Raw genomic sequence first — 57671 nt, 5'->3', positions numbered from 1 at the left:
AACCAGTGCCGCCACCGCGGAGCCATGGTCGAGAAGGAGGAGAAGGGTCGTTGCCGCCTCTTCTCCTGCCCGTACCACCGCTGGTCGTACGACACCGACGGCACGCTGCGCACGATCACCCGTGACAACACCTTCGGTGAGGCCGACCGGGACCAGCGCAACCTCGTCCAGCTCCCCACCGAGGAACGGCACGGCTTCATCTGGGTCGTGGACGACGCCGACGCCACCATCGACGTCGCGGATTGGCTCGGACCCGAGATGGATGCCATCCTGGCCTCGCAGAACCTCGACAAGCTGGTGAGCACCCGCGTCCAGGTGTTCGAGGAGCCCGTCAACTGGAAGCTGATGCAGGACGCGTTCCTCGACGGCTACCACATCCAGTACGCGCACCCGAACACTGCCGCCAAGCACATCCACACCAACGTGATGTCCTTCGAGGACTTCGGTCACCACTGCCGGTTCATGAACCTGCGCAAGACCATCGACCGGTGGATCGAGGAGGATCCCGGCGACCGCAGCCTGGCCGAGCACACCACCGAGACCCACTTCATCGGGCCCAACAGCACCCTGCTCCGCCAGCCCGACCACTTCCAGCTGCTCACCTTCCGCCCGCATCCGAGCGACCCACAGTTGTGCCGCATGGAGATCCGTTTGATCTGCCCGACGGTCGAGGACAGCGGAATGACCGAGGAGCGCTGGAACCGGCTCTGGGACAAGAACGTCGAAATCCTCATCGCCGTCCTCCACAACGAGGACTTCCCGATCCTGCGCGATTCGCAGCGGGCCATGGCCAGCGCCAACGCCGGCAACATGCTCCTCGGCCGGAACGAGGTCGCCAACCAGGTCTTCCGGCGCGAGATCCAGAAACTGGTCAGCGAGAACTGATCCCGAACACGACGGCGGGGCGCCTGCGGGCGCCCCGCCACCAGGAGGCTTTACGTGGAGAGCGATCTCTTCGAACACGACCATGAACTGTTCCGCGATTCGGTTCGGGGTTTCGTCGACAAGCACGTCGTACCCAATCTGGAGAAGTGGGATGCCGACCGGCTCATCGACCGGGACACCTGGCTCGCCGCCGGCAAGCAGGGCCTGCTCGGACTGAGCGTGCCGGAACAGTACGGCGGCCCCGGCGAGTCGGACTACCGCTTCCGCGTCGTGATCCAGTCCGAGATCGCGCGGGTCGGTGCGTCGGCCCTGCAGTCCGGCTTCTCGACCAACGACGACATCGTCCTCAACTACCTGCTCCGGCACGCCAACGACGAGCAGAAGCAGCGCTGGCTGCCGGGGTTCGTCACCGGTGAGACGATCGGCGCGATCGCGATGAGCGAACCCGCCGCCGGAAGCGACCTCCGCGGCATCACCACCAGCGCGGTGGCCGACGGCGACCACTGGATCCTCAACGGCTCCAAGACGTTCATCACCAGCGGTATCCTCGCGGACCTGGTCATCGTCTTCGCGAAGACCGATCCCCAGGCGGGATCCCGGGGATTCAGCCTCTTCGTCGTCGAAGAGGGCATGCCCGGCTTCACCCGCGGCCGCAAACTCGACAAGGTCGGCCTGCACGCCCAGGACACCGCCGAACTCTTCTTCGAGGACGTGCGCGTCCCGAAGGAGAACCTGCTCGGAGAGCTCGGCCAGGGCTTCGGATATCTGATGCAGAGCCTGCCGCTCGAACGGCTCGGCATCGGAATCGCCGCGCAGATGTCCGCGGAGGCCGTCATGAGCTGGACGCTCGACTATGTCAAGGAGCGGACCGCGTTCGGCAAGCGCATCGGCGAATTCCAGGGCATGGGTTTCACCCTCGCGGAATTGCAGACGGCAGTGGAAGTTTCCCGCACCTACATCGACCGGTGTGTGCGCGAGTACAACAAGGGCACCCTCACCGCGGTGGATGCGTCGAAGGCGAAGCTGTGGGCCACCGAGCTGCAGGGCCGTGTCATCGACGCCGGCGTCCAGTTCCACGGCGGCTACGGCTACATGATGGAGTACCCGGTTGCCAAGGCGTTCATCGACGCCCGGATCCAGCGCATCTACGGCGGCACCAACGAGATCATGAAGGAAATCATCCATCGCGATCTGATGAAGGCCTGATCCACCAAGGAATAAGGGGCGGGACCCGACCGATCGGGTCCCGCCCCCTCTTACGGATCAGGATTCCGGTGTGAAGGTGAGGGGCAGCCGCACGCATCCCCGCACCGACGTGCCGTGCATGAGCGGCGGATCACTCTGGACCAGAGCGTAATCGGGGATCCGGCGGTGGATCTCCTCCATTGCCAGCGTCAACTCCAGACGGGCGAGATGCGATCCCAGGCAACGGTGCGGGCCCGCCCCGAACGACAGGTGCCGGTTGGGCCCACGATCGATCACGAACGCGTCGGGATCGTCGAACTCGGCATCGTCGCGGTTGGCCGAGCACAGCAACAGCAGCAGTTGATCGTCTTGCTTGACCTGCACACCGGCGATCTCGACGTCGCGGGTGGCCCTGCGCCCCATGCTGACGGCCGCTTCGATGCGAAGAATCTCCTCGACCGCGTCCGGCACCAGACCACTGTCGTCGATGAGTGCTTGCCGCTGCGCCGGGTTGTTCGCGAGGTGCACCATGGCCCAGCCGAGTGAACCCTGCACCGTATGCAGTCCCGCGATGAGCAGCAGGAAGAACATGCGACGCAGTTCCTCGTCCGTGAGGTGCCGCTCGACTCCATCCATGCGGATCGGCGTGTTGATGATCTGCGCGGTGATGCTGTCGGCGTCTTCTTGCCCCGACCGCACCCGGTCCACGAAGGCACCGAAGTACTCGAACACGCTCGCCGCCGCTTCGGCACGCGCTTTGGCGGATTCTTCTTCGGACGCCCCCGGAATACCCTGGAGCGCAGTATCGGTCCACTCGGTGAACCGTTCGGCGTCGGCGAGGGGCCAGCCCATGAGAGTCAGGAAGACACGGGTCGGCAGCGCATGCGCGAACTCGGCGACGAATTCACATCGCCCTGCGGACGCGAAGCCGTCGATCAGTTCGTTGATGATCGCGCGGATCTGCGGCTCGAGCTCCTTCATTCGCGCCGGTCCGAACAGCGGCTGGAGCGCTTGCCGATACTGCGTGTGCTCGGGGGGATCGATCTCGACGGGGATGAATTTGCCCTGGCCGGCGTCGACGAGATTGTTCGGATAGCTGGAGAACGTCTCGGCGTCACGCAGAATACGGAAGATGTCTGCGTAGCGCGTGACGATCCAATGCCCGCCGTAGTGCGGAGAGTAGAGGATCGGACCTCGGACGCGGAGTTCGGCGGCCTTCTGTTGGAAGACGTCGACCGGCGCGGCAAGGGCAGGATCGTAGACGTCGAAGTCGACCGTCAGATCCGTTGCGATGTCGTGAGTAGTCAAGTAGAACTCCCTTCGAACGCCGATCGGCGCATCGATCGTCCACGGGGTTCGTGAAGGATCGATACGCCGATCGGGTGGCACGGAAAGTTCCGACGATCAGGACGCCGGAGTGAACTTGATCGGGAGGCGCAGGCACCCGCGAACCTGGGTGGCGTGCAGGACCGGCGGATCGGATTCGACCAGTTCGTAGTCGGGGATCCTCCGGTGCAGTTCTTCGAGTGCAATCGACAGCTCGAGTCGTGCGAGGTGCGAGCCCAGGCATCGGTGCGGCCCCGCACCGAACGACAAGTGGCGATTGGGAGTCCGCTCGAGATCCAGAGTGTCCGGATCGTCGAACTCGTCGGCGTCGCGGTTGGCCGAGCACAGCATGACGATGAGCTGGTCGCCCTCCTTGATCCGAACTCCCCCGAGTTCGACGTCGCGTGTCGCACGCCGGCCCATGACGACCGCGGCTTCGATCCGAAGGATCTCCTCGACCGCACTGGGAATCAGCCCGTCGTCGGCGATCAGCGCCGCGCGCTGGCCGGGGCGGTTGACCAGATGGATGATCGCCCATGCCAATGATCCCTGCACGGTGTGCAATCCCGCGATGAGCAGCAGGAAGAACATGCGCGTGAGTTCTTCGTCCGTGAGCAACCGCTTGCCGTCGGCGAGGTCGATCTCGGTGTGGATGAGGACAGACGTGACGTCGTCGCCCGGGTTGGCGCGGCGCTCGTCGACAATCTTCTGGAAGTACCCGAACATCTGTTGCGCGGCTTCGGCGCGGGCCTGCGCGGACTCTTCCTCACTCGCACCGGGTTTACCCATCAGTGCGATGTCGGTGGCTTCGGTGAACATGGGTGCGTCCTCCAGCGGCCAGTCCATCAAGGCCAGGAACACACGGGTGGGCAGCTCGTGTGCGAACGCCGAAATGAATTCGGCCTCACCGTCACCCGCAAATCCGTCGATGAGCTCGTTGACCACCGCGCGGATCTGCTCGGTGAGTGCCTTCATCCGATTGGGCGAGAAGAGTGGTTGCAGCGCCACCCGGTAGGCGGTGTGCTCCGGCGGATCCAGTTCGAGCGGGAGGAATTTGCCGTCGCCCGCATTGACGAGGTTGTTCGGATAGCTCGAGAAGGTCTCCGGGTTGCGGAGCACCTCGTGGGCTTCCTTGTAGCGGGTGACGATCCAGTGGCCGCCGTGCGCGGTCGAGTAGACCACAGGCCCCTTGGCCGCCAGTTCGGCGACCTTCTCCTGCACGGTGTCCACCGGGTATGCGAGTGTCGGATCGTAGATGTCGAAGTCGACCACGGGTGTCGACCGGTCGTCTGTCACGGTCATGCTGTCCGCCTTGGTAGCAGATGTATTTCGGAGCAATTCAGGAGAATTCGAGCGTCAACGCTCGCTCGGGGCACACCGCGACGGCCTCCTCGGCAGCCGCGATGTGCTCCTCGAGCTCGAGTATGTCCTGGAGGATCACCGGATAGCCGGAGTCGTCACAGTCGACAACCTCGGGGGAACGGCTGTAGCACAGGCCGTGGCCCGCGCACACCGACCGATCCACGACGAGGCGGCGCGTACCGCGCTTCGTTTCCGTGTCGTGGGCAGTCATGATCGTTACTCTTCGCCGGTGACCATCGGCGGAGGATTGTTCCCGTCCTCCGGGAACATCATCGCCACGCGGGAGAGCGTGCCGCCATCGGTCGTCGGCAGCGTGACACCCGAGATGTACGCCGACTCGTCCGACACCAGGAAGAGCGCTGCGCGCGCATTGTCTTTCAGCGACGGCGGACGATTGAGCTTGAGCGGAATCGGCGACACGGTCGGATCCCAAGGGCCTGCCACCTCTTCGTACGACTGCCCCACCACCGGCGTACCCGCCGGGGCCAGGAAGTTCGGCGACATTCCGTGCGTCGGGGCGATCGCGTTGACTCGGATCCCGTACTTGCCCAGATCCAGACTCAGACCCCGAACCATCCCGTTCACACCGGCTTTCGTCGCGGAGTATGCCGCGATGCTGTGGTATGCGACGAACGACGCGGCCGACGAGGTCGCCAGAATGACGCCACCACCGTTGGCCCGCAGTGCCGGCACGGCGGCCTTCGCGGTGTAGAACACACCCGACAGGTTGACGCCGATGACGTCCTGCCAGTCCGCATCCGTCAGATCCTGGAACTCGACCTGCTCGCCACCGGCGACCGACGGCACACCGCCACGCGACACGATGCCCGCGTTGGCCCACGCGATGTCGAGCTTGCCGAATGCCGCAACCGTCGCGGCCACGGAGTCGATCACCTGCTGCTCCACCCGCACGTCCGCGGTGACCGCGATGGCCGTGCCACCCTGCTTCTCGACCAACTCGACCGTGCCCTTGGCACGCTCCGGATCGATGTCGACGACCGCGATCTTCGCGCCTTCCGCCGCGAACAGCTGCGACGCCTCACGCCCCAACCCGGATCCTGCACCGGTGATCAGCGCGACCTTGCCTTCGAGTTTCATCGACTCTCCTCTGTTCGAACCTGTGACAGATGAATGGAAGTTGTTGGACGACAGTGCCTCTCCGGGCCTCTCCGGTCAATCGCTACGGCTCGGCGCCGTGACGCCACCAGAGCAGGACCAACCCGCGAAGACACGGTGGTCGCCGACGGCCGGACCGTCGGCGAACCGACCACGGTGTTCGGTACGCGAGGTCTTCAGTACGCGATGAACAGAATCTCGTCGCGCGAGTACTCCATCCCCGGATGCGACTCACTCAGGTGCGCCTGGGTTTTCGTCACCAGATCGTCTTCGTCGACGCCGGTGATCGCTACGCCGCACGGACAACTCAATCTCGTCTTCATTCTCATCCCGGACAGCCTTTCCACGCCTTCAGTGCAATCGCGACGCCCTCCGCACGTCCGCGACCGAGAAGCCCGGAAGCACCGACGTCCGTGAGCGGCGTCACACCAAGTTATCTAACGGGAGTAGATTGCACAACCACCGAATCGGGGACGGTCGCCGACCTCCTTCGATAGAGCCGGCCCGGCCGCGCCCCCGTGTCCCGGTCGTCCCGTCTCGTCACAACGCCCGCGACCACCGTGGCCACGTAGCCGCGCGCTTCCTGAATGAACCGCTCGGCGCCCGACGGCAGATCTGCGACGAGCCGCGGTGCCGTCAACGACAACCTCGCGAGGTCGATGACATTCAGATCGGCGCGCTTACCGACGGCCAACGTGCCACGGTCGTCGAACCCGTACAGGTCGGCCAGATCTTTCGTGAGCTTGCGGACCAGACCCTCGATCGCAAACCGTGGCCCCCGGCGACGCAACCCCCAGTGCGACAACAGGAATGTCGGGAAGCTTGCATCACAGATGAAGGCAACGTGCGCTCCCCCGTCTCCGAGACCCATCACGTACTGGGGATCGGCGAGAAACTCACCGATCCGGTTCAGATTTCCGTGAAGGAAGCCGGTCGCGAACCAGATGAGGATTGCACGCCCCTCGTCGGCGATCAGCTGGTCGTAGAGAACCTCGAGCGGGTCCCGCCCTTCGAGCCGCCCGCGTTCCGCCATCGACGTGCTCGGGTCCGGTTCGTAGTCGAGATCCTGGAGGCTGTAAATGTTCGCGAGGTTGCGCTGCAGCGTCAGGTGAGTGTGTTTGCGCGGGTCACCGGAGTCGACGGGCAGGTCCTCTTCCGCCAGGATCCGTGCCTTCACCGACGGCTCCGACATCCGGCGTGCCCGCTCGGGCAACGGAAGATCCGCGATCTCGACATACCCGGGACGCCCCATGAACGGGTGGTAGGTCGCCAGTGAGATCAGACCGCCGATCGCCCTGGGCGCCACCTGAGGGTAGATGCGTTCGCCGGATCTGCCCGCTTCCGCAACAAGAGCACGAGCCTTCGTGAACTCCTCTGCGCCGAGCGTGAGGTTTTCGGCGAAGGTGAAGGTGATTGATTGCCCGGTTGCCCGGTGCAGTCGTCGCATCATCTCGATCTCCGACGAGAGCGTGTTGGCATCACGCCGACCCAGCCCGGCCCGATACTGTTCGCCGGGCTGCCCCTCTACACCCCCGGCGACCCCGGAGGGCACCAACTGGAACACACCACCACCCGCATCACGCATCGCGCAGGCCATGGCGAGCAACTCCTCCTCCGCAGCCCTGGTACCCGGGAGGATCCCACCACCCGACCCGCGGTGTGCCGCCACCCGGGAAGTACCGACGCCCACCGCACCTGCACCGATACCCTCGCCGACGATGCGAGCGATCTCGGCGATCTCCTCGTCGGTAGCCGATTCGTCCGTTTCCGCGCGGCTTCCCAGCACATATGCACGGACTGCACTGTGGGGAACCTGGGTGGCCACATCTACCGCGAACTCACGGTCGGCGAGGACGTCCAGGTACTGCGGAAAGGTCTCCCAGCCCCATGTGATGCCGTCGTGGAGAGCTGAGCCGGGAATGTCCTCCACGCCCTCGGTCAGGGCAACCAGCCAATCCTCGGATCCCTTGCGAACAGGGGCAAATCCGATTCCGCAGTTGCCGGTGACAACAGTTGTCACGCCGTGCCCCGACGACGGAAGCAGCTCGGAGTCCCACGTGAGCTGACCGTCGTAGTGAGTGTGCACATCGATGAACCCGGGAGTGACCAGCTTGCCGGTCGCGTCGATCACTTCACGGGCATCCCCAGCGATCTTCGGCTCGACTGCGACGATCCTGCCGTCGGCGATCGCCACATCACGCACCACGGCAGGTTCGCCACTACCGTCGGCGATCGTGCCGTTCTTGATCAAGAGATCGAACACAACACCCTCCTGGGTTGTCGGAACGGGTCGCGCTCAAGCCGGCTCGGTGGCCCTGTCGACGACCGTGGGTGTCTCGCGATCGGCCCGATTCCTCCGGGGAACAAGTGCCACCAGTACCGCTGCGGCAACTCCGGCGAACGCGAATGCGTAGAAGGCCCAGTCCGCTCCGAGGGCGGAACTCATGATCAGGCCGGTGAGGATGGGGCCACAGACGCCACCCAACCGCCCGAGACCCACCGCCAGCCCGAGCGCCGTGCCACGAGCCGCCGCCGGATAGTAGACCCCGACGAAGCCGTAGACACCCGTCGTGGACGAGGCGCAGAAGCCGATCAGCAGAACCAATCCGAACACGATCGCCTGCGCCGGCTGGAGCGTCAGCGCCGAGACCGCCAGCGCACCACCGATGAAGCTCACCGAAATCACCGGGCGGGAGCCCAGCCGGTCGGCGAGACCCGTGATGACGACCATGCCGATCCCGCTGCCGAGGTTGAAGGCGAGCAGGAACGTCAGTGCCGATCCGAGATCGTAGCCGGAAGCCCGCAGCATCTGAGGGATCCAGGTGTTCATGCCGTACGAGACGAGCAGGCCGAAGAAGGTGATGAGCGGGAACATGATCGTCGCGATCCGGAAGCCCGGGGCGAGCAGCAGTTTCAGGCCGGACTTCGGCGCTGCACCCGTGCTGTGCGACCGATCGAGTGCCATGCCCGATTCGGCACCCGCATCGATCGCGTACCGCTGCGCCAGTGCGCGCGCCTCTTCGTGGCGGCCCTTACCGGTGAGGAAGGCGATGGACTCGGGCAGGTACCGGAATGCAACCACCAACAACACGATGCCGAGAAGACCACCCGCTGCGAACATCGCCTTCCAACCGAACGCCGGGATCATGAAGATGGCGGCAACGGATACCAGAACACCCCCGATGGGGAAGCCGGTCTGGATGACACCGTTGTAGAACTGCCGTCGGTCGACCTTGACGTATTCCTGTGTGAGAGCGATGAGAGTGGGGAGCGCTCCACCGAAACCGAGCCCCGCCAGCAACCGGAAGAGACCGAACGCCTCCAGGTTCGGAGCGATGGCGCACAATCCGGTGAACAGGCTGAAGCTCACGATGCAGGCGAGCACAACGGGCCGCCGACCGATCCGATCGGTGAGGTAACCGGCCAGCATGGCGCCGGCCATCATCCCGAACAGGGACAGACTTCCGATCAGTCCTGCTGTTGCTGTGGTGATCCCCCACTGTTCGGTCTCCAGCAGCGTCGGCAGCACTGCGCCGAACATGATGAGGTCGACACCGTCGAGGATGGTGATGGCCAGGCAGGTGAGGACCACGGAGCGGGCACCCGATACGGCCCGCCCCTCCCCCGATCCGATGATTTGCGACATGTTGGTTCCTTCAGGGGTGAGTATCCGAGATTCGGAATCGGTGCTGTACGAGTGACGGCGGGAACGTTTGTCGACCGGCAGGACGGCACCGACGGAGCCGGCCTGCCGGAAACCCGACTCTCATCCCCACTTCTGTGGATCCGCGAATGCACGTGCCATCCACCGATGGAAATGCTGGTTTGCAATCTCGTTGCGCCCGAAGAGCAGTGGTCCAAGGTCCGTGTTCGACACGGCCCTCTGGAGTCCTTCGTTGACGACGAGGTCCTCGTCACGAAGCACCGCCATGAGGATGTTCCAGTTCTTGTCCCACCGCGCCTTCTGCTCGTCCGTCACGGCCGGTTCCCGAGTCAGGAGACGGATCTGCATCCGTGTCCCGACAGCGGTGCCCGGAGCCGGGACGAAGTTCAGCACTTCCAGATGGTCGGGCTGACGCAGCACCGACATGTTCGGCATCAGGAAGTGCGCCACGGTGATGTGCCGATCGATCGGCACCTCTGCGGGTGCCCCGCCGCGAACCGAGTCGATGCTCTTGCGTGCCGTCACCATTCGCCCGTGCCTGCCCATCGGCTGCCATGACTGGGCGTTGTTGTAGAAGTACGGGGCGACCGTTCCGGCGTGGGTCGAGGTGATGTGGTAGCCGTCGAGGAAGGCGTCCATCAGGACCTTCCAATTGATGTCCACGTCGAAGTTCCCGACGGTGTAGCAGGTGTACTCGTCCATTTCCATGGCGGCGAGCGAGTCGTCGAACTCCTGCCCGAGCCACGCTTCGATATCGATCTTGCGGCCGTCCGCTGCCGAGTCGACGACCCAGACGAACCCGTGCCGCTCCTCGACCGGGACCTCCAGCAGGCCCATGCAGCTGCGGTCCACCATCCCGAACGTCGACTCGTCCGCGATCGATCGCAGACCGCCGTCGGCCCCGTATGCCCAACCGTGGTACCGACAGGAAAACGTTCGCTTCGAACCCTTTTCGTCCGGAACCAGCCTGGCTCCTCGATGCCGGCAGGTGTTCACGAATCCGCGCACGCTTCCGTCTGCCTGGCGGACGAGAACGACCTCGTTGTTCGGCAGCTGGACGGTCACGAAGTCGTTCCTGCCGGGCAGTTCGGTGCTGTGCGCCGCGATGATCGGAATGTGCCCGAACAGTTCACTGCGTTCCCGGGCCGCGAGTTCCGGATCGGTGTAGATGCGGGGATCGATCTCGAGGATCCCCGGCGCCATGTCGGTGGTGCCGTTGTCGAGGTGGTCGAACATCGCGCGGGCGAAGCCCGCTTTCGTCGTCTCGTCGTAGGGCAGGTCGGTGTAGACCATGGTGCTCACTCCTTCGCGGGGCCTCTGCGGGGTGCCGTACGAACGTCACGGAAGCTGCAGGCTCTTGATCTCGGTGAATTCCTCGAGGCCGAACACCCCGCCCTCACGCCCGTGTCCGGATTGCTTGAAACCACCGAACGGCGCTGCGCCGTTGAACTTTCCGCCGTTGACCTCGATCTGGGTCGCACGCAACCTGCGGGCCACCGACTTCGCACGCTCGAGGTCGCCGGACCACACGGCACCGGCGATCCCGTAGATCGTGCCGTTCGCAATCTCGACGGCCTGCTCGATCGTGTCGCAGGCGATGATCGACAGCACCGGTCCGAAGATCTCCTCCTGTGCGATCGTGGATTCCGGGTCCACGTCGGAGAACACGGTCGGTTCCACGAAGAATCCGGTGCCGACGGGCGCATCGACCGACCCGACGACCAGTCGTGCGCCTTCCTTGATGCCGGATCGGATGTAGCCGAGGACCCGCTCACGCTGGGCTGCGGTGACCATCGGTCCGAGCTTGGTGTCGCCGTCGGTCGGGTCGCCGGGCAGGTACGAGGCAACCGCCTGCGCCGCGAGTTTCTCGGCCGCTGCCAGGCGAGAGCGCGGGACGACCATCCGGGTCTGCGCGTTGCAGGACTGTCCGCCGTTCATGAAGCAGGCGCGCACCGTGTGGGACACCGCCTGCGCGAACTCCTCGTCGTTCAGGTCGTCGAGCAGCACGGCCGCGCTCTTTCCGCCCAGTTCGACCGATACTCGCTTCACGGTTCCGGCGGCCCGTTCGAGGACTCGCTTGCCGACCTCGTTGGATCCGGTGAAGCTGACCATGTCGATGTCCGGGTGAACGGCGATGGCTTCGCCGACGATGGGTCCGTACCCGTGCACGAGATTGAACACCCCGGGCGGGATTCCGACTGCGGCGACCGCTTCCGCAAGAGCACAGGCGGTGAACGGGGCCACCTCACTGGCCTTGACGACCACCGTGCACCCGGTCACCAGCGCGGCGCCGATCTTGGCGGTGATCTGGTGCAGCGGGTAGTTCCAGGGGGTGATGCACCCGATCACGCCGACCGGCTCCCGCACGATCAACGAGTTGCGCAGCGGCGCTTCCCATGGGAAGTCGGCGGCGGCGGACACCGCCTCGCGCAGGTCGATGATGCCCAGTCCGACCTGAGCCCACCGAGCGACCCGGCGCGGGGTGCCGACCTCTGCCACGACGATGTCCGTGATCTCGTCCTGCCGCCGCTCGAGTTCGTCGGCCAGACGCGAGACGAGCTCCGCCCGGTCGCTCGGGGCCGTCTGCGACCACTGCACCAAGGCTCGCCGCGCCGCCGCCACCGCGCGATCGACGTCCTGCGCGGATCCCGCGGGAACGCTCCCGATCCGCGCTTCCGTGGTCGGATTCACCACGTCGATACGTTCGTCGTTCGCCGACGCGATCCATGCGCCGTCCACATACAGGTCGAGTGTCATAACGGTCTACTCCGCTCCGTCGGTAGTTCGAATTTGGCCGGGTAGTTCGATTCGGGTTCCCGGGTAGGGGTCGGCTCCGTTCGTGACGCCGGCGAGAAACCCACGGATCGTCACGACGAAGAGCTCTCGTGACGACCAGCCGTTGGCGTCCAGCGCACGGGTGAGCGTGGGGTGCCTGCGCTCGTCGACGTTCGGAAATACCTCCCTGCTGCCGACCGGGTCGCGCATGAGGTCGCCGAGCGTGGTTGCGAGAGAGATCTTCTCCAGCCCGTCCAGGATCACCACATGCAGGGACGCAGGGACGCCCCCTTCCTCGAGGATCCGGGCACACTTCTCGTAGGTGCCGGTGAGGATGTCCCGCGGAAGAAACTGCACCAGGACCAGTGCCGCATTGGGATGCCGGAGGATCGCGTCGCGGTAGTTGAGACTGAGATCGACGAACCACTCCACCCAGTGGGTGCCCGGCGGACGTTCGGGGAGAACCGCTTCCGTCATCAGCTTCTTCGCCACCTCCGTCATGAGTTCACGACGATCGGCGAAGTGGTGGTACAGCGACGAGGTCCTCACATTCAGCTGCTTGGCGACGCGGGGCAGACTGAACGCGTCCATTCCTTCGGTGTCGATGATCTCGATACTGGCTGCGACCGCCGAACTCCGACTGATCAGGGGTTTTGTCGGTCGTCCCACTGTTCCCACCTTCGATCGAACAACGAATCGGAAGCATCCGTCCGGCGCCGTTGCGTCGGGGTCGTCTGCATCATGGCGCCGGACTCGTACCAGCCCGCAGCAACGGCTCCGCCCGTCCCATCCGAGGCGCTACGCGGCGCCAGACCAACGCCGGAAACAACGTGACGGTCCGGAACACGAGCGGATCCGAGGACAGCGTCATCAGATCGCCGTCGAAGCGCACATCTCGCTTCTGGTTGTCGCCGATCCAGTTCGGGTACAGCGATACCGCCATCTCATGCCAGACCGCGGCGTTGTCCTCGTCGACGTGATAGGGGCCCGAGTACGCCAGGTACCCGCCGGCAGCCTCACCTCGCTCGCTCGTCTCACCGCTGTGTACGTTGCGCGACCGGTACGGGGTGCGGCCGGGACGCATGATCTGTGCCGACATGAATCCGTCCGCCGAGTAGACGATCAGACCGCGAGCGTCGGCTCCCAGCGGGTGGTCGACCTTCCCGTCGTCGGAGGTCGTCGAGTACTCGACGAGTTCCCAGGCCCCGACGATGCGCTCGGCGATCGACAGACCACCGATACCGGCGTCGATACTCATTCTGCTTCCTCTCCACTCACAGCACGTCACGCGTGCAGAGAAGGATCGAACTCGAGAGGGCGGCCATCGGCCCGCCGATGAACAGGGAGACCTTCGCGTCGGGCACCTGGTTGGTGGAGGTGCCACGCACCTGGCGGACGGCCTCCACAGCCAGCCCCATTCCGTTCACGAACGAATCCGCGAGGTTGCCACCGCTGGTGTTCACCGGGAGAAGCCCGTGCGGGGCCGTCAGGTTCTCGACGGTCATCACCTTGCCTGCCTCGGCTCCGGGCGGGCACAGCGAGTGATCGATCAGTGCGGCCACTCCGGAACCGCTGAAGTTCTCGTAGACCTGGGCCACGTCGACCTGGTCGGGGCCGAGTCCAGCATTTTTCCAGAGGGATTCGGCGACGCCGGAGGATCCGGAGAAGCCGGCCGAGCTGTAGTCGGGATCGTTCTCCGTGTCGGTGGCGTACCCACCCATCGCACCCTGAGCCCCGGCCAGTACGTAGGCGGGGTTCGGATGAAGCTTCTCGGCGCGGTCTGCGGCGACCAGAATCAGCGCTACGGCTCCGTCGTTCTCACGCGAGCAGTCGTAGAGACGGTACGGCTCGACGATCATCCGGGACGCTTCGTAGGCCGGCTCGTCGAGCGGGCGGCCGAACGCCGCGGCATCCGGATTCTGCTGCGCGTGGAAGTAGTCGGCGAGAACCAACGCCCTCACAGCAGATTCGGGAACACCGTCGTGGTCGAGCATCCGCCGAGTTCGCAGCGCACAGGCCTGGGCCGGTGATCCCACCCCGTGCGGGAGCATGTGACCGTCGAAATGATGCCTTGCGTATCCGAGCCTTCCGGAATCATGTTGTGCCATAGCACGATAAACGACAACACACTGTGCCTGACCCGCTGCGATGGCGACCGCCGCGTTGGTGATCGCCGCGGCGGCGCCACCGCCGCCACCACCCCAGATCATGTTGGACCATCGGATCCGATGGGACATCAGCGAGGCACCCACGACGGTCCCGTCGTTCTCGCCGCCGCCGTACGAGACGAATCCGTCGATATCGCGTGGGGAAACACCGGCATCGGCAGCTGCTTCGACGATGGCCCGCAGTGTCATCCGAAGCTCACCGTCGGGCGATTCCCCTCGCTTGTAGTGGAATTCGCTGACGCCCACTACTGCCGCCGCACCACGGAGAAATGTATCGGTCATCGCTGTGCTTCCTTCCCCGGCTCGGACGATGCGCTCACGCGGCGCCAGCGGAGCAGCGGCCAGGGCGCGTCGGACGGCTGCGCGATGACGCCCGTGACGTGGTCGCCGATGGCGATTCCGGTGTCGCCGCTCTCCGCCAGCAGACCGAGAACGCGTCGCCCTCCGGCATGGGGCAGTTCGACGAGGGCGGTGATGTACGGCAGGTCGCCGGCCAGTTCGGGGACGAACGGATGCCAGGTCCGCGACCACGAGAAGACCCGCCCATGCGGTTCCACCGCGACCCAGTCCGGGTCGAACGTACTGCACCGCCCGCACATCCAGCGCGGGCCCCAGATCCAGAGGTCACACGCGGCGCATCGCTGCAATCGCAGCTCCCCTGCCCGCAGCCCCTCCCAGTAGGGCAGGTCGAGGCCGTCCGCGTACGGACCGACCAGCTCCGTGGCCGGGAACTCGCGGGTCACGCTGCCACTCGGGGTCATCGAAATCGCTCCGCTCTCGTGAAATGGCACGTCTGCTTCTGCCGCTGGGGCAGGTCACGTCCGGTCAGTGCTTGGTCAGGTATCCCGCATCGATCGGCAGGTCGATCCCGGTGACATACTTCGCGGCATCGGACACGAGCCACAGCACCGCATCCGAGATGTCCTGGGGTTCGAGCATCATGACGTCGAGCAGGTTCGTTCGGTCGTTGTGCTTCCACTTGCGCACCACGTGCGGCAGCACCTTCGACAGGCCGGTCGCCATGGGCGAGTCGACTCCGGTCGGGTTGACCGTGTTGACCCGGATGTTGTGGTCGGCGAGCTCGAACGCGAGGGTGTCCTTCAGGCCCTGAAGACCGTGCTTCGCGGCACCGTAGTGACCCCACGACGGTGAAGCACCCAATCCGTCCACCGACGAGGTGATCACGATCGATCCACCCCGACCACCCTCGATCATCACGGGCACGACGGCCTTGCAGGCCTTCCACGCGCCGGTGAGGTTGACGTCGAGCATCGTCTGCCACGCGTCGTCGTCGATCTCGATCGTCGACTCGGCATGATCGTGAATACCCGCGTTGGCCAGCAGAATGTCGATCCGGCCGAACTGCGACACGGCCAACTCCGCAACCGCCTTCATATCCGCACTGCTCCGGACATCGGCCTGCATGCCGGCGATCTCGCCCCCGGCTTCCTTGACCAACCGGATCGTCTCCTCGAGATCCTCCGGGGTCGCGAGTGCGTACTGCACCTCCTCGATCGGTGCGGCGACGTCGCACACGACGATCTTCGCGCCCGCGGCTGCAAGGGTGAGCGCGTGGGAACGTCCCTGGCCTCGTGCCCCACCGGTGATCACAGCTACTTTTCCGTCGAGTGACGTCATCGATTCTCCTGGTGTCGAAACATGGGTTCGGTGTGGGAACTTCCGGACCGGCTAGCGGGTGCTCTTCGCGCGCTCGTAGTCCTGCGTCGCCTGGCTGATGCCGGTCGCGAAACGCTCGCTGAAGCCATCTTTGCGCGCCTGCGTCCAGTGGTACGAGTTCAGGAGCGGCTCGCACGTTCCCCTGAAGTGCGGCATGACATCTCGCATGAGGATGCGGTACATGCGCGAGGTCGCCTCGGTTTCCGCCCAATCGTGCGCCGTCGCAAGGAAGGTGCCGAAACCACCTGTGCGGTCGATGATCTTGCGGATGTAGGCGATGGCGTCGTTCGCGTCGCCGATGCAGCCGTAGCCTGACTCGTTGACGCGCCGGACGAGTTCCTCGTGTGCGACCTCCTCGCCGGGTTCGATCATCTTCATCGGGGTGACGACGTGGCGGTAGTCCATGAAGTCGCGCAACCCGTATCGGGTGTCCTCTACTGCCTGTTCGAAGGTATCGGCGATATGGATGTTGCCGACGACCGCCCAATCCTTCCGATTCACCGTCTGCCCGTGCTCGTTCGCCTCACGGGTGGTGATATCCCAAGTCTGCGCGAGCAATTCGACCGATTTCGCACCGGTTCCACCGATGGACAGCAGACCGAGCCCGTACTTTCCGGCGAGCTTCGGGCCCGACGGCGACATCGCCGCTGCGACGGTGATCGGGACGCCGGGATACGAGTAGGGGCCCAGCTGGACCCGGGCATCCTCGAGCGAGAACCATTCCGTCTTCCTGTCGATCGGACCGGGCGTGGTGAGCAGTTCGAGGATGGCGTCGAGGGCTTCTTCCATCCGCGGCCGCAGGAGGTTGTAGTCCATACCCATCATCTGCGAGTCCGCCACCAGCGCGCCGGGCCCGACCCCGATGCGGATTCGGCCACGAGTCATGTGGTCCAAAAAGGTGATTCGATCGGCAACCATCAGCGGATGGTGGTAGGGAAGGGAGATGACGCCGCTGCACAGCTCGATGCGCGACGTTCGCTGCGCGGCCGCCGCGATCATCAGTTCCGGGGACGGTCCGACCTCGTATCCGCCGCTGTGATGCTCCCCGAACCACACCTGGTCGTATCCGAGTCGATCAAGCTCCTCGACGTGGCAGAGGTCCTGTTCGATCGCCATCGTAGGGTTACGCCGAGGGTTGTGATACGGCGGAAGGAACACTCCACACTTCAGTGGCGCAGCCTTCGCATTTGTCGAATTCATGTCAGGTCTCCTGTCGATAGTTGCGTGATGCGCCGCAGATGGTGACGATGGCCCGGGCCGTCCGTTCACCGCGGTTGTGCCATCGATGTTTGTTGCCGTTGACGACCACCGTGTCGCCGGCATTCAATTCGACCTCCACGCCGTCGTCGAGCTCGAGGACGAGCGAACCTTCCAGAAGCACATGGACGTCAACGGAATCGGTGCGGTGAAAACCCGGTGCGTCGTCGTCCATGACGACGATTCCGTTGTCGTTGTCGCCGATGCGCCCGGGTTCGAGGACCCAGCCGATCACCCACACTCCACCGGGATCCGGAAACCCGACGGTGTCCGGTATCGCACCGGGATCAGGAACCTCGGGAATGCCTTCGGTGCGCCAGATCGGGTCGATGCCGGCGGCGTGGATCCTGTCGATCTTCTCGTCGGCCACGAGCACCGCCGCACCGTTCCGCTCCATTGCGATCACACGTCGAAAACTCATCTCCGACCTCCGGGAGACAACTCTGTAGCGGCGCAGATTCTCGAAAAGCAGCTGCGCCGAAGGGAACTCGGGTCGATATCGGGTCCGTGCCGCCAACGCGGGCACATGAACTGTCCTACAACGGGTTTCAACCCGGTCGAACACACAAGAAGCACCACCGCACATCTCGTGCGCTACGCGACCCGCACACATCGGAGTGCTTCAGATCACATCACTCAATCTAAATGCTATCGGTTAATCGGTCAAGCGGAGCGAGCGGTTCGGCAGAATCCAGGAAATCGCGGACCCGAGACATCTACACTGTTGACCAGCGGGAAATCGCTGATCTACTTTCTTCCCAGGGGAATCGCTCTTCTTCCCAAGGCAATTCCCCTTTCATGGCAGCTCCCGCACTTGTCACCGCGCGTCCTCGGCCGACTCCCCGGAAGCCACCTCACCGAGGCGATCTCCCGGACCACTCCCCTCGCGAAGGATCACCGATGATCACGACACAGACCGATATTCCCGCTCACCTGATCACCGACTTCGATGTCTACGATCCGTCCCTGGCCGTGCCTACCGACGTCTTTCAGGAACGCGTCGCCGCATTACGCAGGCAGGGTCCGATCCTCTATTCCCCACACCACGGCGGGCACTGGGTCGTCACGAGGTACAAGGAAGCCCTCCAGATCCTCCAGGATGCAGAGACGTTCTCGAGCTTCCCGAACAATCTACTCAATGCCGCACAGGGCAAATTCCTACCGCTCGAACTCGACCCGCCCGAACACAGCTACTACCGGCAGGCCTTGCAGCCACTGTTCAGCCCCAAACGTATGAAGGCGCTCGAACCCGAGATCCGAAGAATCATCAGCGAGCTGATCGACCGGTTCGCGCACAAGGGCGAATGCGAGTTCATCGCCGAGTTCGCACACGAATTGCCGACTCGAATCTTCCTTGCTCTCATGGGGTGGCCATTGGGCGACGCACCGCAGTTCACGGAGTGGACGGACATCACGCTGCAAGGCATCCCCGGTGCGACCGAAGAGGAATCCGCCGCGGCCCGCGCGAAGGCCGCCGCCGAAATCTACGAGTACTTCGGGCGGGTCGTTGCGCAGGTCCGATCCGGCGAAGACCGTTCCGAAACCCTCACGGCGCAGATCATCAACACCCCTCTCGACATCCAAGACACACCCCGGCCACTCTCCGACGAGGAGCTGTGCCGAATGTTCTTCCTGCTTCTGGTCGCGGGGCTGCATACCGTCCAAGGCGCTCTCGCGTGGGGACTGATCCACCTGTCGCGCAATCCCGAGCAGCGCGAGGCGATCGTCGACGACCCGACGCTGATCCCGTCGGCGGTGGAGGAGATTCTGCGCATCGAGACCGCGACGAGCGCCGGCCGGCGCGCAACCCGCGACGTTCGGATCGGCGGTGTCTCCGTCAAGGCCGGCGATCAACTACTGGTGGTGATGACCGCCGCCAATCGTGACGACGACGAGTTCGACAGCCCGGACGAGCTTCGCATCGAGAGACATCCCAATCGTCACATCGGATTCGGTGCCGGTCCTCATCGCTGCCTCGGCTCCCACCTCGCGCGGCTCGAGCTGACGCTGGCCCTCGAAGAGATCCACTCGAGGATTCCCGACTACGCCCTCGTCCCGGGTGATCCCGCCGTCTTCCATTCGTCACAGGTCCGGGGCTGCGCGAAGCTTCCGATCACGTTCACGCCGTCGACGCGCTGAGATCCGCCGGGCCGCCGACGGGTCCGCAACGACGAAGGTCCCCGGAGGAAAACTCCGGGGACCTTCGGGCTTGCGTCACACTGTGGAGGGAACCGGCGACAGCGCCGGATCGTCGGCGGGGGGCTGCAGCACCCTGTCACGCACGAGCGCGTCGATCTCGGGCGTGCTCAGGCCGAGCACGGTCTCGCAGATCTCCCGCGTCTGCTGTCCGGGCGCCGGCGCCTGCCGCAGCGGCCAGGCCGGCAACGCCGAGAAGTGCGCCACCTGCTTCGCCGTCGGCAGCGAGGCCGGCAACAACTCGTGGGTGAGTTCGGTGTACGCACCGCGGGCGACGAGCTGCGGATTCGTCAGCAACTCCGGCAACCGGACCATCGCCCCAGCGGGGATGCCGACTGCCTGCAACGCCTCCATCGCCTCGGTCGGCGTGCGCAGCGCCATCCACTGCGCGAGAACCTCGTCGACCTCGGCCCGATTCTCGATCCTGCGCTCGGCGGTCGCGAAACGCGGGTCGTCGGCCAGCTCGGACCGTCCGAGGACCTCGCACAGCCGGACCCAGTCCTCGTCACCGCGGACGGTGACGGCACACCACTCGTCGTCACCCGCGCACGAGTACACCCCGGACGGCGCCGAGTACGGATCCGAATTGCCCGGTGCGTGAATCGATCCCGGCTCGAGGTACTCCGCGACGAGTTGATTGGCCAGCTGCACGATCGCGACATCGGCCTGCGCGACCTCGATCGCGGCGCCGCGCCCGGTACGAAGCCGGTTGATCAGCGCGGCGAGGATCGTGGTCGCGGCGACCTGTCCGGCGATGTGATCGGGGTAGACGGTGGAGCCGTCGCACAGCCCGTCGGAGGCGTCCGAGTACCGCCAGAGCGCCGAGACACCGCAGGCCGCCCGCACCAGCGGCCCGTAGCCGAGGCGCTTGTTCCACGGTCCGACGCTGCCGAACGCGCTGCTCTCGGAGACGATGATGCGCGGGTTGATCGCGGCGAGCTCGTCGTACGACAGGCCCATCGCGGCGAGGGTGCCGGGCTTGAAGTTGGCGAGCACGAGGTCCGCCTCGGCGGCGAGCTTCTTGAAGATGCGGATGCCTTCGGGGCTGCGCAGGTTCAGCCCGAGGCTGCGCCGGTTGCGGTGGCCCCACGCCACGGACGCGGCCAGAGCGGCGCCGCGCTTGGACTGGCGCAGGCCGTCCGGGAAGTTCGAGTTCTCGATCTTGATGACATCGGCGCCGTTGTCCGCGAACTGACGCCCGAGTTCCGCGCCGAACACGACGACACCCATGTCGAGAACCCGCAGGCCCTCGAACGGGCGTGTGCCCGGTTCGCGGCGCGGCGCGGGGATCGGGTCACGCGCATCGTCGGTGGCCCCGAAGACCTTTTCGTTGTGTTCACCGGGTTCCGGTGCGCGAGTGCGGATTCCGGCCCGCTCGTCGTTGATCTTCGCGTAACCGGACGGAACCCGTGCGGTCAGGCCGGGCGCGATCTCGGTGTCGACGAAGGTGCCGGACGCGTCGAAGTGCTCGGTCGTCAGCACCTCGGCGACGGTGTTGAGCCCACCGATCGGGATACCGCGGGCAGCGCCTTCGGCGACGAGTTGGTCGCGGGTGTAGGTGCTGAACAGCTGCTCGATGAGGGGGTTGAGGCGATCGGACGCGGCGAACCGGGCGGGGATCGTGTCGTACTTCGGATCCGCGAATTCCTCGGGCTCACCGAGCCATTCGAACATCGCCCGCCACTGGCGCTTGGCGAGCAGGCAGATGCGCACCTGACCGTCGCCACACCGGTAGACCGGATAGAAGTTGGCGGCGTCGGGCCGGCCCCGCGGGAAGTCCTCGGAGCGGCCGGCGGCAGCGGACCCCTGCACACCGAAGCCGGGATCGAAGCCGTGCGTGACGACCTCGAACGCCGAGACGTCGACGGTCTGCCCCCGTCCGGTGTGCAGGCGGTCGAAGTAGGCGAGCAGAGCCGACCACGCCGTGTGCACGGCCACCGACTCGTCGATCAGGCCGTTGGGTGGCAGCAGCGGCTCCTCCCCCGGTTCACCGGACCGCGACAGCACGCCGCTGAGCGCGTAGAGAACCTGCTCGGTCGCCGCCCAGTCGCGGTACGGACCGTCCTGCCCGAAACCGGTGATCGACACGGCCACGAGCGCGGGATTGATCCGGCACAGATCCTCGGCGCCGATGCCCCGCGCCGCCAGGAAGCCCGGCGCGAACGAGTCGAGGAGAATGTCCGATCGCCGTGCCAATGCGCGCAGCCGGTCCCGGTCCTGTTCGTCGTCGAGGTCGAGGACGACACCGAGCTTGTTCGCGTTGCGCAGCGCGAACGGAACACTCACTCCGTTCCGGACCGGCTGCGCCGATCGCCCGGCCGATCCGCCGGGAAGTTCGACCCGGACGACCTCGGCCCCGAGGTCGGCGAGAAACCTGCCTGCGGCGTCGCCGAATCCGTCCGTCAGTTCCAGTACCCGGACACCCTGCAGTGGAAGTGCCATCATGTGCTCCAAAGTGTGTGCTTGCCGCGAGATCCCGCGCGCATCAGCGAGTTCCGAAGTACACCGACTTCGCGTTGAAGTACGGCGCCAGTCCCTCGGGTCCGAGCTCGCGGCCCAGCCCCGACGACTTGACGCCGCCGAACGGCGCCGCGAGATCCAGGGCGTAGTAGTTGACTCCGACGGTGCCGCTGTGGATGCGTGCGGCCAGGTCGAGGCCGTGCTGTTCGTCGGTGGTCCAGACCGTGCCGCCGAGGCCGTATTCCGAGTCGTTGGCGATCGACACCGCTTCGTCCTCGTCGCCGTACGGGGTGATGGTCAGGACCGGGCCGAAGATCTCCTCCTGCGCGATGCGCGCGGAGTTGTCGACATCGGTGAACACGGTCGGCTCGACGAACCAGCCCACGGACTGCGACGCGGGGCGCCCGCCACCGGTGGTGATGCGGTAGCCGTCGGCGCGGCCGGCCTCGATGTAGCCGAGCACGCGCTCGCGCTGCGCCGCCGACACCAGCGGCCCGATGTTCGTCGCCTTGTCGAGCGGATCGCCGACGGTCAGCGCCCGCACCGTCTCGGTGACCGCCTCGACCACCTCGGCGTACCGCGAGCGCGGCGCGAGGATCCGGGTGCTCGCGTGGCAGGTCTGGCCGTTGTTCACCAGCGACACCTCGAGCAGGTTCTGCGCGAGCACGTCGAGGTCGGCCTGCTCGGTGACGATCGCCGCGGACTTGCCGCCCAGTTCGAGGGTGACCGGGCGCAGCAGCCGGCCGCAGACTTCGCCGATCGCGCGGCCCGCGGCCGTGGACCCGGTGAACGCCACCTTGTCGACGCCGGGGTGCGAGACCAGGTAGGCACCGGCTTCCCGGCCGGCGGGGACGACGTTGAGCACGCCCTCGGGCAGCCCGGCCTCCACGGCGGCGTCGGCGAAGGCGAACGCGTCGAGCGCGGTCTCGGGTGCCGGCTTGAGGACCACCGTGCAGCCCGCGGCGAGCGCCGGCGCGAGCTTCATCGCCGCCAGCGGCTGCGGATAGTTCCACGGGGTGATAGCCGCGACCACACCCACCGGCTCGCGGCGCACGACAGTGCGACCACCGAAGGCGCTCGGGCGCACATCCTCGCTGTCGGCATCGCGGATCAGCCCCGCGTAGTACGAGATCATCGCGGCGGGACCGAAACCGTTGACAGCACCCGACAGAGCGATCGGCATGCCGTTCTCCCGGCTCACCAGCTGGGACGTGTCCCGGCCACGAGATTTGAGGGCGGCGGCGAACCGGTCGAGCAGGTCGGCGCGCTCACTGTTGGTGAGCGTGCTCCACGGGCCGGTCAGCGCCGCGCGGGCCGACGCAACGGCCGCATCGATATCGGGCTCGGATGCGAGAGCCGAAGTGCCGAGCACCTTCTCGGTCGCCGCCTCGATGACGTCGGTGGTGGCACCGGACTTCGGCGCCACCCACCGGCCGCCGATGAACAGTTCGTTCCTGTTCAGGTCGTTCATGTCGTGCCTTTCGCAGGGGTGACGGTCAGAGCGTGTCTTCGTGGCCGAACAGCACCGAACTCACGAGCGGCGCCATCGGGCCGCCGATGAACAGCGACGTCTTCGCATTCGCCACCGGGTTGGTCGAAGTGCCGCGGATCTGGCGGACCGCTTCGACCGCGAGGTTCAGGCCGTTGACGAACGAGTCGGCGAGGTTGCCGCCGCTGGTGTTGATCGGGAGTTTGCCGCCCGGTGCGGTGAGGTTCTCGATCGTCATGAACGTGCCGGCCGCTTCGCCCGGCGGGCACAGGCCGTGATCGATCAGCGCCGCCACGGCGGGGCCGCTGAAGTTCTCGTACACCTGCACGACGTCGACGTCGTCGGGACCCAATCCGGCTCCCGCCCAGAGCCGTTGCGCGACACCGGGTTTTCCGTTGTTGGCGGGCCCGAATCCGGCGGACATGTACTGCTCGCCCAGGTCGTTGTCGATCAGCTCGGAGAAGCCGCCGGGGGCGCCCTGAGCGCCGGCGAGCAGGTAGGCCGGATCGGGGCGCAGGGTCTTGGCGCGTTCGGCGGAGACGAGCACCAGCGCGACCGCGCCGTCGCTTTCCCGCGAGCAGTCGAACAGGTGGAACGGTTCGGCGATCAGCCGGGACTTCTCGTAGGTGTCCTCGTCGAGGGGCCGGCCGTAACCCTGCGCGGTCGGGTTGTTCTGCGCGTGCTGGTACGCGGCAAGGACGAGCGCGCGCATCGCGCTGCGCGGCACGCCGCCGTGTTCGAGCATCCGCTGGGTGCGCATGGCGCAGATCTGCGCGGGCGAGCCGATGCCGTGGGCCAGGAAGTGACTTCCGTAGTGGTATTTCGCATACCCGAGACGGCCCGTATCCTCCTGCGACATGGCGCGATATACCACGACGCACTCGGCCTGGCCGGTGGCGATCGCGGCGGCCGCGTTCGTGATCGCGGCGGCGACACTGCCACCGCCACCGCCCCACATCATGTTCGACCAGCGCAGTTCGTCGATCAGCAGTGCGCCGCCGATGATCGCACCGTCGTTCGGACCGCCCGCGTAGGAGACGAAACCGTCGATCTCGCGGGGGTTGACGCCCGCGTCGGCGCACGCTTCGAGAATGACCTCGAGGGTCATCCGCTTCTCGCTGTGCGGTGCCTCGCCGCGGCGGTAGTGCTGTTCGGCGACGCCGACGACCGCAGCGGCCCCGCGCATGTTGCCCGCGCTCATCGCTGTTCTCCTTCTTCGGTCGTGCCGGTGCGACGCCAGCGCAGCAGCGGCCAGGTCGCACCCTCGGTGTGCTCGAACACCCCGACGACGCGGTCGCCGATCTCGGGGTTCGTGTCGATGTCGTCGGTGAGGATGCCCAGTACCCGGCGGCCGCCGGCGTGGGGCAGTTCGACGAGCACCGTCACGTAGGGAAGCTTGTCGGCGTATTCGTCCATGTAGGGGTACCAGCTGCGATTCCAGCTGTAGACGGTACCGACGGGTTCCACTGTCTCCCAGCCGATGTCGAAGCTGTGGCAGGTGCCGCAGATGGCCTGCGGGCCCCAGATCCAGGTGCTGCACCCGGTGCAGCGCTGCAGCCGCAGTTCACCTTCGAGGAGGCCTTCCCAGTAGGGCTTGTCGAGCCCGTCGGGAGCGGGCCCCCAGGGTTCGGTCGTCGTCATGCGTTCGCGTCCGTTCCTGTCGGAAAGTTCTCGAGTTTCGCGGCCAGCCACCGTCCGTCGCGGAGTTCCCAGATGGAGCGCAGCCCGATCGAGCGGTCGCCCATGTCGTAGACGGTCTCGCCCACCATGAGGTCGCCCTCGGCACGCACGTCCTTGATCTCGAAACCCTGGGCGGCCGCGCGCGGGGCGTCGACGCCGTCGAAGACCTGCGGAATGTTCTCCTGCACCATGTCGGCCAGGGCGGCCTTCATGTTTCCGGCGACGACGTAGCCCACGTGCTGTTCGTACAGGGCGCGGAAGTCTTCGACAGACATTGTGAACTCCTCGCTTTCGTGACACGAGACCGTCGTGTCAGTGGCATTAACCTTATGTCTTTAGATAAAGGCCGTCAACGTCGGGCGAACCGGAACTGCCCGTCCTCCGAGACGACGACCTGCCTGCCTGCGACATCGTCCTCGACGAGGCGCGCGAGATCGTCGGCGTCCGTGGTCGCGGCGAGCGTCCGCTCACCACCGGCGATGCGGGCTGCGAGGAAACCGCGCTCCGGGGCGCCGTCGCGGCCGTACACCACGGTCCACGACTCCGCCGACGCCGTGCCCGCACAGGACAGCAGCGCCTTCGTCGTGGGGAGCGCGTCGACCTCGGCCTGCACGTCCAGACGCCGGAAGCCGCCGGCCGGTGGTTCGGACCGGTACACGCCCATCGCGTGCTTGGTCAGGTACCCGCTGTTGGCGGTGACCAGGCCGTACGAGCCGGGAGACTCGCGCAGCCGCGCCGCCATCGTCGCGATCGAGTGGCTGACGTAGTTGTTCCACGGTCCGCCGCCGAACGTCAGGCCACCGGTCACGGTGAGGGGCCGACCCGGGTCGTCCAGGGCGAGACCGAGTTCGTTCGCCGCGACCTGCACCGCCGAGGGGAAGCACGAGTACACGTCCACGTGCGCGACGTCGTCGAGCCCGATCCCCGCGAGCTCGAGGGCCCGCGCGCCCGCGATGCGGATCGCCGGGGACCGGTCGAGCGCACCGCGTTCGGCGATCGCGTAGGTGTCGTGCGATTCGGTGCCGGACTGCGGAAAGACCCAGCGCTCCTGCGAAATTCCGAGCCGGGTGGCGGTCTCCACCGAGCACAGCAGCAGCACCGCGCTCTGATCGACCATGTTGTTCGAGTTCAGCAGCTTCGTGTAGGGCGTGGAGATCATCCGGTTGTCGGGCGACGGGGTCGCGATCTCCGCGGCGGTGTACTCGCGCTGCACCCAGGCGTTCGGGTTCGTCGCCGCGATCTTGCTGAACCGCGACCACAACCCGCCGATGAAGTCCTGGTGCTCCGCGACCGAGCGCCCCGCCGACACGCGCAGCGCCTGCTCGAACAGCGGATAGACGTACGACGGCCGGTCCAGACCGATCCGACGTTCGCTCTCGTCGGCCATCGGCACGTCGGTGACCATGATCTCGGCGGCCGGCACCGACTCGTCCTGCACCGTCCATTCCGGGCGCTGCTTCTGCGCGCGCAACTTCGTTCGGGTGCGCCAGGATTCGGCACCACCGATGAGCACGACGTCGGCTCGCCCCGCGGCGATGTCCTCGGCGGCACCGTTGACGAGCACCTGCGGTGTGCTGCCGCCGTTGCCCGAGTAGCCGGTGTGCCGGACGGTCGCGCCGATGCGCTCCCCGACGAGCGCACCCGGATCGCGGTAGCGCCAGGACAGCAGCCCGACCACTCGGACCGAATCGACGAGTTCGAGCAGTCGCGCCGAACCGGCATCGTCGGCCGCCGCGCGGGCGGCACGCACCATCAGGTCGACGGGTTCGATGCCACCGTCGCGCTCGTTGACCTGGCCGACGCCGACCAGGACGGGGGTTCTCGGATCCAGACTCACGACTGCACTGCCTCCAGAATGCGCTTACGATTCTCCGGCTTCGGCCACCCACCGAGGATGAGGGTGGTGAGACACGTCGGCTTCCACTTGGTTTCGATCTCTTCGACGATCTTGTCCGCGGGACCGACGAGCGCGACGTCCTCGACCATCTCGGTGGGCACGGCCTGCGCGGCGAGATCGGCCCGCCCGCTCAGGTACAGCTCCTGGATCTCGGCACAGACCTCGCCCCAGCCCATGCGCGCGAACACGTCGTTGTGGAAGTTCGCACCCTTGGCGCCCATGCCGCCCGCATACAGGGCGACCGTCGGCTTGAGCCGGGCCGCGGCCTTCTCCACGTCGTCGTTCTCTACGAGCCAGCACACGTTCGCGACCTCGAAGTCGTCGGCCGTGCGGCGCGCGCCTTCCCGGGCGAACCCCTCGGCGAGTGCCTTGCGGTAGAACTCGTCGCTCTTGGGCGAGAACCACAGCGGTGTCCAGCCGTCGGCGATCTCGGCGGCCAGCGCCACGTTCTTCGGCCCCTCGGCGCCCATGTAGACGGGTATGTCGTTGCGCAGCGGGTGCACGATCGACTTGAGCGGCTTCCCCAGTCCCGTTCCGCCTTGCAGCGGAAGCTGATAGTGCCGTCCCGAGTAGGTCACCGGTTCGTCCCGCGCCCACACCTGGCGCATGATCTCGATGTATTCGCGGGTGCGTTCGAGGGGCCGCGGGTACGGCTGCCCGTACCAGCCTTCGACGACCTGCGGTCCCGAGGCGCCGATACCGATGATCACGCGGCCGCCGCTGAGGTGGTCGAGGGTCTGCGCAGCCATCGCCAGCGCCGTCGGTGTGCGGGCGGACATCTGGCACACCGAGGTGCCCAACTTGATCGTCGATGTCTGCGCGCCCCACCACGCCAGCGGCGTCAGCGCGTCGGACCCGTACGTTTCGGCGGTCCAGAAACTGTCGACCCCGAGCGCCTCGGCCTCGGCGAGCATCCGCTCGACGTGCCGCGGCGGGCCCGACCCCCAATAACCTGCGGCGATTCCTACTCTCATGCTGCCTCGCTACTTCTGCTACGTGTGTTCTGGTCGAGCCGGCGTCGGCCGATGGTCAGTGATTCCGGAACTCGGGAGGACGCTTCTCGAGGAAGGAGACGACGGCTTCCCTGTGGTCCCGGGTCAGCGAGCTGAGGATCTGGGTGCGGTTCTCGAGGTCGATCGCGGCACGCATGCTGGGCACCTCGAGGTTCGACCACATGACTTCCTTGGTCATCCACACGCCGAACGGGCTGTTCTGCGCGATGGCCTCGGCGGTGTCCAACGCGACGTCGAGCAGTGCGTCGGCAGGTTCGACGGACGAGACGAGGCCGATGCGTTCGGCCTCGCCGGCGTCGATCGAACGGCCGGTGAGCATGATCTGCGCGGCCCGGGAGAACCCGATCATGCGGGGCAGAAGCCAGCTCATGCCGATATCGCAATTGGACAGGCCGCGGCGGATGAACGCGGCGTGGAACACCGCGGATTCCGACGCGATACGAATGTCGGCCATCAGTGCGAGCGACATGCCGCCGCCCGCCGCAGCCCCGTTGACCGCGGCGATGACCGGCGGCCGCGCGCTGCGGAAGTCGTCGACGAGACCCGCGATGTGCTTCTGCACCCGCAATCCGAGTTGCGCACGCCCCTCACCCTCCGTGGTGCCCGACGGCGTTCCGTATCCGCGCAGGTCCAGCCCGGCGCAGAAGGCTCGGCCTTCGCCGGTGAGGACGATCGCGCGGGTGGTCGAATCGTCGCGAACCTCGGCGAGCACCTCGTGCAACGCGTCGATGAGGTCGACGTTCATGGCATTCAGCTCGTCGGGGCGATTGAGCCGGATCACGAGCACACCCGGCCGCGGTCGCTCGGTCAGGATCGGTTTCACATCGGACATATGACTCTCCAAGGGACTGAGTGCTCGACACACGCAGACTAATGGCTTTAGATTAAAAGCTCAAGGAAACCGCGTACGGACGACCGAAGGAATCCCATGACGAACCTCGACGGCAAGGTGGCCGTGGTAACCGGAGCTGCGAGCGGAATCGGTGCGGCGACTGCGCACACGTTCGCCCAGCGTGGGGCCCGCGTGGTCGTCGCAGACATCGACGACGCACGCGGCGAGGCCGTCGCCTCCGCACTCGGCGACCGCGGCGTCTACCTGCACACCGATGTGCGCAACGAAGCCGAGGTGGAAGCCGCCGTCGCGCTCGCAGTCGACCGGTTCGGCCGGCTCGACTGCATGGTCAACAACGCGGGCCGCGTGGGCGCGTGGACGTTCCTCGAGGACACCACGCTCGAGGAGTGGGAGAACGGATTCGCGGTGCTGGCACGCAGCGTGTTCCTCGGGACCAAACACGCCGCGCGGGTCATGCGCGAGCAGGGATCCGGCAGCATCATCAACGTCTCGAGCGTCGCGGGCGTCCGCACCGGGTTCGGTCCGCACCCCTACAGCGCAGCGAAAGCCGCTGTACTGCAACTGACCCGAACCGCAGCAGTAGAGCTGGCCGAGTTCCGGATCCGCGTCAATGCTCTGGTCCCCGGCGGCGTCGCCACCCGCATCGTCGGCCACGGCGCCGGACTCGAGGACGACGCGCTCGATCGCAGTGTCGAGGCCGTGCGGCGCAGCCTGACGAACTTCCAGCCCATCCCCCGCGCGGGCGAACCCGAGGACCTCGCCCACGCCGCGGCGTTCCTCGCCTCCGACGACGCCGAGTTCGTGACGGGCCAGACCCTCGGGGTCGACGGCGGCCTGACCCTCGGCAAGAAGTGGCCGTCCAACTATCGAGAGGAAGCCCTCGCGGCGTCGTCGCGCGCCGCGACGGTCGGGGGATGACCGGATGACCGCGCGCCGGGTCCACACCTTCTGCCGCATCTGTGAACCGGGGTGCGGTCTCGTCGCCGAGGTCGAGGACGATCGGGTCGTCCGGTTGCAACCGGACCAGGACCATCCCGTCCACAAGGGCTTCTCGTGCCACAAGGGTGTGCACTATCTCCGGGTGCACGACGATCCGAACCGCCTCGACCGGCCACTCAGACGCACGAATCCACGCAGGACCGAGGCCGGCGACTTCGTACCGGTCGACTGGGACGATGCCGTCGGCGAGATCGCCGCCCGCCTCGGCGACATCCGTCGGCGGCACGGACGCAACGCACTGGCGATCTACCAGGGCAACCCGTCGGCGTTCAACGGCACCTACTACGCCAACGCCGCGGCGCTCGCACGCGGATTCGACACCCGGATGCGCTTCAGCGCCGGCACCCAGGACACCTCCGCGAAATACGCTGCGAGCGAGGCGATCTACGGGGCATCGATGGCCCACCCGATCCCGGATCTGCTGCACACCGACTACTTCCTCTGCCTGGGCAGCAATCCTCAGGTCTCGCACATGACGCTGATGCACGTCTCGGACCCCATGGGGAAGATCAAGGCGGTGAAACGGCGGGGTGGGACCGTGCTCTTCGTCAACCCGCGGCGGATCGAATCGTCGGGACCGGACACCGGCGACGTGCTGTTGATCAAACCGGACACCGATTTCTACTTCCTCGCGGCGATGCTGCACGAGATCGTATTCCGGATCGGATACGACCGCACCGAGGTGGAGAAGCACGCACGCAACGTCGACGGACTGCTCGAATTCGTGCGGCGCTATCCGGCCGAGCGGGTGGCCGCGGTGACCGGCATCGAAGCCGGCACCATCAGGCAGGTCGCCGACGACTTCTGCGCCGCGCCCACGGCGAGCATCTATATGGCGACCGGCGTGAACCAGGGACGCCAGGGCGCGCTGGCGTACTGGATGCTCAACATGATCAGCCTGTTCTCCGGCAACCTCGGCAGGCGCGGCGGCAACATCTACTCGCGCGGCATGACCGACGTCGTGCAGAACTCGAAGCGCAGGCGCGAGGATCCGTTCTTCTCCAGCAGCCTCGGAGAGACCCGCACCGTCGGCGGGGATCTTCCCGCGGCGCGGCTCGCGGAGTACATCGAGAATCCGGACGATCCCATTCGGGCGTTGATCGTGATCTCCGGCAACCCGCTGTTGTCGGTGGGCGGCGAGCAAGAACTCCGCCGGGCTCTGGCGAGTGTCGAGCTGATCGTCACCATCGACCTGTATCGCACGGTCACCGGGGAGATCTCCGATTTCGTTCTGCCTGCCACCGACTGGCTCGAGCACGAGGACGTCAACTTCCTCAACACGATGGGCGTGGCCTTGGAGCCGTACGTGCAGTACACCCCCGCGGTGGTGCCGCCGAAGGGTGAACGTCGCGACGACTGGTGGATCCTGTCGCGGATCCAGCAGGAGATGGGGGTTGCGACCCTGCTCGACGCCCCGGATCCCGATCCTCTCGCCGCGGCCGATGCCGCGATGCGCGATGCCGGTTTGAGCATCGAACTCCTGCAATCGATGCCGTGCCAGACGGCGGTGCTGCCCGAGGCGGTGCCGTCCCACGTGTTCACCATCGCGGTCCAGCACGACGACGGCCTGATCGATTGCTGCCCAACTATTTTCCGGCGCGCCTACCGCACCGCCGAGAACATCCTCGAGGAGCTGCGCGCCGAGAGCGCGGACCAGCTCAAGCTCGCCACCCGCCGCACCCCGTACATGGTGAACAGCTGGCTTCACAACCTTTCGATCTTGAAACAAGGTGTGCACCAGAATAATCCGCTGTGGATGAACCCCACGGATGCGGAACCGCGCGATCTGGCCGAAGGCGATCACGTCACCGTCCGCAACCGGTACGGCTCGATCTACGCCGTGCTGGAATACGACGACGGGCTGCGACCGGGCGTGGTGGCGATGACGCACGGCTGGGGCCAGCACACCGCTCGCAGCCTCGACGTGGCACGGCGTCACCCGGGGGTGAACGTGAACAACCTCTCCCCCACCGGAATCGGTGCGTACGACATCCTCAGCAATCAGTCACACCTCACCGGAATCAACGTCGAGGTCACGCGGAGCGAGAGCAGCACACCCGATAGACAAATCTAATGACTGTAGCTAATGTGGTCGGCGTCACTTCACGATCCGGGCCTCTCGCCCACCATCCCCCAACGCGAGGTTTCGCATGACCGAACGTACAACTGTGCCTGCAGACTCCCCTGCAGGCACCTCTCCTGGACACTCCCGCGCGGACTCGCGACGCGCGAGCCGCGCCGCATTCGTCGGGACTCTGCTCGAGTACTACGACTTCAGCCTCTACGCCTCAGCAGCGTCCGTGGTCTTCGCCAGCGTGTTCTTCGCCGGCTCGAGCCCCCTCCTGGGAACGCTCCAGGCGGTCGGCACATTCGCCGTCGGATTCCTCGTCCGCCCGTTGGGCGGAGTGATCCTCGGCAGCCTCGGCGACCGCCTCGGTCGCAAGCGCATCCTCGTCTTCACCCTCGTTCTGATGGGTGTCGCCACCCTGCTCGTCGGTCTGCTGCCGAGCTACGCCCAGATCGGCTGGATCGCACCGGCTCTGCTGGTGTTCCTGCGAATCCTGCAGGGCATCGGCGCCAGCGGTGAGTACGGCGGTGCGGCCCTGGTCGCCGTCGAGTTCTCACCCGAGAAGAAGAAGGGCCTGATGGGCTCGTTGCCCGGTATGGGCGCGGCGCTCGGCGGTGTGCTCGGAACGCTCTCGCTGCTCGTGGTGGCATCGCTGATGTCCCAGGAGAACTTCCTCGCGTGGGGTTGGCGCATCCCGTTCCTGTGCAGCGTCGTGATCCTCGCCTACGGCCTGTGGCTTCGCCGCAGCCTGCCCGAGACACCCGCCTTCCGTGAGATCGAGGAGAGCGACACAGTCTCGAAACGTCCGCTCCTCGACGTTATCCGGCAGCAGCCGCGCGCCCTGCTGACCGTGCTCGTGATGACCATCGGCCAGACCGGCATCGGTTACTTCTACATCGTGTTCATGGGCACCTTCGGCAAGAACCAACTCGGCTACGGCGGCACCGAAGTCCTCGTCGGTCTCATCGCCGCGCAGCTCACGAACGCCGCTCTGATCCCGATGTTCGGGTCCCTGTCGGACCGGGTCGGGCGAGCGCCCGTGATCATGTTCGGCTTCCTCTACAGCGCCGCGTTCGCCTGGATCGGCATCTCGCTGCTGTCGGGCGTCGGCACTCCCCCGCTGCTGTACTGGGTGGTCATGGCCGCCGGCAACGGCATCGGCGTCGCCGCCATCTTCGGCCCGATGGGCGCCTACGTCATCGAGCTGTTCCACACCCAGCACGCCTACAGCGGTCTCGGTCTCGGCCGTGAGGCCGGCAATGCGCTGGGTGCGGCGGTCGTCCCGGTCATCGCGGTCGCGCTGGCCTTCGACGACACCACCGTCTGGCTCAGCCTCCTGGTCTGCGTCGTCTCGCTGCTCGGCTTCGCGGCCACCGTCCTGTCCCGCAGCCGACGGTCCTCGGTCCGGTCCCGGGACGAGGTCGAGGTTCCGGTGCCGGCGTAGAACGGTGCCTGCGTAGAACACAGAGTCCGAGACGGGCCCCGGTCGATATGACCGGGGCCCGTCCTCGTTTCGGCGTCGGCTCGCCGGCGTGGGCCGGCCCGCTCCATGACGACACAAAGAAGTGCGACCCATGCCGATCGAATCGGCATGGGTCGCAGTAGGTTCGAGCTTCAGATCGAGTTTCAGACGCCTACCGGGCCGCCCCGCCACACCCCGATCTCCTCGCCGGAGACGTCGGCGGCGTTGTCGCTCACCAGGAACGACACGGTCGAGGCGATCGACTCGGGCGGGATCGACGGCCAGTGCTTCGTCAGTGCTTCCACACCCGCTTCGCCGCCCGACGAGACGATGTCGGTCGCGACGAACCCGGGCATCACACAGTTGACCGTGATGCCACGCCGCGCCACCTCCTGGGCCATCGTCTTGGCCATGCCCACGAGGCCGGCCTTCGCCGCGGAATAGGCGCTCATGCCGGGCGCGGGGCGACGACCACCCGACGGACTGTTGACGAAAACCACTCGGCCCCAGCCCTCTTCGTACATGGCAGGAAGCGCGAAGTGGGTGCAGTAGAACGCCCCGTTGAGATTCACCGAGACGACCTCGTCGAATTCCTCGGGGCTCTGCTTCCGGGCCGCACCGGCCTTGTTCATCCCCGCGTTGTTGACGAGGACGGTCGGGGCACCCAACTGCGCGGTCGCGTCGGCGATGAGCCGTTCGGCGTCGGCAGCCTTGGAGATATCCGCCTGAATCGCCACGGCCCGACCGCCGTCCGCGACGATCTTCGCCACGACGTCCTCGGCGTCGCGCGCACTGCGCGAATAGTTGACCGCAACGGCGAATCCGTCGGCGGCGAGGCGTCGCGAGACGGCAGCACCGATACCCCGTCCTCCGCCGGTGACGACGGCAACTTTCTGTGAATCCACTACTCGCTCACCGTACCTTGTCGTAGTTGTCGGGCACGTCCGCGAAGGAGTCGCGCAACTGCCGCTTGGCAATCTTGCCGCTGGCCATCCGGGGCAGCGGTTCGTCCAGGAACACGACGTAGCGCGGCACCTTGTAGTCGGCCAGCCGGTCGTTGCAGAAGTCCACGACCTCGGATTCCTTCATCTCCGTGGTGGCCCTGACCAGCGCGGCCGGCGTCTCACCGAACTTGGCGTCGGGAACGCTGATCACGGCGACCTCTTCGACACCGGGGATCTGGTTGATGACGGACTCGATCTCGGCGGGTGAGATGTTCAGACCACCGGAGATGATCATGTCCTTGAGACGATCGACGTACGTGAGGTAGCCGTTCTCGTCGAGCTTGCCGAGGTCGCCGGTCTGGAGCCAGCCGTCGACGAGGGCGGCGCGGGTGGCCTCCTCGTTGCGCCAGTACCCCGGCATCATGCCCGGACCGCGCAGCAGGATCTGCCCGGTTTCGTTGGGCGGGAGGTCGTTTCCTTCGGCGTCGACGACCCGGATCTTCGTGAAGATCCCGCCCCAGCCGCACTTGTCGGGATGCTCGGCAGCCTCCTCACGGGGCATCGCCGTCGCCGAACCGCCGATCTCGGTCTGACCGTAGATCTGCCGCAGCGCCACCCCCTGCTCCTGCCACTTGCCGAGCAGGTCGACCGGGACCCGGGCGCCACCGACGTGCGCGGTGATCATGTGACTCAGGTCGGCCTCGGCGAATCCGGGCACCTTCGCGATCTGCTCGAACAGGATGGGCGGCCCGGTGAGGGTGTTGGCCTTGTCCTCGGACAACACCTTCAGCGCCTTCGCCGGATCGAATCCGGGCTGAAGGAACAGGGTTCCGCCCTGCAGGACGACGCGCGAAATGCCCCAGATGATCCCGGCGGCGGTGAAGAGCGGCAGCACCAGCAGCGGCCGCAGGCCGTTGGGCTGGATGGGTTCCATGAGCGACCACTCGTGCATCTCGCCGGCGATCGTGGCGTGGGTGAAGATCACGCCCTTGGGTCGTCCGGTGGTGCCGCTGGTGAACACGATGGCGGTGGGGGTATCGAGATCGACGACCGGCGTGCGGTACCGCTCGTATGCACCCCCACGCAACGGACGAACATCCTTCTCGAACACCGCGATCGAGAACGTGTTGCGCGCCTGTTGCACCTCTTCGAGGCGGGGCAGCAACGCTTCGTCGCAGTAGACGACGGTGGGCTCGCAGTCCTCCACGAGGGTGGTGAGTTCACCTGCCAGCATGCGCTGGTTGAACCCCACGGAGATGGCACCGACCTTCATCGCGCCGAGCGACGCCACGGCCCACTCGAGGCTGTTGACGCCGAGGAAACTCACCCGATCGCCGGGGACCACGCCGCGGGACGCGAGGTCGTGCGCGACCCCGTCCGCCCAGGTGGACAATTCCGCGTAGGTGACGACGTCGCCGTCGAAGTCGATCGCCGCCAGATCCGGCTTCGACCGAGCCCAGTAGGTCAAAGCATCTACCACGGTGCCGCTCATGCAAACCTCCAAGATGAATCGCGTCGATCGCGGGACCCGACCCGGTGAGATGCAGGTCACATCCGCGCGTTAAATCTAATGTTTGTTGTTTATTGGGGCAAGTCTCACCTACCGCCCGGACCGCCTGCCACCGAGAGCATCGACTCGACGTCGACCAGCTTCTGCCGGGCACGGCCGAGGCGTCGCCCCTCGACGCGTTCGTGCCGGTCGATGCGCTTCCAGCCGTCGACTTCGATGGCCGTCGGGCACCGGCTCTCGACCAGTGAGGCCAGCTCGTCACGTGCACGGTTCGGCCGAGGAAGCAGCGCACGCGAGTGATCGGCGACCACAGCCTCGACCGTTTCGGCGGCGCAGTACCGGTTGGTGCCGATGACCCCCGTCGGACCCCGTTTGATCCAGCCGGCGACGTACAGGCCCGGCACCGGACGGTCGCCGGCCGGATCGATCACCCGACCGGCGACGTTGGGTACCGTCCCGCGCTCGTCGTCGAACGGAAGACCCGGAAGCGGGCGGCCACGGTAGCCCACGGCACGCACCACCAGCGAGGCCTCGAGGTCGGCGTCGGTCCCCTCCCGTCCGTACGGCGCGATCCGGATGCCCTCGACGTGGTCGCCGCCGAGAACCTCGACCGGCGCTCCGTCGAATCGCAGCGTGATCCGCCGGCGGCCCCGGCCGGGAACCCGTCGCGCATAGTCCGCGATCGTCCGAAGCTTGACCGAGGCGCCCTCGGGTGCCTCGTACCCCCCGTGCACGGTGACGTCGACCTCCGGCAGCGACCCCAGAGCGAGCAGCTCGGGGGTCGTGAACGCCGCGTGCTCGGGACCGCGGCGACCGAGCACGACCACTTCCTCGATCGCACTGTGCCGCAACGCTTCCAGCGCGTGCTCGGCGATGTCGCCCGGCACGAGGCGTTCGGGGTCGCGTGCCAGGATGCGCGCCACGTCCAGCGCGACGTTGCCGTTGCCGACCACGACGGCCCGGCGTCCCGACAGGTCGAACGTGCGGTCTGCGTGGTCGGGATGCCCGTTGTACCAGGCGACGAATTCCCGTGCGGCCACACTGCCCGGCAGGTCCTCGCCCGGAATTCCGAGCTTCCGGTCGTCGGACGCTCCGCTCGCGTGGATCACCGCGTGGTGATGGGCGAGCAATTCGTCGACGCCGATGTCGCGGCCGATCTCCACCCCGAAGAAGGCGTGGAACCCGGTGCGTCCTGCGGTACGGGCGAACACCCGCTCCACCGCCTTCGTCGTCTGGTGGTCCGGGGCCACCCCGTAGCGGACGAGCCCGCCGGCAACGGGGAGCCGTTCGAACATGGACACCTCGACGTCGACGTCGCGCCGCTTCAGCAGCTCCTCGGCCGCGTAGAAGGCCGAGGGTCCGGACCCCACGATCGCCACCCGCAGCGCACCCGGCCGGTCGGTTGCGGTGGCGGGTTCCGCCGGCACCTCTCGGGGGCCGGACGCGGTCGGGTTGTCCGCGAAGTACGAGGCATTGAGTTCCCGGTAGATCTCGGTCTCGGCGGTGAGGTCACCGTCGGGAACGATCGCGTCCACCGGGCACACGTCGGCACAGGCGCCGCAGTCGATGCAGGCATCGGGGTCGATGTAGAGCATCTCGGTGCGGGCGTACTGCGCTTCGTCGGGGGTCGGGTGGATGCAGTTCACCGGGCACACCGCGACACACGTCGCGTCGTTGCAGCAGGATTGGGTCACTACGTATGTCATGGCCACTCCGGTTGTTCGTTGAATTGCGGACCCGGCTCGGGCGGGAGGAAACGGTCGCCGTAGCGATCGGCGAGTTCGTGCGCGCGGGCCGTGAACCCGTCGACGCCCCCTGGATGGGCGCGGGCGAACGAGACGACCCCGCCCGTGTGTGCGGGAAACCCGATGCCGAGCACCGAACCGCTGTCCGCGTCGGCGGCGGAAGCGACGACACCCTCGGCGAGACACCGCAACGCTTCGACCACCTCGACGAAGAGCAACCGGTCGCGCATGTCGTCGATCGGGATCGGCTTCACCGGACCGAACGACTCGCGAAGACCGGGCCACAACCCGATGCGCGCGCCGTCGGCGTCGTAGTCGTAGAACCCGCGGCCCACCGATCTGCCGCCGCGGTCGTGGTCGTCGATCATGCGTGCCCGGACCCGGTCCGCACGGGTGCCGTGCCATGTGCCGCCCGCGTCCTCGACGGCGATCCGGTTCTCGCGCTGCACGTCCCGGTTGAGCGTCAGCGAGATCTCGTCGAGCAGTTGCAGCGGTGGGACCGGGTATCCGGCGTCGGTCGCCGCGCGTTCGACGACGCCCGGATCGATTCCTTCCCCGACCGCGATCATCGCCTCGTCGAGGTAGCGTTCCATCACCCGGCTGGTGAAAAATCCCCGGCTGTCGCGCACCACGATGGGTGTCTTCCCCAGCTGCCGCGCGTAGGCCAGCGCGCTGGCGAGGGCGCTCTCGGCGGTGCGCGCGCCGACCACGGTTTCCACCAGGGCCATCCGGTCGACCGGGGAGAAGAAGTGCATCCCCACGAAACGCTCCGGGCGCGCCAGCGCCGACCCGATGGTGGTGATCGGCAGGGTCGAGGTCGTAGAGGCGAGCACGACGTCCGGCGCGGTGACCGATTCGACCGCCCGCAGGACCTGCTGTTTGACCGCGACGTTCTCGGCGACCGCTTCGACGACGAGCGCCGCCTGCGCCAGATCCTCGGCGCGTGCGGTGGGCCGGATGCGGTCGAGCAGTGCCTGCGACACGGCTTCGCTCGTCGTGCCCGCACGGAGGGCACGTTCTTCCCGTCGCGTGGCATACGACTTGCCCCTGCGTGCGCCGTCGTGCGTCCGCGCGAACAGGACCACGTCGGCTCCCGCCCTCGCGCACGTGTAGGCAAGGGCGGCCCCGATCATCCCCGCCCCGACGACTCCGATCGTGGTGCCCGCCAGGGTCCCCGGCTCCGCGGTCATGCCGGCACGCTCTCGATGCGGGCGACGTCGACGGCAAATCCGTTGAAGATCGGGGTACCCGTCAACGGCTCGACCACCATGTCGTCGACCAGGGCGTTGACGTTGGCGCCGGGCGCCGCGGCCGAGCGGGTGGTGCGCAGCCCCGCACCGTCGTGTCCCCACCCGTGCGGGAGACTGACCACGCCCTGCCGCATCGAGTCGGTGACGTGCAGTTCCGCGACGATCGATGCGGTCTTCGACGTGACGCGCACCGTATCGCCGTCGGCGAGGTCGCGCGCCGCCGCGTCGACCGGGCTCATGAACAGGGCGCACTGCCCCGAATCCGGTTGGGGCAGCGCATTGTGCAGCCAGGAGTTCATGCCGCGGCGCTGACGCCGGTTGATGAGGACCAGGTCGGGGACGGGTTGCTCGAGCGCATCGCGCAGGCGGGACAGATCGGCCACCAACTCGTCCGGGGCAAGGTCGATCCGGCCGTTCGGCGTCCGCAACACCTCGGGTACCCGCGGTTCCAGAGGCCCGTAGTCGACGCCGTTGGGGTTGCGCTCGAGCAGTTCGAGGGTCAGGCCGCCGGGCACGGCGCCGAACCGGTCACCGTACGGGCCGCTGCGCAGCCGCAGATCGAGCAGCCGTTCGGGGCCGGTGCGATCGCCGGTGGCCCGGACCACGTCGTCGACGTCACGGCCGGCGAGTTTCGCCGCGCGGCGGGTCGCGGTGGCGGCGACCTCGTCGTCGAGCTCGGCGATCGGGCGGTCGGGTTCGCCCCTCACGATTGCCGTGAGCCGCAACAGAATCTGCCATTCGGGCATCTGCCCCGGGCCCGGCTCGAGCAGGGGCGCCGAATAGCGGGCCACGTTGCGCACCTGGAAGTGGGTGATCGCGAGGTCGTGGTGTCCGCGGGTCGTCAGCGGCGGGGGCGGCAGGATGACATCGGCGTGCCGGGTCGTCTCGTTGAGATAGCCGTCGATGCACACCATGAAGTCGAGGTCGGCCAGCGCGGCCTCGACGGCTCGGCTGTTCGGGAGCGACCGGGCCGGGTTGCCGGAGATCGTGATCAGGCCGCGCACCTGTCCCGGCCCGGGGGTGAGGATCTCCTCGGCGAAACACACCGCGGGAATCTCCCCCATCGCCTCCGGCATGCCGCGCACTCGCGATCGCCATCGATCGAAGACACGTGGTGCCTTCGGGTTTGCGGGCCACGTTGTGGGTCCGCCGGCGGGCGGGACCGGGAACATCGCTCCGCCCGGCCGATCGAGATTGCCCGTCACGACGTTGAGAACTTCGATCATCCAGTTCGCGATACTGCCGAACTCCTGTGTGCACGAACCTATTCGGGAATGCGCAACGGCGCCGTCCGCAGCCGCGAATTCGCGGGCGACCCGGCGGATCTCGTCGGCGTCGAGTCCGCAGATTCCCGCGACCGCTTCGGGGGTGAAGGGCTCGGCGAGGCGGAGAACGTCGTCGATGCCGTCGGTGTATTCGCTCAGGCGGCCGGGAGCGGCGAGACCTTCCGCGGCGATCACCGACACGAGCGCGAGCAGGAAGAAGGCGTCGGTTCCGGGTCGGATGGCAAGGTGGCGGTCGGCGATCTCCGCCGTGCGGGTGCGTGCCGGATCGACCACTACCAGCGTGCCGCCGCGCGCACGCAAGGCGTCGAGCCGCTTGCCGATGCCGGGCGCTGTGATCGTACTTCCGTTCGATACAAGCGGATTCGAACCGAGGATCAACAGGTAGGACGTGTGGTCGATGTCGGGGACCGGCATCCCCAGTCCGGTTCCGTAGAGCAGCATGTTCGCGTAGTTCTTCGGCAGGGTGTCGATGCTCGCGGGCGAGTAGACGTTGCGGGTGCCGATGGCAGCGATCAGCGGGTGCGCGTACAGCGACGGGTCGAGGTGGTGGGCGGCAGGGTTGCCCGAGTACACGGCACAGCTGTTCGGGTCCGCCGCGATGATCGGAGGCAGTCGTCGGCCGATCTCGGCGAAGGCTTCGTCCCACGTCGCCTCGCGGAAGCCGTCCCCGTCGCGGATCAGGGGCGTGCGGATGACGTCGGGGTCGTTCTCCAGCCGCGCGAGGCCCAGTCCCTTGGCGCAACTGTGTCCGGCGCTGAACACGTCGTCGGGGTTGGACGTCACCGACGTCACGGTGCGTCCGTCCAGTTCGAACAGCAATCCGCACGTGGCTTCGCACAACGGGCAGATGCGCACCCCGACGGTCTTGTCAGCGAGCACTTGCACACACCTCACGTTCGATGGTCACGGGTACTGCGGTCAGTCTGGGCATTGCGTTGATGGTCTGGACCCGGTCGTAGCCGGTCAGGTCGTTCACGTTGCTCCCGGCGACCCGAGGGTCCGCCTCGGTGTCGGAACCACCCCAACAATGGGTCATCGACACCGTGCCCGGGCCGACGCTCGGGTCGGTGTGCGCGACGGCCCGGATCCGTCCGTGGGCCGAGCGGATCCGGACGATGTCGCCGTGTTCGATGCCCAGTCGCTGCATGTCCTCCGGATTCACGCCTGCGGGGTTGTACCCGTGGCGTGGTAACCCGCCGATCTCCCGGCCCAGCGAGTTCATCAACTCCCGCATTCGCCGCACCGTCAGGCGCATCGGAAACTCGTTGATCCGGATCGATTCGCCGAGTGCAGCGGCGATTTCCCCGGCGACGTCGTCCGGGCACAGCGAAAGGCGATGTCCGGCTGCGTCTTCGGATGGCGGGCCCACCACCTTGTCGTCGGGAGGCGCAAGCATGCCACGTGGCGCTTTCTTCAACTCGGCCACGGGAATGCGCCCGCGCTCGGCGAACATCGCGAGCAGTTCCTCCGAGGTCGGCGGTGCAGACGGATCCAGCACGCGCCCGGCGAATTTGATCGACCGACCGGACGCGGCGGCGAGGCGGAAGTAGAACTCCCAGTCCTCGATCACGCCTTCCGGCGGCTCCACGATCCGCGGGGTGTACTGCGCGAAGGGCCGCGCGAAGAAGAACTCCATCAGCAGCGTGTGGTCGGGACGCTCGTACGCCATGGTCGGCGCGATCACGTAGTCGGCGAGCTGCGCGGTATCCGACATGCGGGTGTCGACACACACCAGCAGGTCCAGCGCACGCAGTGCCTGTTCGGCTTTCACCCGGTCCGGCAGTGCCCGTGCGGGATTGCCTCCCGAAACCACCAGGGCCCGCACCCGGTCGGGGCCGGGCTCGAGGATCTCGTCCGCGAGAATCCCGGACGGCAGTTCCCCGTTCATCGTTCCGATGCCGCCGATGCGGCTGCGGAATCCCGACTCCCAGGTACGAGCTGCAGAACGAGCCTCGGCCCGCGCCGGGACGTCCCGCGCGAGCACGTTGTGGTTGGGCGTCGCCTCGCCTTCGCGCAGGTACCGGCCACAGACGACGTTCAGGCACGCCACGAGATGCTCGGCGAGGTTGGAATGGGGGCCCATGCACACCCCGGTGCCCGTCGTCGCCATGCCCCGGGGTCCCGCTGCGAACAGCCTGGCTGCCCGGATCACGTCGACGGCGGGAACACCCGTTGCTTCCTCGGTGCGCTCGGGGGTGGCTGGCGCGACCGCGGCGGCGAGGGCGTCGAGGCCGTCCGCGAAGCGGTCGCAGAACTCCCGGTCGTGGCGGCCTTCGGACAGGATCACGTGCAGCAATCCGGCGAACAGCGCGGCATCCGTCCCGGGCCGCAGCTGCAGGTGCAGATCGGCGCGAACTGCGGTCTCGGTGCGTCGCGGATCGACGACGATGAGCTTCAGTCCGCGGGCCCGCGCGTCGCGGATCGAGACCGACGGGTTGCGGGTGATCGCGCCGTCGCCGTCGCCTCCGTTGAGGGAGACCATCGGGTTCGTGCCCGCGAGCAGCCACACGTCCGCCGTGTCGAAGCGCTGTCTTCCACCGAGGTACTCCCCCATCCGCGCCTGCACGACCCACTTGGCGGACTGGTCGATCGTCATGGTCGAGAAGAGTTTGCGAGATCCGGTGGTGCGGAACCACGCTCGCGCCATCGGTCCGGTCAGCGCTGCGAAGTTCTGCTGGGTGCCCATGAAGAGACCGAGCGAGTCCGGGCCGTGCTCACCGGTGATTGCGGCGATCCGCTCGGCGATCTCCGCGATCGCGGTATCCACCGGAACGGGCTCGTAGTCGCCGTTGCGGGTTCGGCGCATCGATGTGGTGAGCCGGTCCGGGCCCTGGAGGAAATCGCCGCCCCGACGGCCCTTCGGGCACGAGTAGCCGCCGGACAGCGGGTGCAGGCCGTCGCCGACGATGCCGACGATGCGGTCGCCGTCGACCTCCACACGCACCCCGCACGACGCGGGGCACAGACGGCAATAGGACAACTTCACCGGCACCGGTTGCTCCCTCCGCGGTTTTCGGGCAGAGACAATCGCCCTGCAAAGACGTGACCACCACCACACATCGGGCTTAATCTAACATCTGTAGTTAAACACTGCAAAAGGTGTCGGGCGGGCAACGTCGTCGTCGACACAGCACAAGGCCGTTCACCGACAACGTGGTGTCGGTGAACGGCCTTGTGGTCCAGTTCTATTCGGCTTCGACCAAGCTTGGAGTTGCGGCCGCCGCGACGCTGTCGTCACGCCCTGGTCGCCGACTTCGGAGCGCCAGGACGCCGAGCGTCACCACAGCCAGCAGCGTCGGCACGATCGTGAGCAGGAAGATGCTCTTGGCATCCAACCCGGCCGCGATGAGCAGCGCACCGATCGCCGGCCCCGCGATCGAACCGACTCGTCCGATGCCCATCGCCCAGCCGACACCCGTTGCGCGGACCGCGACGGGATACACCGTTGCCGCGATCGCGATGATGCCTGCCGAACTTCCCGACATGCCGAACCCGACGAAGAAGACCGCCACCAGGAGAAGCCATCCGCTGCCGAGCAGCAATGCGACCGCTGCGGTGAACACGGCGCCGAGGGTATAGCCGGCCATCACGACGACGAATCCGTTGCCGATCCGGTCGGTGATCCGCCCGAACGTCAGCGCACCGGTCATCCCACCGAGATTGAACAGCGACGCCGCCACGAGGGCGGTCGATGCACTCCGGCCGCCCTCCCCGAACAGGGTCGGCATCCAGCTGAGCAGGAAGTAGATGACCAGGAAGTTGATGACGAACACGCCCCACAGCAGGACCGTGTCGGCCGCGCGGCCGGAGCGGAACAGGGCGCCCACCGGCGACTTCGTCGCGACCGCCGCGTCCTGGATGAACCGGGTCGCGGCGTCGATACGCGCCTCGGGTGCGATCTCGCCGACGATCTGCACGGCCTCCTCGTGGCGCCCGCGGGCCACCAGGAACTTCACGGATTCCGGCAGCCATCGCAGGGCCGCGACCACCAGGATCAACGGCAGCACACCACCGAGGACGAACAGCGACTGCCAACCGAACCTGGGGATGAGGAATGCAGCGCCGAAGCCACCGATGAACCCACCCAGCGACATGCCCGCGATCGTCACCGTCACCATCGTCGCGCGGATCCGTGCAGGGCTGTATTCACTCACCATGGCAACAAGATTCGGTGTCACTCCACCGAGCCCGAGGCCCGCGATCACCCGCAGCACGATCAGCGCCGGCATCGAGGTCACCACCGCAGTGGCCAGCGTGAACACCGCGAAGATGACGGTGCACGCAATGATGATCTTGCGCCGACCGTAGCGGTCGGCCAGCGGGCCGAACAACAGACTGCCCACCACCATCGCGCCTGTGCTCAGCGCGAGCGCGAAGCCGAACGATGCCGGTGCGATGTCCCAGTCCTTGGAGATCGCCGGAATGACGAACCCGATGAGTTGCGCGTCGATGCCGTCCAGGATCGCGAGACCCAGGCACAGCGCCAGCACACGCTTCTGCAGGGACGACAGAGACGAACGGTCGATGAGCGCGGTGATGTCCACATCGCGAGTACCGCTCACGTGCGTGTCCTCTCGGAGAAGGGATGGAGCTCAGGACCGGGACGTGGCAGCGTCCGCGGTGGATACATCCTTGGGCACCGGGATGGCGTCGACCGGCGGCGTCTGGAATCGCTCCCGCAGAACAGCTTTCGCCAGCTTGCCGGAGAAGGTGCGGGGCAGCGGCTCGTCGAGGGCCACCGCGTGCACCGGTCGCTTGAACTTGGCGAGGTTGCCGCTCGACACCGAGGTGATGTCGCGGACGATCTCCTCCGCCGGACGTTCGCTGTGGAAGACGACCATGGGAACCTCACCCCACCGGTCGTCCTTGACGCCGATCACGGCGAGATCGACCAACCCCTCGATGCCGTGCAGCACCTTCTCGATCTCGGCCGGGTACACGTTCAGGCCGCCGGAGATGAGCATGTCCTTGCTGCGATCGACCACCTTGAGGAAGCCCCCCTCATCCTGCAGGCCCAGGTCGCCGGTGTGCAGCCAGCCGTCGACGAGCGTCGCCGCCGTGGCCTCCGGCTTGTTCCAGTACTCCTGCATGACGTGCTCACCGCGCACCAGGATCTCGCCGACCTGGTGCGGCTCGGCGAATCCACCGTTCTCGCCCGCGATGCGCAGCTGCGTTCCGGCCAGGGCCAGCCCGGCAAATCCCGGACGGGTTCGAGCATCCTCGTAGTTCAGTGTCGATGCCATGCCCGACGCCTCGGTCAGTCCGTACGCTTGCGTCATCGGCACGCCGCGGCTCTGGTAGAAGTCGAGCAGGTCCAGGCTGATCGGTGCGCCACCTGCGCCCGCAAAGGTGAACTTGGCGAGCTTGCGCTTGCCGAAGTCGGGCAGCTGCGTCATGCGCTCCCAGATGACCGGGACGGTGGTGGTCGCGGTGATCTGTTCGCGCTCGAACGTGTCGAGGGCGATGGCCGGGTCGAACTCACGCAGCAGCACCATGGTGGATCCGGGCAGCACGACGAGTTGCGCAAAGATGGACAACACCGAACCGGTGTAGACCAGCGGAGCCGAACACATGACGCGGTCACGACCGGAGATGCCGTGGCTGAGCACCTGGGCGATACCCGGCGCGAGCGCATTGCGGTGCGTGATGAGCGCGCCCTTCTGGACCCCGGTCGTGCCCGACGTGTAACAGATGAACGCCGGATCCGAGGGGTGGATCTCCACGGCGGGAGCCTCACCGGGTTCGAGCAGCTCGCTGTACGGCCGATGATCGGTTCCGCCGATCGCGAAGATCTCGAAATCCGTTTCGGATGCCGCGACTTCGAGCAGGGGCGCCAGCTCGTTCTCGACGATCACGACACGCGGCGCCGAGTCGGTGATCATAGGTGCCAGTTCCTTGCCGACCAACCGGAAGTTGAGCGGGACGCTGATCGCCCCGAGCTTGAGCGTGGCCAGAACGATGTGTGCCAGCTCGGGGCGGTTGAGCATCATCACGGCGACACGATCGCCCTTCCGCACGCCCCGGGCTGCGAGCCCCCGCGCCAGCGAGTCGGTGACCGCATCCACCTCGGCCCAGGTCTGGGAAGTGTCCCCGAAGACGATCGCTTGCTGGGTGGGACGAGTCTTGCCCCAGTATCGAACCAGATCGGCCAGATTCATTCTGTCTCCTCGTGCCGGCCGTGGCGGCGTAGCCCGCTCTCGCTCACGACTGTCGAAATGTGCGGCTCCTGCCGAGCCTGTCCACCCGTCCAAGATCCCCGGGCGCGGGAAGCACACTCACCGAGAGTGTGAGCGCGGTCACCGGGGACGGGACGAATCTAACATGCGTAGGTAAACGGTACAACCGAATCTGCCGGGTATTTTCTCGGCTAACCGCGAGCGGCCGCGCTCCTGCCGGACGGATCGCCGGAACCGTCGTGGCACGACAGGCCGGCGAGCACCTCGTCGGTGTCCGCGCCGAACTTCGGAGGCAGTGCCGGCGCGAATTCCTCCCCGGACACCCGGATCGGGCTCGCAACGAATTCGAGTTCACCCACGCCCTCGTACTCGACGCGGTAGGTGTTGGAACGGCTGGTGAAGTGCGGATCGGCGATCATGTCGCTGACCGAATTGACTGGCCCACCTGCGATCTCGTGCTCGAGAAACAGCGCGAGCCATTCGTCGCGCGTGCGCTGCAGGAAGATCTCCCGAAGCTCCCGGTACACGTGATCGGCGCGCGCCGGCGCCTCGGCATCGGTACTCACGAGATCTATCTCCAGCAGATCCGGGCGGTCCACCGCGAGACAGAAGTTGCGCCAGAACTTCTCGACGTGCGAACCGAACAGCATGGCTTCGCCGTCCTTCGTCCGGTACGCCTCGAGGCGCGGCCAGTCGGGCAGGCGCCCATCCGGCAGCCAGGTGGGACGCGGGATCGACCGGTCCTTGTTGAGTTCGGCATCGATCAGATCGGGCATCCACGCTGCGGCGACGTCGATTCCCGCCACCTCGAGCCGGCAGCCCTCCCCGGTGCGGCCCGCCCGGTGTACCGCGGCCAGCAGGCCCATCGCGCCGTACGCACCGAGCGCGTACATCGCCATCGGTGGCGTTGTCCCACCGGCGATCCCGTCGATCGGCGGCTCCTCGGGCGTGCGAACCTCACGGAGCCCCGCATAGGCGTCGAACACCGGCCCGCCGGTGCCGAGTTGGCTGTACGGGCCGTCCGACCCCATGCCCGACACCGTGCAGAAGACGATCCTCGGATTCACCTGTCGCAGTCGGTCGTATCCGACGCCGAGCCAATCCAGGTAGCCGCCGCGCATACCTTCGACGACGGCATCGCACGTGCGGGCGAGGTCCAGGAATGTGCGTTTTCCCTCGTCGGTGCGCAGATCGAGCGCCACGCTCTTCTTCCCGCGGTTCCACCGCAGATGCATGAACGAGGGTCCGTCCTCGTCACCGATCGCGCGGCTGCCGCCCACCCGCACCGGATCTCCCAGCGGCCCCGACTCGATCTTGATGACTTCGGCTCCCAGATCGGCGAGGTGACCGCCGACCGACGAAGGTGCCAGTTGCGCGACCTCGAGGATGCGCATTCCCTCGAGGAGGGAGTATCCGCTCATTCCGTGCCTCTTTCGGAAATATTCAGTGTCTGTTCGGGTTTCAACTCGACCCACAGGCCTTCGGCCTCTGCGACCAGTGTGTCGCCGTGGTACATGGCTCCGCGCATGAACCGCTTGCGACCGTCCTGTCGCACGAATTCCGCCTCCACCCGCAGTTCGACGTGGAGCGGAGCAGGCGCCCGGAAGTCCACATGGAGATAAGCCGTGCGAGCCCACGGACGCCCGAAACCGTTCGCGAGCCGAGCCATGATCTCGTCGAAGATCAGCGGCGTGACACCGCCGTTCATCGCGTAGCGGCCGGAATGGAAGCGGCCGACCGTGACCCGTCCCCGAGCGGTCGTTTCCGTCACCTCGTCGAGGTGCAACGGGGGCGCAAGGGCCTGGCCTCGTCCGGCCAGATCCCATCGACGGCCCGGGATCTGGTCGTCCTCGCCGACCTCGTGCTCCTCCAATTCCGTTGCCACGGAACGGATTTTCCCGGCGATGGCCGATGCGGTCGCGGGGTCGGGACGCGATCGCGTGAAAGCCTCCTGCACCGCACGCACTGCGGCGACCAACTCGGCGAACTCGTCGTCGGCCTCGGCCGTCGGGGTGAACGGATCATCCCAGTTCGGGTCCCAGACATCTATCGATGAACTCGCACGATTCAGAACGTCCATGATGCCCCCTCTCACACGGTTTCCTCACGGGCACCGAAGAATTCCGTGAACATGTCGCCGACGGCGCGCGGCCGCAAGGTGGTGCGCGCGACCGTGTTCTCGCGGTCGTAGCGACTGCGCAGATCGCGTCCGTGTCCGGCGAGCAGGAGCGATTTGATTTCCCTGATCGCCTCGGGCGGTTGCGCCGCTATCTGCGCTGCCGCCTCCAACGCGGCCTCGAGCACGTCGCCGTCCCTCGCGTAGCGAGTGAGCAGGCCGATGCGGTAGGCCTCGTCACCGGCGACCGCGCGCGACGTCATGAGGAGATCTCGCGTCTGCCCCGCTCCGATCAACGTGTCGAGAATCCACGTCAGATTCGCGCCACCGTACTTGGCCGCGGTCACCGTGAACCGCGTCGACGCGCCTCCGACCCGCAGGTCGGAGCACGCCGCAAGCAGGGTTCCGCCGCCGTACGATATGCCCTGAACTGCAGCGATCGTGGGTTTGGGAAATTCGAGGTATCGCCACAGCAATTCCTCGCGCTCGAGCATCGCCTCCAGGTTCTCCTCCGACGACAGCACGGCGAGTTCCTTCAGGTCGTACCCCGCGGAGAAGGCACGATCGCCCGCCCCCGCGATCACGACGACCCGGACGGTGTCGTCGGCTGCGGCCCGCGTGAGCGCCGCATCGAGTGCTCGTTGCATCGACAGGGAGATCGCGTTGTGCGCCTCCGGACGATTCAGCGTCAACTGCAGTACGCCCGGCCCGGGCGACGACTCGAGTAGTTCGCTCGTGGTCATGCCGCTCGGGGTCATGCCTTGGCGCCGGCGTTCTTCCGGCGCTCCTCCGCCATCGCGGCGGCATCGCTCATGATCATCTTGTGGAACACCTGTCCCGGAAGTTCGTTCCGCCCGTAGACCAGTTCGTCCACCTGCCCGTGCGAGACATTGTCGGTGATGGTCTTGGTCACGAACCAGTCCTCCGCGTGGAGCGTCTCCATGAGCAGTTCCCAGTTCTTCTCCAGGATCCGTTTCTCACGAGGAGTGGTGGGCTCGGACGGCGAGAGCAGCCGGATCGTGCAGTACGACACGTTGGGATCGTCCACGTCGGGGACGATGGTCCAGATCTCGAAGTGGTTCGGCTCGGTGACGAGCATCGTGCCGGGATAGATCGTGTAGTTGGCGAGGGAGTAGTCGCGCACATCGAACGAATCCGGATTGGCGTCGCGTACGTCGGTAATCGACCTGCGCGCCACCACGATTCGCCACGAACGGTCGACGAGGTCGAACGCGGTGATGTTGCCCTCGAGGTAGTTGCACACCGTCTTGGTGTGCAGCTGGCACAGGTGGTACGAATCCTGCACGCCGTCCACCGCGATCTTCCAGTTCATGTCGAGCTTCCAGGTCTCCTTGCGGACCTGGAACGAGTCCCCGATACCGGTATCCGCGACCTCGGCGTCGTGCTTGTCTCCGAGTACCTGGGCGATGTCCAGGTCGGCCCCGACCGTCGGCACGACCCAGACGAGACCGTGCCGCACCTCGCACGGAAACTCCACCAGACCGTATTGCGAGCGATCCATCCCCTCGAAGCCCTCGGCGTGCGGCAGGCCACGCAGCGAACCGTCTCGGCCGTACGCCCACTTGTGATAGGGGCAGCTGAAGATGCGCTTGCATCCCGAGTCGTCGAACTCGACCTTGGCTCCGCGGTGCCGGCACACGTTGGAGAACGCCTTGACGGAGCCATCGGACTGCCTGACCACCAGCAACGGCGTGCCGATGAGGTCGGTGGTGATGAAGTCGCCCGGCTGCTTCAGCTCGTCGACGTGCGCCACGATGTGCGGAAACCGACGCACGACGTCGCGTTCGAGGCTTGCCAGCTCGGGGTCGTTGAACACGGAGAAGGGCACATGCAACAGGTCGTCCGCGTAGTCGGTGGTGTTGTTGTCCTTGTGCGCGATCAAGCGCCGAGTGAGTTCGATCTTGTCTTCACGCTGCATGCCCTCAGGATGGCACATGAGACATCAGGCGTCTAGTGTCTCAGCGAGACTACTCGGCGGTATTGTTCATGCGTGGCACAGAAGACCGATGCAGAGACCGTGGACGTCACCGCGGCGATCCTCGTCGCTGCCGAATCGTGCTTCGAGCGGTTCGGCATCACGAAGACGACCATGGCCGATGTGGCCCGAGCAGCGAACATCTCCCGGGCGACGCTCTACCGATACTTCTCGGACCGCGAAGCGCTCATCATGGCCTCGATCGTCCGCCGCGCACGCATGAACATGGAGCCGTGGCGAGCTCGCATCCGGGAGTACCCGACCTTCGGCGAACGGATCGTGGAGGGCCTCTGCGCCAACATCCGGCGAGGCATTCGGGATCCGATGATCCACCTGCTCGTGTCTCCCGCCGAGGCCACGCTCGCCAACACGCTGCTCGCGACGTCCGGCAAGGCCGTCGAGCTGACCCGCGAGCTGTGGGAGCCGATTCTCACCGAGGCACAGGAGTCCGGCGAGTTGCGCACGGACATCGACCTGGACCTGCTGTGCGAATGGCTGTCCGAGCTCGAGATGAACTACATCAGCGCCCTGGGCGCCGATGCCGGCTCGCTGGACCGGCTGCGGGACAAGCTCCGCATGTTCGTGGTTCCCGCCCTGGTGGCACCAGGGCACTGACACTGGATCACCGACAACGCCGGGTCGCCGATCCCGCACGGAGGTCCTGCAATATGCGGGACAGTGGGATTCATGAACGCATTCGACCTGAACCACTCGCTGCGTGAGCAGTGGGAATTCCACTGGAACCATCAGATCCGAGCCAGGCTCGATGGCCTCACCGACGACGAGTACTTCTGGTCCCCGGTACCCGATGCGTGGAGCGTGCGACCGCGGGGCACGTCGACGGCGCAGATTCAGGCGGGATCGGGTGACTTCACCATCGACTTCGCCTTCCCCGAGCCCGTGCCGGCACCGTTCACGACGATCGCGTGGCGGCTCGGCCACGTCATCGTCGGGGTGCTCGCCGTCCGCAACGCGGCGCACTTCGGTGCCGCACCGGCGTCGTACGAATCGTGGGAGTACGCCGGCGACGCCGCCACCGCGCTCGACCAGCTCGAAACGCAGCTCGACGTGTGGCTCGCCGGCGTCCGGGATCTCGGCAACGACGGGTTACTGGTCCCCGTTGGCGACAAGGAACCGTATCCGGAGCTGACGAGGGCGGATCTGGTGCTTCACATCCACCGCGAGCTGATCCATCACTTGTCGGAAGTCTCGCTGCTGCGCGACCTGCATACGCACACGCATCGCTCCTGAGCCGGGGTCAGAGTGACCATGTGGGCTCGGTCCGATCCACGACTCGAGTCGGAATCCGCCCACACTGTAGCGTGAGCGAATCCGCACTCGCCCGCGTAGATCGTCGGGCGGCCGCGCTCGAATCGCTGTGCGGCTGTCCGGCCGGCGCGCGAACCCCGCCCTACGAAGGCACTACACCGGCCGCGCGATATACCGTCCGCTCCCCCGGCGCGGAGATCTCGTCGACAACCCCCTTGGCGACGAGGTCCTCCAGCACCGCAAGCACGATCGTCCAGTCCACATCGAGCCTGCCCGCGAGTTCGACGACCGGATGCGACTCGTTCCCGAGTGCATCCACGATCAGTTCGGCGAGCCGCGCCGACACCGCCATCGCAGGCGAAGCAGCGAGTCCGGGGAGCTCGAGGGACGAAATCTCGACCATCGGAATCGGCTCGGTGATCGCAGAGTCGACACCCGGTGCCGGAATGACTTGGGTCTCAGCAAGGTTGGGCGTGATACCCCGCCGCTCGAGCTCGCCCCACAGGCCCGCCATCGACGCGACCGAATCGAAGTAGTAGTCGGATTCGCGGATCCGCCAGAACCTCCACCCGGACCGTTGCAGTTCACGTTCCCGTTCGAGCTCGGCGCGCTGCCGGTCGGGGCCGGTGTGCCAACGATCGCCGTCGCACGCGACCGCCAGCCTGCCTGCTGAACCGGTCACCACCAGATCGATGAAGTGGCCGTTGACCTCGACCTGCGGGTTCACGTGATATCCGCGAGCAACGATGTCGAGGAAGACCTCCTGCTCGAAGAGGCTGCCGAACGCCTCGTGCCGCTCGTCGCGTGTCACGCCCTCCGGCATCGGCGCGGCGGGTGTCGGGGACGTCGACTGCATGTAGGAGAGCAGCGAATGCCGCAGGTCCGTCGGCCGCAGCGTATCGACCGTCCGCGAATGGAACAACCACAGCTGGTCCTGCGCCCGCGACGCGGCAACGTTGAACCGCCGCTGGTATTCGGTCCGCGTCATCGCCGCGATGTTCTGTTCGGGTGCGACGACCATCGACAGGAACACCACGTTCCGCTCGTCGCCCTGGAAATCCGGGGGCGTGCCGACGCGGAGCCGGCATTCCTCCCACTGCTCCGGGGTGAGCCTGTCCAGCAGTTCGTTCTGGATGACGTCGACCTGCGACTGTCCCTGCAGAACCACCACACCGAACGTCTTCCCGTCATAGGCCTCGTCCTCGAGGCACTGCACGAGCGTGTCGACGAGGGCACGTGCCTCGACGCGGTTCGTCAGCGACGAATTCTGCCCGGTCACGAAGCCGTCTTCGACGAAGGTGGTGCGCAGCGGCGGCAACCGGTCGGACCCGAACTGCCGCACCGGAACCAGCGGGTCGTCCGCATAGAACTGGTCGCTGGACCAGGCGATGATCTCGGGCATGGACCGGAAATGCTCCCGCAGCCGGACGACGCTCCCGAATCGCGATCGCAGCAGCGAGAACATGCTCGACCGCGGAGTGAAACTGTCCCGCAGATAGTTCGGGATGTCCGGCAGGTAGGAGTCGAGACGACTGAACACACCGTCGAGCGCACCCAGCGACACCGCACTCGGCGCACACTGCTTGTCGTCGCCGACCACGATGACACGCGGCGCCAGCCACAGCAGGAACAGGCTGCTGATGTCGGCCTGGCTCGCCTCGTCGACGATGACGACGTCGAACGAATTCTGTTCCGGCGGAATCGAAGCCAGCACCTGTTGCAGCGGCATCACCCACGCGGGCACCGCGCCCTGCGCGACCTGCATGGCCTCACGTGCCGCGGCACGATAGCGCTCGGCGTACCTGCCGGTGCCCTTGCCGATGCTCGCCACGTGGTCGCGGTACGAATGCAGCGCCTGGACCTGCTCGGCGGTCGTGCGATCGAGACACGCGCTCCACGCCTTCTCCGCGGCGAGCTGCGCGGTGAGCCGCGCGATGTCCTGCTCGACTTCATCGAGGTCACGGTCGAGCTGCAGGTCGTCGCGGTTCTCGTGATGGTCTCGCACCCATTCCTCGGCGCGACGCCACGCCCACGCGTTCTCGATGTCGGCGAGGCGGGCAGGCCATGGCGGTTCCGAAGGACCGTTCCCGAGAGCGTGCGCGAGAGCCGGTGCGGCGTCGGTCAATCGCGCGTGCAGGGAGACGAGGTCCAGTTCCTCGCGGTGTTCGCCGGCGGCACGGTCCCACGCGTCCAGAGCCGCGTTGATGCCGTCCAGGTCCGCGTCGTGGAAGGCCCGGGCCAGGGCACGTCCCTCGGGTGACGCACCCCCCGAAATCTCACCCCGCACATACATGCCGATCGATTCGAGCCAGGCCTTGCTCGCCTCGGCGGTCCCGGCCGCGGCGATGGCCCGCGCCGACTGCGCAACGGACCGTGCCTGTTCGACGTTCGCGATCCGCGGCGCACCGGGGTTGATCTCCCGCAGCGCCGACTCGACGTCCCGTGCCCGGGCGACGAGGTCGGCGACGATGACGCGGTCCCTGTCGATGAAGGCCAGCGCGCCGACGGCACGGCTGCGCGGCTCGTCGAGTGGGATGTCGATACCGAGATCGCGGAGGGCGATTCCCACCACCCGGACCGCGTCGAGCGCGCGTAGGTGTTCGGCGACGATCCGGGCCGTCTGGGCGGTGGTGGCCGCGACGCCGTCGACGGTCGCGAGCTCACCGAGTTCCTCCACCGCGGATTGCTCGTCGCTCCTGCGGAATCGGGTGAAGCCACTGCGCCACGTGTCGCCCGCTTCCAGCTTGTTCGCCAGCGCGTCGTAGGCCTCGAAGGCACGCTGCCCCGTCACCGGTGTCTCCACCGTGTGGGCGCCGACGAACCGGTCGGCCTCCTGCGCTGCCTGCACGAGTTTCGCGAACTCGGCGGCCTTTCCCCACAGATGCTGCGCCTGCCCGGACAGGACGTCGTCGGCGAGGCGCTGGAATCGCGGATCGAGCCGTTCCGCATCCTGCAGGGCCCCCTGCAGTTGCCGGCAGAGTTCGTTGATGCGGGCGAGCGCCTCGGGTGACGCGCCCTCGAGAACCCACAGCAGTCCCGACGCGTGACCCTCCGTCGCCTCGGACGGTGCCTGGGCGACCGCGTTGCACGCGTACTGCAGCTCGCGCTGGGTGGGAAGGGTCAGTTCCGGGAAGACCTGGAATCGGCGCCGCGCGCGGTCGACGTTCGACCGCTGGTGGAGCATGAGGAGGATCTGGAATTCCTCGGGGGTCAGCGGTGGGATGTCGGTGAGGACCGGGCCGGGCAGCCATCCGTACCGCGTTTCCTGTGCCCGGACCCGCCGGACGATCGACGCGACGGTCCCGCCGTAGCCGGCCGAGACCTCGGGGTGGACGACCGTCTCTTCCGCGCGGCTCTGCCGGATCTGTTCCGTCAGCATCGCTCGACGGTTCAGTGCCTCGTCGCGTTGCGCGGTGAGGTCACCGATGCGCTGCGCCGCGCGCCGTGGGTTGAATTGTGCTTTGCGCGTGGCGATCCCGCTGATGCTGTGGGTGAGCTCCTCGGAGCCGCCCCGCGCCGTGTCGGTCACCGACACGCACAGTTCCTGCAGCTCGGGCGGAAGCATGCCGCGGAGCACGCGCAGCGCCTGCGCCTTCTCACTCGTGACCAGCACGCGCTGACCGCGAGCCAGCAGGGCCGACATGAGGTTGGCGATGGTGTGGGTCTTGCCGGTGCCCGGCGGACCTTCGACCACGACGCCGATGTCGCCGGTGAACCGGTCGATGATGTCGCGCTGCTCCTCGTTCGCGGGCAGCGGGAACAGCGGATCGTCGGCGAGCAGGGCGGACGGCGTGACTGCGCGAACACCGTCGGCGATGCGGTCGAGCCATGCGACGCGGTCCGCCGGCTCGATCGTCTCGACGAGCTGCGCCAGGCCGAGCGGCACGGGGTTCGACTCGTCGGCGGCGGCCCTGATCATGCGGTCGTAGTACTCGACGAGCGCATACGCACCGCGCTTGCGCAGCACCAGGGCGGGTGACGGCGTCAGGAACGCCTCGGGCGCCCGCGCCTCCTCGGCACGATCGACGACGTCGACACCCACGGTGAGCGCGCGATCGGCCCACTCCTTGAAGAACGCCCGGGTCGCGGGGTCGACGGGCGACGCGACCTGCAGGGCGAGGGATTCGTGCAGGCTGCGGGTACTGGACGGGTCGAACACCTCCAGCCCGGTGAGGAGCTGGGTGTCCTCGAGCGACGGGCCGGCCTCGGAATTCAACCGGACGAACAGGTCGCCGGACTCCGCGTCACGCTCGACGAGGGCGGACTGCGTGATCAGGTGGGTGCACACCCGCTCCCCCGCCACGGCAGTGGAGAGCTGCAGCAATCCCGATGCGACGACGAGTTCCAGCGATTCCGGTTGGCCTTCGAGGTCGAGCATCGCGCGCTGCAGGAACGTGTAGACCTGCGACTCGGCGCGGCGTTCGCGGTCGGCGGCCGCCCACGCCCGCCATTGCGCGAGCCAGGTGTCGAAGCCGCCGGTGTCCCCCGGAGTCCGCGGGTGAAGAACCGGTTCGACGGTGGAGTCGTCGATCGCGCCCTGCACGTACCTCGCGAAAAGCTCGGGAGGTTGCGGCGGCGGCTCTTCGAGGCGACCGCGCGGAACGCGGAGGACGACGTCGCCCGCTGCGGCATCCGCACGGAGACTCACCTCGTCGAGAGGCATCACGGCACGGTGCTTGCCCAATACCCGGACGGGTGCGCTGCGGGCTGCGACGAGCTCGGACAAGAAGGTGAGCAGGCGTTGCACGCGATCCCTCAGTTCGGGATCGTTCTCCCTCGACTCGACCACTCCACTCACCCTGCTTCCACCCGTCTGACGGAAACGGGCAGTACCACCTTAGGAACTGTTGCCGACATATTCATGTCCGGTCCCCCTTCGAATCCCCTCACCGAAATGACAGAATCCCATGTCCGGACCGTGTGCGGCCGACCACCCGGTGAGCAACCTCCACGATCCCGGCCTCTCCCGGCGTTACGGTACGAAACAACGCCCGAGCCGAGGAGAAGCATGAGCGAGTGGACCGACCGCCCGACCGCGGACATCGTCGCCGACCTGACGCTGGACGAGAAGGCGTCGCTGACGAGCGGTTCGAACTTCTGGTTCACCGAGCCCGTCGAGCGCGCCGGGATCCCGTCCATCATGCTGACCGACGGTCCGCACGGGGTGCGGAAGCAGACCGGGGGCGGCGACCACCTGGGCCTCGGCGCCGCGGAGCCCGCGACGTGCTTCCCGCCGGCGGTTGCCCTGGGTGGCACATTCGATCCGGACCTGCTGGAGCGGGTCGGGGTCGCGCTGGGCACCGAGGCCCGCGCCGCGCAGGTCGGGGTTCTTCTCGGGCCCGGTATCAACATCAAGCGAACCCCGTTGTGCGGACGCAACTTCGAATATCTCTCCGAGGATCCGTTGCTGTCGGGCGTCCTGGGCGCGGCTCTGGTGCGGGGGCTTCAGTCCCAGGGCGTCGGTGCGTCGCTCAAGCACTACGCGGCGAACAACCAGGAGACCGACCGGATGCGGGTGTCGGCGGACATCGATCCGCGGCCGCTGCGCGAGATCTATCTGCGCGGGTTCGAGCGGGTCGTCGAGGATGCCCGTCCGTGGACGGTGATGTGCTCGTACAACCGCATCAACGGGGTGTACGCGTCGGAGAACCGGTGGCTGCTCACCGACGTGCTGCGCGACGAGTGGGGATTCGACGGTCTCGTCGTCAGCGACTGGGGCGCGGTCGCCGACCGGGTCGCGGCACTGGCGGCGGGGCTGGATCTGGAGATGCCGTCGACCGGTGGCCGCACCGACGCCGAGATCGTCGCCGCGGTGCGCGCGGGCACACTCGACGAGTCCGTGCTCGA

General features: G+C 66.8%; 46 protein-coding genes (1 of these 46 running past the window's edge). 9 read left to right on the top strand and 37 right to left on the bottom strand.

All coding sequences use genetic code 11. From position 1 onward, the window contains the following. Both ACN675_RS07970 and ACN675_RS07965 read left to right on the top strand, forming a co-directional pair. A protein-coding gene (locus ACN675_RS07970; protein WP_420750334.1) for an aromatic ring-hydroxylating oxygenase subunit alpha crosses the window boundary here: on the top strand, positions 1-885 show its 3' portion. The gene continues 285 nt to the left of window position 1, outside the view; only the last 885 of its 1170 coding nucleotides appear in the window; the start codon falls outside the window, past its left edge; its stop codon occupies positions 883-885. A 54-nt stretch (positions 886-939) separates the two neighbouring features. After that, on the top strand, positions 940-2091 hold the full coding sequence (locus ACN675_RS07965) for an acyl-CoA dehydrogenase family protein (protein ID WP_420750333.1): 1152 nt from the start codon (positions 940-942) through the stop codon (positions 2089-2091). 57 nt (positions 2092-2148) lie between these two features. Here the strand turns inward: ACN675_RS07965 and ACN675_RS07960 are convergent, their stop codons facing one another. The 16 genes from ACN675_RS07960 to ACN675_RS07885 all read right to left on the bottom strand — a co-directional run bounded on the left by ACN675_RS07960 (position 2149) and on the right by ACN675_RS07885 (position 17836). Beyond that, entirely contained in the window at positions 2149-3378 is a 1230-nt protein-coding gene (locus ACN675_RS07960) for a cytochrome P450 (protein ID WP_420750332.1), read from the bottom strand. Positions 3379-3474: 96 nt separating this feature from the next. Next, positions 3475-4698 (bottom strand): cytochrome P450, encoded by a 1224-nt coding sequence (locus ACN675_RS07955; RefSeq protein ID WP_197251391.1) that lies wholly within the window; start codon positions 4696-4698, stop codon positions 3475-3477. A gap of 37 nt (positions 4699-4735) precedes the next feature. Further along, positions 4736-4969: a ferredoxin gene (locus ACN675_RS07950; RefSeq protein WP_420750331.1), complete on the bottom strand. Its 234-nt coding sequence runs from the start codon at positions 4967-4969 to the stop codon at positions 4736-4738. Positions 4970-4974: 5 nt separating this feature from the next. Then, positions 4975-5856, bottom strand: coding sequence for an SDR family NAD(P)-dependent oxidoreductase (locus tag ACN675_RS07945; protein WP_197251393.1), 882 nt, complete (start codon positions 5854-5856; stop codon positions 4975-4977). 194 nt (positions 5857-6050) lie between these two features. Continuing rightward, positions 6051-6203, bottom strand: coding sequence for a DUF1059 domain-containing protein (locus ACN675_RS07940; RefSeq protein WP_420750330.1), 153 nt, complete (start codon positions 6201-6203; stop codon positions 6051-6053). A 104-nt stretch (positions 6204-6307) separates the two neighbouring features. Next, positions 6308-8137: an N-acyl-D-amino-acid deacylase family protein gene (locus ACN675_RS07935; RefSeq protein WP_420750329.1), complete on the bottom strand. Its 1830-nt coding sequence runs from the start codon at positions 8135-8137 to the stop codon at positions 6308-6310. A 33-nt stretch (positions 8138-8170) separates the two neighbouring features. After that, entirely contained in the window at positions 8171-9601 is a 1431-nt protein-coding gene (locus ACN675_RS07930) for an MFS transporter (protein ID WP_197251439.1), read from the bottom strand. Positions 9602-9640: 39 nt separating this feature from the next. Continuing rightward, the gene (locus ACN675_RS07925; RefSeq protein WP_420750328.1) at positions 9641-10831 is read right to left on the bottom strand and encodes an aromatic ring-hydroxylating oxygenase subunit alpha; all 1191 of its coding nucleotides are present in this window, start codon (positions 10829-10831) and stop codon (positions 9641-9643) included. A gap of 45 nt (positions 10832-10876) precedes the next feature. Next, positions 10877-12295: an aldehyde dehydrogenase family protein gene (locus tag ACN675_RS07920; protein WP_420750327.1), complete on the bottom strand. Its 1419-nt coding sequence runs from the start codon at positions 12293-12295 to the stop codon at positions 10877-10879. 6 nt (positions 12296-12301) lie between these two features. Next, entirely contained in the window at positions 12302-12982 is a 681-nt protein-coding gene (locus tag ACN675_RS07915) for a TetR/AcrR family transcriptional regulator (RefSeq protein ID WP_420750326.1), read from the bottom strand. A gap of 70 nt (positions 12983-13052) precedes the next feature. Next, positions 13053-13571: a lipocalin-like domain-containing protein gene (locus tag ACN675_RS07910; RefSeq protein WP_420750325.1), complete on the bottom strand. Its 519-nt coding sequence runs from the start codon at positions 13569-13571 to the stop codon at positions 13053-13055. 16 nt (positions 13572-13587) lie between these two features. Next, positions 13588-14763 (bottom strand): thiolase C-terminal domain-containing protein, encoded by a 1176-nt coding sequence (locus ACN675_RS07905; protein WP_420750324.1) that lies wholly within the window; start codon positions 14761-14763, stop codon positions 13588-13590. After that, a complete protein-coding gene (locus ACN675_RS07900; RefSeq protein WP_420750323.1) occupies positions 14760-15242 on the bottom strand; it encodes a Zn-ribbon domain-containing OB-fold protein in 483 nt (160 codons plus the stop codon). Before ACN675_RS07900 ends, ACN675_RS07905 begins: the two co-directional genes overlap by 4 nt. Before the next feature lie 64 nt (positions 15243-15306). After that, entirely contained in the window at positions 15307-16119 is an 813-nt protein-coding gene (locus ACN675_RS07895) for a mycofactocin-coupled SDR family oxidoreductase (RefSeq protein ID WP_420750322.1), read from the bottom strand. A 51-nt stretch (positions 16120-16170) separates the two neighbouring features. Next, positions 16171-17358: an LLM class flavin-dependent oxidoreductase gene (locus ACN675_RS07890; RefSeq protein ID WP_420750321.1), complete on the bottom strand. Its 1188-nt coding sequence runs from the start codon at positions 17356-17358 to the stop codon at positions 16171-16173. 1 nt (position 17359) lies between these two features. After that, entirely contained in the window at positions 17360-17836 is a 477-nt protein-coding gene (locus tag ACN675_RS07885) for a cupin domain-containing protein (RefSeq protein ID WP_197251403.1), read from the bottom strand. A gap of 479 nt (positions 17837-18315) precedes the next feature. Here ACN675_RS07885 and ACN675_RS07880 point away from each other — a divergent pair, with 479 nt between their 5' ends. After that, entirely contained in the window at positions 18316-19554 is a 1239-nt protein-coding gene (locus ACN675_RS07880; protein ID WP_420750320.1) for a cytochrome P450, read from the top strand. Between the two features lie 75 nt (positions 19555-19629). Here ACN675_RS07880 and ACN675_RS07875 read toward each other — a convergent pair whose 3' ends face one another. The 8 genes from ACN675_RS07875 to ACN675_RS07840 form a co-directional block, all read right to left on the bottom strand. After that, positions 19630-22056 (bottom strand): CaiB/BaiF CoA transferase family protein, encoded by a 2427-nt coding sequence (locus tag ACN675_RS07875; RefSeq protein WP_420750319.1) that lies wholly within the window; start codon positions 22054-22056, stop codon positions 19630-19632. A gap of 40 nt (positions 22057-22096) precedes the next feature. After that, positions 22097-23542 carry an aldehyde dehydrogenase gene (locus tag ACN675_RS07870; protein ID WP_420750318.1) on the bottom strand — a complete coding sequence of 482 codons (1446 nt, stop codon included), beginning with the start codon at positions 23540-23542 and terminating at the stop codon, positions 22097-22099. Between the two features lie 25 nt (positions 23543-23567). Beyond that, complete coding sequence (locus ACN675_RS07865) at positions 23568-24761, bottom strand: thiolase C-terminal domain-containing protein (protein ID WP_420750317.1); 1194 nt, start codon at positions 24759-24761, stop codon at positions 23568-23570. Further along, entirely contained in the window at positions 24758-25201 is a 444-nt protein-coding gene (locus tag ACN675_RS07860; protein ID WP_420750316.1) for a Zn-ribbon domain-containing OB-fold protein, read from the bottom strand. The genes ACN675_RS07865 and ACN675_RS07860 overlap by 4 nt, the downstream gene beginning before the upstream one ends. Then, positions 25198-25515: a hypothetical protein gene (locus ACN675_RS07855; protein ID WP_197251407.1), complete on the bottom strand. Its 318-nt coding sequence runs from the start codon at positions 25513-25515 to the stop codon at positions 25198-25200. The genes ACN675_RS07860 and ACN675_RS07855 overlap by 4 nt, the downstream gene beginning before the upstream one ends. A 74-nt stretch (positions 25516-25589) precedes the next feature. Then, positions 25590-27077: an acetyl-CoA acetyltransferase gene (locus ACN675_RS07850; RefSeq protein WP_420750315.1), complete on the bottom strand. Its 1488-nt coding sequence runs from the start codon at positions 27075-27077 to the stop codon at positions 25590-25592. Beyond that, entirely contained in the window at positions 27074-28111 is a 1038-nt protein-coding gene (locus ACN675_RS07845) for an LLM class F420-dependent oxidoreductase (protein WP_420750314.1), read from the bottom strand. Before ACN675_RS07845 ends, ACN675_RS07850 begins: the two co-directional genes overlap by 4 nt. 55 nt (positions 28112-28166) lie before the next feature. Next, positions 28167-28982 carry an enoyl-CoA hydratase/isomerase family protein gene (locus ACN675_RS07840; RefSeq protein ID WP_248675086.1) on the bottom strand — a complete coding sequence of 272 codons (816 nt, stop codon included), beginning with the start codon at positions 28980-28982 and terminating at the stop codon, positions 28167-28169. A gap of 96 nt (positions 28983-29078) precedes the next feature. Between ACN675_RS07840 and ACN675_RS07835 the strand changes: the two genes are divergently transcribed. The 3 genes from ACN675_RS07835 (at position 29079) to ACN675_RS07825 (ending at position 33514) form a co-directional block, all read left to right on the top strand. Further along, positions 29079-29921 carry a glucose 1-dehydrogenase gene (locus ACN675_RS07835; protein WP_197251411.1) on the top strand — a complete coding sequence of 281 codons (843 nt, stop codon included), beginning with the start codon at positions 29079-29081 and terminating at the stop codon, positions 29919-29921. Positions 29922-29925: 4 nt separating this feature from the next. Next, a complete protein-coding gene (locus tag ACN675_RS07830) occupies positions 29926-32076 on the top strand; it encodes a molybdopterin-containing oxidoreductase family protein (protein ID WP_420750313.1) in 2151 nt (716 codons plus the stop codon). Between the two features lie 76 nt (positions 32077-32152). Further along, positions 32153-33514: an MFS transporter gene (locus ACN675_RS07825; RefSeq protein ID WP_420750312.1), complete on the top strand. Its 1362-nt coding sequence runs from the start codon at positions 32153-32155 to the stop codon at positions 33512-33514. Positions 33515-33696: 182 nt separating this feature from the next. On the opposite strand, the gene ACN675_RS07820 is transcribed toward ACN675_RS07825, so the two are convergent. From ACN675_RS07820 to ACN675_RS07765, 12 genes are all read right to left on the bottom strand, one after another. Beyond that, positions 33697-34437, bottom strand: coding sequence for an SDR family oxidoreductase (locus tag ACN675_RS07820; protein ID WP_197251413.1), 741 nt, complete (start codon positions 34435-34437; stop codon positions 33697-33699). A 7-nt stretch (positions 34438-34444) separates the two neighbouring features. After that, complete coding sequence (locus ACN675_RS07815) at positions 34445-35968, bottom strand: class I adenylate-forming enzyme family protein (RefSeq protein ID WP_420750311.1); 1524 nt, start codon at positions 35966-35968, stop codon at positions 34445-34447. A gap of 104 nt (positions 35969-36072) precedes the next feature. Then, complete coding sequence (locus ACN675_RS07810) at positions 36073-37692, bottom strand: FAD-dependent oxidoreductase (protein ID WP_420750310.1); 1620 nt, start codon at positions 37690-37692, stop codon at positions 36073-36075. Next, positions 37689-38921: a 3-hydroxyacyl-CoA dehydrogenase NAD-binding domain-containing protein gene (locus tag ACN675_RS07805; RefSeq protein ID WP_420750309.1), complete on the bottom strand. Its 1233-nt coding sequence runs from the start codon at positions 38919-38921 to the stop codon at positions 37689-37691. Before ACN675_RS07805 ends, ACN675_RS07810 begins: the two co-directional genes overlap by 4 nt. Next, positions 38918-41146 carry a molybdopterin-dependent oxidoreductase gene (locus tag ACN675_RS07800; RefSeq protein ID WP_420750308.1) on the bottom strand — a complete coding sequence of 743 codons (2229 nt, stop codon included), beginning with the start codon at positions 41144-41146 and terminating at the stop codon, positions 38918-38920. The genes ACN675_RS07805 and ACN675_RS07800 overlap by 4 nt, the downstream gene beginning before the upstream one ends. Further along, positions 41136-43259 carry a molybdopterin-containing oxidoreductase family protein gene (locus ACN675_RS07795; RefSeq protein WP_420750307.1) on the bottom strand — a complete coding sequence of 708 codons (2124 nt, stop codon included), beginning with the start codon at positions 43257-43259 and terminating at the stop codon, positions 41136-41138. Before ACN675_RS07795 ends, ACN675_RS07800 begins: the two co-directional genes overlap by 11 nt. Positions 43260-43452: 193 nt before the next feature. Further along, complete coding sequence (locus ACN675_RS07790) at positions 43453-44829, bottom strand: MFS transporter (RefSeq protein ID WP_420750306.1); 1377 nt, start codon at positions 44827-44829, stop codon at positions 43453-43455. Positions 44830-44859: 30 nt separating this feature from the next. Continuing rightward, positions 44860-46425 carry a class I adenylate-forming enzyme family protein gene (locus ACN675_RS07785; RefSeq protein ID WP_420750305.1) on the bottom strand — a complete coding sequence of 522 codons (1566 nt, stop codon included), beginning with the start codon at positions 46423-46425 and terminating at the stop codon, positions 44860-44862. A gap of 209 nt (positions 46426-46634) precedes the next feature. Continuing rightward, positions 46635-47864: a CaiB/BaiF CoA transferase family protein gene (locus tag ACN675_RS07780; protein ID WP_420750304.1), complete on the bottom strand. Its 1230-nt coding sequence runs from the start codon at positions 47862-47864 to the stop codon at positions 46635-46637. Next, positions 47861-48523: a PaaI family thioesterase gene (locus ACN675_RS07775; RefSeq protein ID WP_420750303.1), complete on the bottom strand. Its 663-nt coding sequence runs from the start codon at positions 48521-48523 to the stop codon at positions 47861-47863. The genes ACN675_RS07780 and ACN675_RS07775 overlap by 4 nt, the downstream gene beginning before the upstream one ends. A gap of 11 nt (positions 48524-48534) precedes the next feature. After that, positions 48535-49302: an enoyl-CoA hydratase/isomerase family protein gene (locus ACN675_RS07770; protein ID WP_420750302.1), complete on the bottom strand. Its 768-nt coding sequence runs from the start codon at positions 49300-49302 to the stop codon at positions 48535-48537. A gap of 11 nt (positions 49303-49313) precedes the next feature. Next, complete coding sequence (locus tag ACN675_RS07765) at positions 49314-50498, bottom strand: aromatic ring-hydroxylating oxygenase subunit alpha (RefSeq protein ID WP_420750301.1); 1185 nt, start codon at positions 50496-50498, stop codon at positions 49314-49316. Between the two features lie 72 nt (positions 50499-50570). On the opposite strand from ACN675_RS07765, the gene ACN675_RS07760 reads away from it, so the two are divergent. After that, a complete protein-coding gene (locus ACN675_RS07760) occupies positions 50571-51170 on the top strand; it encodes a TetR/AcrR family transcriptional regulator (protein ID WP_420750300.1) in 600 nt (199 codons plus the stop codon). A 72-nt stretch (positions 51171-51242) separates the two neighbouring features. Then, positions 51243-51806, top strand: coding sequence for a DinB family protein (locus ACN675_RS07755; RefSeq protein ID WP_248675102.1), 564 nt, complete (start codon positions 51243-51245; stop codon positions 51804-51806). Positions 51807-51966: 160 nt separating this feature from the next. On the opposite strand, the gene ACN675_RS07750 is transcribed toward ACN675_RS07755, so the two are convergent. Then, positions 51967-56622: an AAA domain-containing protein gene (locus tag ACN675_RS07750; RefSeq protein ID WP_420750299.1), complete on the bottom strand. Its 4656-nt coding sequence runs from the start codon at positions 56620-56622 to the stop codon at positions 51967-51969. 210 nt (positions 56623-56832) lie between these two features. Here ACN675_RS07750 and ACN675_RS07745 point away from each other — a divergent pair. Continuing rightward, positions 56833-57671: glycoside hydrolase family 3 N-terminal domain-containing protein (locus tag ACN675_RS07745; protein WP_420750298.1), on the top strand; the 839-nt coding region annotated here is incomplete at its 3' end.

Origin of the sequence: Rhodococcus sp. O3 (assembly GCF_048897285.1) — a bacterium.
In the GTDB taxonomy this organism is placed as follows: domain Bacteria; phylum Actinomycetota; class Actinomycetes; order Mycobacteriales; family Mycobacteriaceae; genus Rhodococcus.
The sequence above is the reverse complement of the archived record's forward strand: the minus strand, read 5'-3'. Positions and strand labels throughout refer to the sequence as shown.

Coding starts and splice junctions, on each gene's coding strand:
- ACN675_RS07955 (WP_197251391.1), bottom strand. CDS start 4,698: ATGACCGTGACAGACGACCGGTCGACACCCGTGGTCGACTTCGACATC.
- ACN675_RS07950 (WP_420750331.1), bottom strand. CDS start 4,969: ATGACTGCCCACGACACGGAAACGAAGCGCGGTACGCGCCGCCTCGTC.
- ACN675_RS07945 (WP_197251393.1), bottom strand. CDS start 5,856: ATGAAACTCGAAGGCAAGGTCGCGCTGATCACCGGTGCAGGATCCGGG.
- ACN675_RS07940 (WP_420750330.1), bottom strand. CDS start 6,203: ATGAGAATGAAGACGAGATTGAGTTGTCCGTGCGGCGTAGCGATCACC.
- ACN675_RS07925 (WP_420750328.1), bottom strand. CDS start 10,831: ATGGTCTACACCGACCTGCCCTACGACGAGACGACGAAAGCGGGCTTC.
- ACN675_RS07920 (WP_420750327.1), bottom strand. CDS start 12,295: ATGACACTCGACCTGTATGTGGACGGCGCATGGATCGCGTCGGCGAAC.
- ACN675_RS07910 (WP_420750325.1), bottom strand. CDS start 13,571: ATGAGTATCGACGCCGGTATCGGTGGTCTGTCGATCGCCGAGCGCATC.
- ACN675_RS07905 (WP_420750324.1), bottom strand. CDS start 14,763: ATGACCGATACATTTCTCCGTGGTGCGGCGGCAGTAGTGGGCGTCAGC.
- ACN675_RS07900 (WP_420750323.1), bottom strand. CDS start 15,242: ATGACCCCGAGTGGCAGCGTGACCCGCGAGTTCCCGGCCACGGAGCTG.
- ACN675_RS07895 (WP_420750322.1), bottom strand. CDS start 16,119: ATGACGTCACTCGACGGAAAAGTAGCTGTGATCACCGGTGGGGCACGA.
- ACN675_RS07890 (WP_420750321.1), bottom strand. CDS start 17,358: ATGAATTCGACAAATGCGAAGGCTGCGCCACTGAAGTGTGGAGTGTTC.
- ACN675_RS07885 (WP_197251403.1), bottom strand. CDS start 17,836: ATGAGTTTTCGACGTGTGATCGCAATGGAGCGGAACGGTGCGGCGGTG.
- ACN675_RS07880 (WP_420750320.1), top strand. CDS start 18,316: ATGATCACGACACAGACCGATATTCCCGCTCACCTGATCACCGACTTC.
- ACN675_RS07875 (WP_420750319.1), bottom strand. CDS start 22,056: ATGATGGCACTTCCACTGCAGGGTGTCCGGGTACTGGAACTGACGGAC.
- ACN675_RS07870 (WP_420750318.1), bottom strand. CDS start 23,542: ATGAACGACCTGAACAGGAACGAACTGTTCATCGGCGGCCGGTGGGTG.
- ACN675_RS07865 (WP_420750317.1), bottom strand. CDS start 24,761: ATGAGCGCGGGCAACATGCGCGGGGCCGCTGCGGTCGTCGGCGTCGCC.
- ACN675_RS07860 (WP_420750316.1), bottom strand. CDS start 25,201: ATGACGACGACCGAACCCTGGGGGCCCGCTCCCGACGGGCTCGACAAG.
- ACN675_RS07855 (WP_197251407.1), bottom strand. CDS start 25,515: ATGTCTGTCGAAGACTTCCGCGCCCTGTACGAACAGCACGTGGGCTAC.
- ACN675_RS07845 (WP_420750314.1), bottom strand. CDS start 28,111: ATGAGAGTAGGAATCGCCGCAGGTTATTGGGGGTCGGGCCCGCCGCGG.
- ACN675_RS07840 (WP_248675086.1), bottom strand. CDS start 28,982: ATGTCCGATGTGAAACCGATCCTGACCGAGCGACCGCGGCCGGGTGTG.
- ACN675_RS07835 (WP_197251411.1), top strand. CDS start 29,079: ATGACGAACCTCGACGGCAAGGTGGCCGTGGTAACCGGAGCTGCGAGC.
- ACN675_RS07830 (WP_420750313.1), top strand. CDS start 29,926: ATGACCGCGCGCCGGGTCCACACCTTCTGCCGCATCTGTGAACCGGGG.
- ACN675_RS07825 (WP_420750312.1), top strand. CDS start 32,153: ATGACCGAACGTACAACTGTGCCTGCAGACTCCCCTGCAGGCACCTCT.
- ACN675_RS07815 (WP_420750311.1), bottom strand. CDS start 35,968: ATGAGCGGCACCGTGGTAGATGCTTTGACCTACTGGGCTCGGTCGAAG.
- ACN675_RS07810 (WP_420750310.1), bottom strand. CDS start 37,692: ATGACATACGTAGTGACCCAATCCTGCTGCAACGACGCGACGTGTGTC.
- ACN675_RS07805 (WP_420750309.1), bottom strand. CDS start 38,921: ATGACCGCGGAGCCGGGGACCCTGGCGGGCACCACGATCGGAGTCGTC.
- ACN675_RS07785 (WP_420750305.1), bottom strand. CDS start 46,425: ATGAATCTGGCCGATCTGGTTCGATACTGGGGCAAGACTCGTCCCACC.
- ACN675_RS07780 (WP_420750304.1), bottom strand. CDS start 47,864: ATGAGCGGATACTCCCTCCTCGAGGGAATGCGCATCCTCGAGGTCGCG.
- ACN675_RS07775 (WP_420750303.1), bottom strand. CDS start 48,523: ATGGACGTTCTGAATCGTGCGAGTTCATCGATAGATGTCTGGGACCCG.
- ACN675_RS07770 (WP_420750302.1), bottom strand. CDS start 49,302: ATGACCACGAGCGAACTACTCGAGTCGTCGCCCGGGCCGGGCGTACTG.
- ACN675_RS07765 (WP_420750301.1), bottom strand. CDS start 50,498: ATGCAGCGTGAAGACAAGATCGAACTCACTCGGCGCTTGATCGCGCAC.
- ACN675_RS07755 (WP_248675102.1), top strand. CDS start 51,243: ATGAACGCATTCGACCTGAACCACTCGCTGCGTGAGCAGTGGGAATTC.